At 33.1% G+C, this 57,671-nt stretch carries 52 protein-coding genes (2 of these 52 only partly in view); 34 read left to right on the top strand and 18 right to left on the bottom strand.

Features of this window, described 5'->3' with window-relative positions:
- The 7 genes from LPB88_RS05775 to corA form a co-directional block, all read right to left on the bottom strand.
- A protein-coding gene (locus tag LPB88_RS05775; RefSeq protein WP_230713407.1) for a glucoamylase family protein crosses the window boundary here: on the bottom strand, positions 1–991 show its 5' portion. It extends 380 nt beyond the left edge of the window; only the first 991 of its 1,371 coding nucleotides appear in the window; its start codon is at positions 989–991; the stop codon falls past the left edge of the window.
- Positions 992–1,065: 74 nt separating this feature from the next.
- Positions 1,066–2,529, bottom strand: a complete 1,464-nt coding sequence (locus LPB88_RS05770; protein ID WP_230713405.1) for a RagB/SusD family nutrient uptake outer membrane protein — start codon at positions 2,527–2,529, stop codon at positions 1,066–1,068.
- A gap of 4 nt (positions 2,530–2,533) precedes the next feature.
- Positions 2,534–5,533 carry a SusC/RagA family TonB-linked outer membrane protein gene (locus tag LPB88_RS05765; RefSeq protein WP_230713403.1) on the bottom strand — a complete coding sequence of 1,000 codons (3,000 nt, stop codon included), beginning with the start codon at positions 5,531–5,533 and terminating at the stop codon, positions 2,534–2,536.
- Positions 5,534–5,776: 243 nt separating this feature from the next.
- Positions 5,777–8,521 (bottom strand): histidine kinase, encoded by a 2,745-nt coding sequence (locus LPB88_RS05760; protein WP_230713401.1) that lies wholly within the window; start codon positions 8,519–8,521, stop codon positions 5,777–5,779.
- 103 nt (positions 8,522–8,624) lie between these two features.
- Complete coding sequence (locus LPB88_RS05755; RefSeq protein WP_230713399.1) at positions 8,625–9,809, bottom strand: acetate/propionate family kinase; 1,185 nt, start codon at positions 9,807–9,809, stop codon at positions 8,625–8,627.
- A 149-nt stretch (positions 9,810–9,958) separates the two neighbouring features.
- Positions 9,959–12,052 carry a phosphate acetyltransferase gene (gene pta / locus LPB88_RS05750; RefSeq protein ID WP_230713397.1) on the bottom strand — a complete coding sequence of 698 codons (2,094 nt, stop codon included), beginning with the start codon at positions 12,050–12,052 and terminating at the stop codon, positions 9,959–9,961.
- A 45-nt stretch (positions 12,053–12,097) separates the two neighbouring features.
- A complete protein-coding gene (corA, locus tag LPB88_RS05745) occupies positions 12,098–13,168 on the bottom strand; it encodes a magnesium/cobalt transporter CorA (RefSeq protein WP_230713396.1) in 1,071 nt (356 codons plus the stop codon).
- A 177-nt stretch (positions 13,169–13,345) separates the two neighbouring features.
- On the opposite strand from corA, the gene LPB88_RS05740 reads away from it, so the two are divergent.
- Complete coding sequence (locus LPB88_RS05740) at positions 13,346–13,948, top strand: hypothetical protein (RefSeq protein ID WP_230713394.1); 603 nt, start codon at positions 13,346–13,348, stop codon at positions 13,946–13,948.
- Positions 13,949–14,063: 115 nt separating this feature from the next.
- Here the strand turns inward: LPB88_RS05740 and dnaK are convergent, their stop codons facing one another.
- On the bottom strand, positions 14,064–15,947 hold the full coding sequence (dnaK, locus tag LPB88_RS05735; protein ID WP_230713393.1) for a molecular chaperone DnaK: 1,884 nt from the start codon (positions 15,945–15,947) through the stop codon (positions 14,064–14,066).
- 668 nt (positions 15,948–16,615) lie between these two features.
- Between dnaK and LPB88_RS05730 the strand changes: the two genes are divergently transcribed.
- The 7 genes from LPB88_RS05730 (at position 16,616) to LPB88_RS05700 (ending at position 23,038) form a co-directional block, all read left to right on the top strand.
- Entirely contained in the window at positions 16,616–17,383 is a 768-nt protein-coding gene (locus LPB88_RS05730; RefSeq protein WP_230713384.1) for a DUF1796 family putative cysteine peptidase, read from the top strand.
- 230 nt (positions 17,384–17,613) lie between these two features.
- Positions 17,614–18,882 carry a Na+/H+ antiporter gene (locus LPB88_RS05725; protein WP_230713382.1) on the top strand — a complete coding sequence of 423 codons (1,269 nt, stop codon included), beginning with the start codon at positions 17,614–17,616 and terminating at the stop codon, positions 18,880–18,882.
- A 208-nt stretch (positions 18,883–19,090) separates the two neighbouring features.
- Positions 19,091–19,543: a carboxymuconolactone decarboxylase family protein gene (locus LPB88_RS05720; protein ID WP_230713380.1), complete on the top strand. Its 453-nt coding sequence runs from the start codon at positions 19,091–19,093 to the stop codon at positions 19,541–19,543.
- A gap of 37 nt (positions 19,544–19,580) precedes the next feature.
- Complete coding sequence (locus LPB88_RS05715) at positions 19,581–19,931, top strand: YciI family protein (RefSeq protein ID WP_230713378.1); 351 nt, start codon at positions 19,581–19,583, stop codon at positions 19,929–19,931.
- Between the two features lie 304 nt (positions 19,932–20,235).
- On the top strand, positions 20,236–21,468 hold the full coding sequence (locus LPB88_RS05710; protein WP_230713375.1) for an RNA polymerase sigma factor: 1,233 nt from the start codon (positions 20,236–20,238) through the stop codon (positions 21,466–21,468).
- 191 nt (positions 21,469–21,659) lie between these two features.
- Positions 21,660–22,097 (top strand): thioesterase family protein, encoded by a 438-nt coding sequence (locus tag LPB88_RS05705; protein WP_230713373.1) that lies wholly within the window; start codon positions 21,660–21,662, stop codon positions 22,095–22,097.
- An 89-nt stretch (positions 22,098–22,186) separates the two neighbouring features.
- Positions 22,187–23,038, top strand: coding sequence for a mechanosensitive ion channel family protein (locus LPB88_RS05700; protein ID WP_230713372.1), 852 nt, complete (start codon positions 22,187–22,189; stop codon positions 23,036–23,038).
- Positions 23,039–23,136: 98 nt separating this feature from the next.
- Here LPB88_RS05700 and LPB88_RS05695 read toward each other — a convergent pair whose 3' ends face one another.
- Positions 23,137–23,829, bottom strand: coding sequence for a hypothetical protein (locus tag LPB88_RS05695; protein WP_230713370.1), 693 nt, complete (start codon positions 23,827–23,829; stop codon positions 23,137–23,139).
- A 486-nt stretch (positions 23,830–24,315) separates the two neighbouring features.
- Here LPB88_RS05695 and LPB88_RS05690 point away from each other — a divergent pair, with 486 nt between their 5' ends.
- The 5 genes from LPB88_RS05690 to LPB88_RS05670 all read left to right on the top strand — a co-directional run bounded on the left by LPB88_RS05690 (position 24,316) and on the right by LPB88_RS05670 (position 28,496).
- The gene (locus LPB88_RS05690; RefSeq protein WP_230713368.1) at positions 24,316–24,705 is read left to right on the top strand and encodes a DUF1398 domain-containing protein; all 390 of its coding nucleotides are present in this window, start codon (positions 24,316–24,318) and stop codon (positions 24,703–24,705) included.
- Between the two features lie 34 nt (positions 24,706–24,739).
- The gene (locus LPB88_RS05685; protein WP_230713366.1) at positions 24,740–25,597 is read left to right on the top strand and encodes a ThuA domain-containing protein; all 858 of its coding nucleotides are present in this window, start codon (positions 24,740–24,742) and stop codon (positions 25,595–25,597) included.
- 11 nt (positions 25,598–25,608) lie between these two features.
- Positions 25,609–26,463, top strand: a complete 855-nt coding sequence (locus LPB88_RS05680) for a sulfurtransferase (protein ID WP_230713363.1) — start codon at positions 25,609–25,611, stop codon at positions 26,461–26,463.
- A 167-nt stretch (positions 26,464–26,630) separates the two neighbouring features.
- Positions 26,631–27,872: an ATP-binding cassette domain-containing protein gene (locus LPB88_RS05675; RefSeq protein WP_230713361.1), complete on the top strand. Its 1,242-nt coding sequence runs from the start codon at positions 26,631–26,633 to the stop codon at positions 27,870–27,872.
- A gap of 9 nt (positions 27,873–27,881) precedes the next feature.
- The gene (locus tag LPB88_RS05670) at positions 27,882–28,496 is read left to right on the top strand and encodes a hypothetical protein (protein ID WP_230713359.1); all 615 of its coding nucleotides are present in this window, start codon (positions 27,882–27,884) and stop codon (positions 28,494–28,496) included.
- Between the two features lie 156 nt (positions 28,497–28,652).
- On the opposite strand, the gene LPB88_RS05665 is transcribed toward LPB88_RS05670, so the two are convergent.
- The gene (locus tag LPB88_RS05665; protein ID WP_230713357.1) at positions 28,653–29,696 is read right to left on the bottom strand and encodes an RluA family pseudouridine synthase; all 1,044 of its coding nucleotides are present in this window, start codon (positions 29,694–29,696) and stop codon (positions 28,653–28,655) included.
- Positions 29,686–30,309: a PASTA domain-containing protein gene (locus LPB88_RS05660; RefSeq protein WP_230713355.1), complete on the bottom strand. Its 624-nt coding sequence runs from the start codon at positions 30,307–30,309 to the stop codon at positions 29,686–29,688. The genes LPB88_RS05665 and LPB88_RS05660 overlap by 11 nt, the downstream gene beginning before the upstream one ends.
- 456 nt (positions 30,310–30,765) lie before the next feature.
- On the opposite strand from LPB88_RS05660, the gene LPB88_RS05655 reads away from it, so the two are divergent.
- The 4 genes from LPB88_RS05655 to LPB88_RS05640 all read left to right on the top strand — a co-directional run bounded on the left by LPB88_RS05655 (position 30,766) and on the right by LPB88_RS05640 (position 33,944).
- Positions 30,766–31,737: a D-alanine--D-alanine ligase gene (locus LPB88_RS05655; protein WP_230713353.1), complete on the top strand. Its 972-nt coding sequence runs from the start codon at positions 30,766–30,768 to the stop codon at positions 31,735–31,737.
- 157 nt (positions 31,738–31,894) lie between these two features.
- On the top strand, positions 31,895–32,353 hold the full coding sequence (coaD, locus tag LPB88_RS05650; RefSeq protein ID WP_089354416.1) for a pantetheine-phosphate adenylyltransferase: 459 nt from the start codon (positions 31,895–31,897) through the stop codon (positions 32,351–32,353).
- Between the two features lies 1 nt (position 32,354).
- Positions 32,355–33,230: an alpha/beta hydrolase gene (locus LPB88_RS05645; RefSeq protein WP_230713351.1), complete on the top strand. Its 876-nt coding sequence runs from the start codon at positions 32,355–32,357 to the stop codon at positions 33,228–33,230.
- Positions 33,231–33,365: 135 nt separating this feature from the next.
- A complete protein-coding gene (locus LPB88_RS05640; protein ID WP_110837795.1) occupies positions 33,366–33,944 on the top strand; it encodes an alkylphosphonate utilization protein in 579 nt (192 codons plus the stop codon).
- A gap of 146 nt (positions 33,945–34,090) precedes the next feature.
- Here the strand turns inward: LPB88_RS05640 and LPB88_RS05635 are convergent, their stop codons facing one another.
- Together LPB88_RS05635 and LPB88_RS05630 are read right to left on the bottom strand one after the other, a co-directional pair.
- A complete protein-coding gene (locus LPB88_RS05635) occupies positions 34,091–34,540 on the bottom strand; it encodes a hypothetical protein (protein WP_230713349.1) in 450 nt (149 codons plus the stop codon).
- Positions 34,541–34,885: 345 nt separating this feature from the next.
- Entirely contained in the window at positions 34,886–36,235 is a 1,350-nt protein-coding gene (locus LPB88_RS05630; RefSeq protein ID WP_230713347.1) for a DEAD/DEAH box helicase, read from the bottom strand.
- A 307-nt stretch (positions 36,236–36,542) separates the two neighbouring features.
- On the opposite strand from LPB88_RS05630, the gene LPB88_RS05625 reads away from it, so the two are divergent.
- Together LPB88_RS05625 and LPB88_RS05620 are read left to right on the top strand one after the other, a co-directional pair.
- Positions 36,543–38,270 (top strand): M14 family metallopeptidase, encoded by a 1,728-nt coding sequence (locus LPB88_RS05625; protein ID WP_230713345.1) that lies wholly within the window; start codon positions 36,543–36,545, stop codon positions 38,268–38,270.
- Between the two features lie 252 nt (positions 38,271–38,522).
- Positions 38,523–39,623 (top strand): YbjQ family protein, encoded by a 1,101-nt coding sequence (locus tag LPB88_RS05620; RefSeq protein ID WP_230713343.1) that lies wholly within the window; start codon positions 38,523–38,525, stop codon positions 39,621–39,623.
- A 254-nt stretch (positions 39,624–39,877) separates the two neighbouring features.
- Here the strand turns inward: LPB88_RS05620 and LPB88_RS05615 are convergent, their stop codons facing one another.
- Together LPB88_RS05615 and LPB88_RS05610 are read right to left on the bottom strand one after the other, a co-directional pair.
- The gene (locus LPB88_RS05615; protein WP_230713340.1) at positions 39,878–40,474 is read right to left on the bottom strand and encodes a class I SAM-dependent methyltransferase; all 597 of its coding nucleotides are present in this window, start codon (positions 40,472–40,474) and stop codon (positions 39,878–39,880) included.
- Positions 40,464–40,844: a glycine cleavage system protein H gene (locus tag LPB88_RS05610; protein ID WP_230713338.1), complete on the bottom strand. Its 381-nt coding sequence runs from the start codon at positions 40,842–40,844 to the stop codon at positions 40,464–40,466. Before LPB88_RS05610 ends, LPB88_RS05615 begins: the two co-directional genes overlap by 11 nt.
- A gap of 123 nt (positions 40,845–40,967) precedes the next feature.
- Between LPB88_RS05610 and LPB88_RS05605 the strand changes: the two genes are divergently transcribed.
- Positions 40,968–41,261, top strand: coding sequence for a Crp/Fnr family transcriptional regulator (locus tag LPB88_RS05605; protein WP_230713336.1), 294 nt, complete (start codon positions 40,968–40,970; stop codon positions 41,259–41,261).
- Positions 41,262–41,299: 38 nt separating this feature from the next.
- Entirely contained in the window at positions 41,300–41,647 is a 348-nt protein-coding gene (locus LPB88_RS05600; RefSeq protein WP_230713333.1) for a Crp/Fnr family transcriptional regulator, read from the top strand.
- A 46-nt stretch (positions 41,648–41,693) separates the two neighbouring features.
- Here LPB88_RS05600 and LPB88_RS05595 read toward each other — a convergent pair whose 3' ends face one another.
- Entirely contained in the window at positions 41,694–42,302 is a 609-nt protein-coding gene (locus LPB88_RS05595; protein WP_230713332.1) for an NUDIX hydrolase, read from the bottom strand.
- Positions 42,303–42,309: 7 nt separating this feature from the next.
- Between LPB88_RS05595 and pyrE the strand changes: the two genes are divergently transcribed.
- The 3 genes from pyrE to LPB88_RS05580 all read left to right on the top strand — a co-directional run bounded on the left by pyrE (position 42,310) and on the right by LPB88_RS05580 (position 44,513).
- Positions 42,310–42,957, top strand: coding sequence for an orotate phosphoribosyltransferase (gene pyrE / locus LPB88_RS05590; protein WP_230713331.1), 648 nt, complete (start codon positions 42,310–42,312; stop codon positions 42,955–42,957).
- Positions 42,958–43,193: 236 nt separating this feature from the next.
- Positions 43,194–43,586, top strand: coding sequence for an SRPBCC family protein (locus LPB88_RS05585; protein WP_230713329.1), 393 nt, complete (start codon positions 43,194–43,196; stop codon positions 43,584–43,586).
- Between the two features lie 270 nt (positions 43,587–43,856).
- Positions 43,857–44,513: a hypothetical protein gene (locus tag LPB88_RS05580; RefSeq protein ID WP_230713327.1), complete on the top strand. Its 657-nt coding sequence runs from the start codon at positions 43,857–43,859 to the stop codon at positions 44,511–44,513.
- Between the two features lie 213 nt (positions 44,514–44,726).
- On the opposite strand, the gene LPB88_RS05575 is transcribed toward LPB88_RS05580, so the two are convergent.
- On the bottom strand, positions 44,727–45,467 hold the full coding sequence (locus tag LPB88_RS05575; RefSeq protein ID WP_230713325.1) for a biotin--[acetyl-CoA-carboxylase] ligase: 741 nt from the start codon (positions 45,465–45,467) through the stop codon (positions 44,727–44,729).
- 93 nt (positions 45,468–45,560) lie between these two features.
- On the opposite strand from LPB88_RS05575, the gene rsfS reads away from it, so the two are divergent.
- The 8 genes from rsfS to LPB88_RS05535 all read left to right on the top strand — a co-directional run bounded on the left by rsfS (position 45,561) and on the right by LPB88_RS05535 (position 52,374).
- Entirely contained in the window at positions 45,561–45,932 is a 372-nt protein-coding gene (gene rsfS, locus LPB88_RS05570; RefSeq protein WP_007809313.1) for a ribosome silencing factor, read from the top strand.
- 15 nt (positions 45,933–45,947) lie between these two features.
- On the top strand, positions 45,948–47,873 hold the full coding sequence (ftsH, locus tag LPB88_RS05565) for an ATP-dependent zinc metalloprotease FtsH (protein WP_230713323.1): 1,926 nt from the start codon (positions 45,948–45,950) through the stop codon (positions 47,871–47,873).
- 115 nt (positions 47,874–47,988) lie between these two features.
- Entirely contained in the window at positions 47,989–48,594 is a 606-nt protein-coding gene (locus LPB88_RS05560; protein ID WP_230713321.1) for a lactate utilization protein, read from the top strand.
- A 1-nt stretch (position 48,595) separates the two neighbouring features.
- A complete protein-coding gene (locus tag LPB88_RS05555) occupies positions 48,596–49,483 on the top strand; it encodes a phosphatidate cytidylyltransferase (RefSeq protein WP_230713319.1) in 888 nt (295 codons plus the stop codon).
- Positions 49,473–50,126: a phosphatidylserine decarboxylase family protein gene (locus LPB88_RS05550; RefSeq protein ID WP_230713317.1), complete on the top strand. Its 654-nt coding sequence runs from the start codon at positions 49,473–49,475 to the stop codon at positions 50,124–50,126. The genes LPB88_RS05555 and LPB88_RS05550 overlap by 11 nt, the downstream gene beginning before the upstream one ends.
- Entirely contained in the window at positions 50,127–50,396 is a 270-nt protein-coding gene (locus LPB88_RS05545; protein WP_230713316.1) for an acyl-CoA-binding protein, read from the top strand.
- A gap of 8 nt (positions 50,397–50,404) precedes the next feature.
- Entirely contained in the window at positions 50,405–51,184 is a 780-nt protein-coding gene (locus LPB88_RS05540) for a superoxide dismutase (RefSeq protein WP_230713314.1), read from the top strand.
- Between the two features lie 131 nt (positions 51,185–51,315).
- Positions 51,316–52,374, top strand: coding sequence for a glycoside hydrolase family 130 protein (locus LPB88_RS05535; protein ID WP_230713312.1), 1,059 nt, complete (start codon positions 51,316–51,318; stop codon positions 52,372–52,374).
- Between the two features lie 90 nt (positions 52,375–52,464).
- Here the strand turns inward: LPB88_RS05535 and LPB88_RS05530 are convergent, their stop codons facing one another.
- Entirely contained in the window at positions 52,465–54,336 is a 1,872-nt protein-coding gene (locus LPB88_RS05530; RefSeq protein ID WP_230713311.1) for an alpha-amylase family glycosyl hydrolase, read from the bottom strand.
- Positions 54,337–54,755: 419 nt separating this feature from the next.
- Between LPB88_RS05530 and LPB88_RS05525 the strand changes: the two genes are divergently transcribed.
- The gene (locus tag LPB88_RS05525) at positions 54,756–56,429 is read left to right on the top strand and encodes an OstA-like protein (protein WP_370635818.1); all 1,674 of its coding nucleotides are present in this window, start codon (positions 54,756–54,758) and stop codon (positions 56,427–56,429) included.
- Positions 56,430–56,629: 200 nt separating this feature from the next.
- Positions 56,630–57,671: the 5' portion of an aspartate aminotransferase family protein gene (locus tag LPB88_RS05520; protein WP_230713309.1), read on the top strand. Its footprint extends 155 nt past the window's final position; 1,042 of the gene's 1,197 nt are visible here — the first part of the coding sequence; its start codon is at positions 56,630–56,632; its stop codon lies beyond the right edge, outside the window.

Here is a 57,671-nt window from a genome sequence, read left to right as displayed (position 1 = left end):
ATCCCCAATAATCAGCACTGTAACCTTTTTTAGGATTTTGAATACAATACTCATAATTGATTTTCGTCTGATTTACATTCAAATCCCAATAATTAGCGTACTTATCACTTAACTGATTTGGATCAAGTCCTACATAAGAATAATGCGCCCAAAATAAAGGCCCTCCAAATTCTTTAGCGCCATTATGACTTAAAATTAAAGGAATATTGTATTTTGTGTTAGAAGAAACTATCTCACCTTTTCTTGCCCATCCTTCGTGATACGCTTTTGCATCGATTGCATGTGTTGGCGAAGATGCTCCCAATACATAAGTAATTAAACATTCGTTGTATCCTTCAAGTGCAAAATTCATTTGCCAATCGTAGGTTGGCGACCAATGCCAATACAATACATTTTTGTTGTTAGTATACCATTGCCAGTCAACACCTTTCCAAAGTGCATCATATTTTTGAGCAACTGCTTTTTCATTTACAGAACCGTCTTTTAGATATTCGCGAACAGTAATCATTCCTGCAACCAAAAATGAGGTTTCGACTAAATCTCCTCCATTATCCTTGGTTCCAAAAGGCTTTACTTTTCCGGTATTTCCGTCTATCCAATGTGACCATGCTCCGTGAAAACGATCTGCTTTGCCTAAAAAATCTGCAATTTTGTTTAGTCTTTCAACCCCTTGTGCTTTTGTAATATATCCTTGAGACATTCCGGAAACGATTGCCATTAATCCAAAACCAGAACCTCCGGTTGTAACAATATTAGCATCATTTTCAGGGTAATTCCCATCAGGATGAAAACGCTCTCTGGCTAATCCTGAATTTGGTTCAGCATATTCCCAGAAATACTTAAAAGTTTGTTTTTGAACTACTCCTAAAAGTTGCTCATCTGTAAGTTTCGCAGTAGAAATATTTTCTGTAACACTACTTTTTGATTTATCGGCATTTTTTCCACAACCAAAAAAAGTAAAAACTAGTAATAAAACTGAAATTCTAACCATTATAAAAAATTTAAAAAACAATTAATAAAATCACTCCTTTCTAAGTTTTGAAAGGAGTGATTTTGAAATTTTAATTAGTAACCTCCAGGGTTTTGTTGTGAAAGACCATTGGCTTCTCTTAAGAATGAAGTTGGAATAGGCCATAATTCATGTTTTCCAACAACAAAAGTTTTACCATCTGCTGCCATAGCCGCTTCAGCTTGTCCTGTTCTAACAAGATCAAACCATCTGTCGTGCTCAAAAGCAAATTCTAATCTTCTTTCTTTCCAGATTGCTTTTCTAATATCTGATTGAGAAGTAAAAGGAGTATCTCCTAAACCTGCTCTTTTACGAATTTGATTTACTAAAGGAATTGCATCTGAAGTTTGTCCTAATTCATTTAAAGCTTCAGCTTTCATTAATATAACTTCGGCATATCTTAAATATCTAAGATTTGTATCTGTAAATTCCTGATTGTAAAAAGATGATGAATATGCTTTATAATTGTATCTTGGATTTGCTACAGTTGATGGTATTTCTCTACCATCATATAAAACTGAACCTCTGAATATAATGGTCGCATTTTTTCTAACATCGCCTGCTTCATAAGCATTTGCTAATCCTTCAGTTGGAGTATTGAATCCCCAACCCCATCCTCCGGCACCACGCGGTGCTTGAGAAACAGAGTAATTTCCAATTCCAAATCCAGGGCTTGAAGTAGAACCTACTCCGTTAATTTCGAAAATAGATTCAGAACCAAATTCTCCTTCTTTTTTAAACTGTAAAGAATAATCAGAAACTAAAGAATACCCTGTTACTTTATCACAATTGTCAATTACTTTTTGCCAATTTTTTAGGTATAAATTTACTTTTGCTAATAAAGCATACGCTGATCCTTTAGAAGCTCTGACAACATCTGCCCCTGTATAAGTTGATTTTAAAGGCAAAGCTTCGATAGCATCATTTAGATCTTGCTCTATAAAAGCATAAACTTCTGCTACTGATTTACGTGTCAATTGCATTTTTCTATCTTCATCAGATATTGGAACTGTAGCTAAATGATCTATAATAGGAACTCCTCCATATCCTTTTACTAAAGTAAAATACATAAAAGCTCTCAAAAACTTCGTTTCACCTACTAATCTCGCTTTTAAACTAGGTGTTGCCTTATCTAATTTAGGAAACATTGCCAATGCTTGATTACACCTGTTTATCCCTGCATAATTAGCCTCCCAGGTAGATTGAAATGATGGAGTTGAAGCATTATAAGTTAAAGCATCAACAATATCTTTATCCCCACCAGTATCTCCCGGATCAGAACCTTTATCAGCATCATCAGTGATAATACTTGAAACTGCGTTCCATCCAAAAGAGGACATTTCCCAGCCTAAAAATTGATTGTAAATTGCAGTTACAAAACCTGAAGCTCCAGCATCACTATTCACCAAAGCAGGATCTGCCGGAATAGCTTCTGTTGGCTCTACATCCAAAAAATCATCTGAACATCCGGATAATAATAACCCAGAAAGTACAAACATTGATATATATAATCTTTTCATAATATTAAAATTTTAAATTTGCACCAATAACAAATGATCTCAATGATGGGTAAGCATCTAACTCAACCCCTTGAGTACCTTCAACTAACTTACCATCAGACACTACATCTGGTGAAAATCCAGAGAATTTTTGTGTAATAAATGGGTTAATTGCATTTACATAAATTCGGCAAAAACTAATAAACTGATCTTCTTTAAGTGGAAGTTTATATCCTAAAGTAATGTTATTGATTCTAAAAAAGTCTGCAGACTCCAAGTAATAAGTTGAAGCGAAAGGAACTAAATTAGAAGGTGCAGGATTAGAAGCTGTAGTATTAGTTGGTGTCCAGAAATCACGTGCTGTCGAAGCTTCTATGTTTTCACCTCCAAAACGTTGTGCTTTTTTTCCGTTATATACTTTTGCACCTCCGGTTCCGTAACCGTCTAGAGAAAAATCAATGTTTTTATAGTTTAGTCCTAAACTAACTCCATAATTAGAAGTTGGTAAAAGAGAACCTACGTATTTTTTGTCTTTAAGTTCATCTAATCCTGATTGACCTACTTTAGAGCCATCTGCTTTGTAGTACAACATTTGACCATTTGTTGGGTCAACTCCTGCGTACTCATACATAAAAAAGCTGCCTAAAGGTTGTCCTACTGAAGTATTATCAAGAATTTTGGTATTTTGACCATTTCCTAAACTTCCTCCAATAATCGGATTTAACTGAACATTTTTAAGGCTTGTAAGTTCATTTTTATTATGAGAAAAATTTCCTCCTACCCAATAGCTTAAATTTTCGTTTATTTTATCATCCCAACGTAAAGAAATTTCATAACCTTTGTTAGATACTTCTCCAACGTGTGCAGGTGTAGCTACCGTAATTCCTGAAGTCGAATATGGCTTAACATTCAAAATTGTATTTGTTGTATTTTTATCATACAAATCAAAAGATCCTTTTAATCTGCTGTTCAATACTTCAAAATCAAAACCTCCTGAAAGTTCTTCAACAATCTCCCAAGATAAATTAGGATCAACCTGAGAATTTATTGTCGTACCAGAACCTAAACCTGAATAATCTAATCCAGAAGTTAATAGCTGTGTATTAAGTGGTACATTTTGATTTCCTAATCTACCCCAAGAACCTCTAATTTTTAATAAATTGATTGGTTCTACATTACTTAAGAAACTTTCTTTAGATACAACCCAGCCTAAGCCAACTGATGGAAATGTTCCCCAACGTTTGTCTTCAGCAAATTGAGATGATCCATCACGTCTTACAGTACCTGTAACCAAATATCTGTCTAACAATTTATATTGAAAACGTGCAAAATAAGATGCAAGTCTTCTTTGGTTCAAAGCTTCATCTTTTAAACCTGTAACAGTGCCCGCAACATTAACATCTTTTAAAGACCAGTAATTCGAGTTTGAATTTACATTCTTTCTGTCAATAGTTAACTTTTCTCTGGTTCCTTGTACATTCGCCTCAATACCCGCTGTAACTTCAACATCATGAATATCAGCAAAAACTTTATTATAAGTCAGGTAGTTAGATAAATTCCAGTTAAAGTATTGATCTCTGTTTCTTGTCAAAGTGTTTATATTCAAATCTGAAGGGTACTTTGATGCTACACGAGTAGGATCTGCAGCTAACCAAAGAGCTTGATTATCTACATAATTATACTGTTTGTAAGTAAAAAATTCTCCGTTGAATTGTGAAGTGAATTTTAAAGATTTGATAATATCATAATCTAATTTTAATCCACCTTGCAACATAACTGTTTGTTGCTGTTCATTTGTATAATCCAATTGAGCTACAGGATTTCCAACATTGTTAAATGATGCTCCAGTTTCAGCTACAACTCCATTAGAAACAAATGGCACACCATATTTCCCGTCAGCGTAACGTACAGGAACTAGTGGAGATTGTCTGTAAGCATTAGTAAATGCACTCAAAGGCATTGGTGTATTCTTAATAGTACTTACACTTAAATTTTGTGTTATTTTAACTTTTTCTGAAAGTTTAAACTCATTATTGTTTCTGATCGTTGTACGTCCATAATCAGATCCGTTCAAAATTCCTTTTTCTTCATAATTTCCAACACTAAAAAAGTATTTTACATTTTCTGAAGATCCTGAGATTGCAATATTATTTTGAGTATAAGTTCCCGTTCTTGTAATCTCATCTAACCAATCTGTATTATATGGCTGATTTGCAGAGAATCTGCCTTGTGGAAAATCATTGCTGAAAGCAGCATTGCTATAGCGAACATACTCGTCACTATTTGCCATTTTAACTTTTTTCAAAGGGCTTCTAATACCTGCAAAACTTTCAACATCTACAGTAAGTTTTCCTTTTCCAGCTTTGGTTGTAATCATAATTACACCATTTGCACCTCTTGTTCCATAAATAGCTAAAGAAGAAGCATCTTTCAAAATCTCGTAAGATGTAATATCATTAGTATTAATGTTATTGATATTCTCAGTAGGCATACCGTCTACAACATATAAAGGATTTCTTCCTCCTAATGCAGTACCAGCTCCCCTGATCACAACTGAAGGCGTGCTTCCAGGTGCATCTGAAGTAGATACCTGAACCCCGGCAGCCTTACCTTGTATAGCTTGAGAGGCATTTAACACTTTCATTTTTGTAATTTCTTCAGATTTAATTGAGCTTACAGCTGAAGTATTATCAATTTTCTTTCTGGTACCGTATCCAATGACAACTACTTCTTTTAAAGCAGTATCTTCTGCTTCTTTTAATGTAACAGTCATACCAGATGTTGCTGCCATAGAAATAGCATCAAAACCTAACATCGAGATTTTTAAAATCTCACCCTCTTTGGCGTTTATTGTAAAATTACCGTCGAAATCAGCATCAGCAGATGTTCGGGATTGCGGAGCGCTAATAACTGCTCCGGGAACTCCCATTCCACTACTGTCTACTACTTTTCCTTTAATTGCTTGTCCTGACATATAAGCCGGAAGAAGCAAGAGTGCTAAAAAGCTAAAAATAAAATTTTTCATACAGTTTGTAATCGTTTAAGTTAGTTCGACCAAATTAAACAATTACAACGTTGTAGTACATCAAAACCACTACAACATAGCTACATCATTATGTTAAATTCAGAACATAAACAACTACAAATCAACATAATAAATGTTAATTTTAGATTATTAACATTTCTTTATGATGTACTAATGATGTATTACAATACCGTAAAAAAAGCGGTTAAAAAATAAAAAATAACCAATATACAGCAGTACAAATTAGATATTAAGTAAAAATTTTGACAGATTATCTTCTTGAAGGAGGTTTAACTTCTTTCTTAAGCGATAACGATGTAGCTCTACACCTCTAAAGGAGATGTTCATCATAGGCGCAATTTCCTTTGAAGAAAGGTTCATTTTAAGATAAACACACAACTTTATATCTTTTGGAGTAAGATTTGGAAATTTCTTGGAAAGATTAATGATAAACTCGTTATGAATTTGATTCAGGTTTGTTTCAAAAATTTCCCATTCGTGTTTATTGACTTCGTTAATCTTAATTGCTTTTTTAATTTCGCTTTTAAGCTTACTAAAATCTTTCTCTGAATCTAAAATGCTTTGGATATTTTCGATCATTTCACTTTGCTTAGCAATAGACAATGACTTTCCGGCAACTTCAGATGATTTTGTCTGTAATTCCAGTTCCAGAATGTGTTTTTCATATTCCTGAACATTCAATTCGTTTTCAGCTTTCAATTCCATTTCCAGAATTTCTCTTTGATGTTTTAATTCTTCTGCCTGCAATTTTAATTTTTGCATATAGCGAAGTTTATTCCATTTGTAGTAGAAAAATAAAACTACTCCTATTACCAACAAATACAATAAAATCATCCAAATTGAAAAATACCAGGGTTCGGCAACTTTAAAATCAAAATTTGCTACTTTTTCATAACTGGCTCCATTATGATTAAAAATAGCGATCGAATGAAAACCACTGCTTAAATTATTCAAAACAATTAATCCATCTTTTACCGAGATAAAATCTTTACTATTATTCAGTTTATAGAACAAATTAGGCTTACTTGCACCGTAAATTCCAGAAATTACATTAATTTTTAGTTCTGTATTGAATTTGATTTTAGAATCATTTACTACTAAATTCTCATCATTAAACGCTTCTATTTTAACATCTGAGTTTTGTTTGTTCTCGTACTTTAATTGAAGTGAAATAAAGCCATCATCAAGATTTAGCAAATAATGATTCTGAGTTTTAAAAATTCTAAGATTATCGTTGATTAGTTTTCCTTTATAATACTTCTCCTGAATAATATTCCACAGGAATTTATTTTCATCAGCATAAATATGGTACAAAATCCCGTTTTGCAGTACCATAAAATGATCTTCATCAATAGATACTACATCTGTAATGTTTTTGAAATTAGAATTAAATAATTCATTTTTTTCCAATTTACCACTTAGCGAATTATAGGTATACCATGAATTATTGATTAGAAAAAGAATTTCACTTCTAAATTCAAAAATTTTAACTCCAAAATCATTTTTTATTTTACTTTGCTGCGTAACGTTTTCTACTTTCTTTGTTTTGTAATTATCGTCATATAGAACACGATACAATCCGCGATAATTATCTGCTGCCCAAATTTCATTCTTTTTATTTTGGGCCACATATTTTATGGGTTTTGAAAGATTCTCAATAATTTTGCTCTGAGTTAGATCCGAAGTATTGTCATACAATAAAACTCCGTCATAAGTAGACTGAAAGTAAGTATTATTAATACTGCTTTTTGACAAATTCCATCCGCCACTTTTATTATTTATTTTGACCAAAGAGCCGTTGTCATAAGAGAACGTTCCATCGTTATGACCAATGATATATTTGTCATTAATTTTTGTAATATTCCAGGCTTGTCCCTGAGTATTGGGCAGCATATTAAATTTACCTGAATAAAACTCATAAATACCGTGATTCGACGCAATCAAATATCCTTTATTTATCGTTGCAACGGAATATACCGAACCCAAAATCCCTGAATTATCATAGAAAAATGATATTGGAGAATTTACTTCTACATGAGCAATACCGTTGTCTAATCCTAACCATAAGTCATTTTCTTTATCAAAACCAATACTTAAAACAGAGTTGTTCATCAGTACATTATTTCGATCGATATTCTTATAAGTATTTGTATTGAAATCATAAATAAAAACCCCTCTGTTACCAGATCCAACAACCAATTTATTGTTTTTAATAAATTTTGCAATATTAATTGTAGCTGCCTTAAAGGTTTCATTTAAAGAATTATCCCAAGGCTTTAAACTTCCATTTTCTAGAATAAAAATTCCTTTTTTCTGAGTAAATACATAGGTTTTGTTTTGGTATTTTTCAATGGCATGAACTACAGTCTTTTTTAATACATCCCATCCTTTTGGATTTGCAATTCGCGAGCCGTTCATCTTAAAAATACCTTTTTCTACAGAAGCAACATAAAGATTATTGTCTACGACAAAACAGTAAGAAATTAAAAATGGAAATTTTATTTTTTTGATATGTTTACCATCATAAATAAAAACATCGTTAAAAGATTGAAAATATAAGGAACCATTGAATCTAAAAATTTTCCAGATTTCTTCGTTGTCTTTTTCATCAAATAATCGCAGATTTTTGGTAATTGATACATAATGCATTTTACCCTCTTTTCTGTACCAATACCCGAATTCTTTATAAGAACCAGAATATATCTTATCTCCTTCAATTAAAATTGATCTGATAATAGTTTTATTAGGCAAAGAATATTTTTCCCAAAGAACACCATCATATCGCAGTAAATAATGATTATTGGCAAAATACATGGCGTTATCTTTTCCCTGAACGACATTCCAAATTTGGTTATCGCCCTGGTAATCTGATTTATTATAATTTTCTACAAAAGGAAGTAATTCTTGTGCTTGAATTTGAAAAGCAATGAAAAAGAAGAAGAATGTTTTTAGAAGTATCGATTTCAAAGTATGATATTTTATATTCAAAGATAATGACAAATATTTAATTTTTATATGTAAAAAAAGCTCCTCTACTGAGAAGCTTTTTTAATTTTTATAATGTCAATTCTTAATTATGAAGTAAATGATAAACCTGATTTGCAATTTCATATTCCTCATCTGTTGGAATTACCAATACTTTCGTTTTTGAATTTGGCAAATTAATTTCTCTGATTTCTTTTGAACGAATTTGATTTTTTTCCTGATCCAATTCAATACCAAAATAATCCATATCCGTACAAATCAATTTACGCATGTGCGAAGAGTTTTCTCCAATTCCGGCAGTAAAAACAATAGCATCCAAGCCATTTAAAGCTGCTGTATAAGAACCAATTGTTTTTTTGATTCTATAAGCATTCATAAATAAAGCCAACTGACAATCTTTATTTCCTTTTTCAGCTTCCGATTCTATATCGCGTAAATCACTGTAACCTGTAAGGCCAAGCATACCACTTTGTTTCAATAAAATTGAATTTACCTCATCTGGTGTATATCCTAAATTTTTAATCATATAAAAAACTACGGACTGATCAATATCACCACATCTTGTACCCATTATTAAGCCATTTGACGGCGAAAAACCCATTGTGGTATCAATACATTTTCCGTTTTTAATTGCGGCCATACTGCAGCCATTTCCTAAATGAATAGTGATTATTCTGGAATTGCTTTCTAAATTCTCAATTGCTTTTTCAGAAACATATTTATGACTCGTTCCGTGAAAACCGTAAACGCGCACTTTATTTTCTGTCAAAAGATAATTTGGAATTGCATATTTATAAGCAACCTCTGACATTGTTTGATGAAATGCAGTATCAAAAACGGCAATTTGCTCTGCTGAACTAAAGATCTCCTCAGCAACATTAATTCCTTCTAAATTAGCAGGATTATGCAATGGCGCTAGCTCAAAAAGCTGTTTGATTTTTGCTTTTACTTTTTCGTCAATTTTTACAGTATCGCTAAAATCACTTCCGCCATGCACGACGCGATGGCCAACTGCCCCAATTTCTGAAGTCGATTTAATAACTCCTTTTTCAGCGTCCAAAAGCATACTGGCTACTTTTTGTAAACCTACTTTATGATTTGAAATTGGTAATGTTTCTTCTATTGTATTTGAAGAGGTTTTGAATGATACATTTGAAGTTTCTAAACCAATTCTGTCAATCATACCGGTACAAATTACTTCGTTTGCCGGCATAACCATTAATTGATATTTTATTGATGAACTTCCTGAGTTTATAATTAATATTTTCATTTTTTTAAGTTGCTAAGGCGCTAAGTTTCTAAGTTACTGACCTTTTTTAGAAGCTATTTTTTTATTTTTAATTTATATAGAACATGAATTAAACGCGGATTAAAGTATTTTTTTATTGAATTTTAAACTTATAACTCAAAATTCATAACTTATAATCCCTGTGCCTGAATCGCTGTAATTACTACTGTGTTTATAATATCGTCCACGGTACAACCGCGGCTTAAATCGTTTACAGGCTTGTTTAAACCTTGTAACATTGGTCCTATGGCCAAAGCTCCGGTTTCTCTCTGAACGGCTTTATAAGTATTGTTTCCTGTATTTAAATCAGGGAAAATAAGCACACTCGCCTGCCCTGCTACTTCAGAATCCGGCATTTTGCTTTTTCCAACAGCGCGATCTACAGCAGCGTCGTACTGAATTGGTCCTTCGATTTTTAAGTCCGGGCGTTTTTGTTTTACAATTTCAGTCGCTGTTCTTACTTTATCAACCTCATCTCCTTTTCCTGATGCTCCTGATGAGTAAGAAAGCATGGCAATTTTAGGCTCGATTCCAAAAGCTGAACTTGATTCTGCTGATGAAATTGCAATTTCAGCCAATTGTTCTGCTGTCGGATTTGGATTAATAGCACAATCACCAAAAACAGAAACTCTATCTTCTAAACACATAAAAAATACGGACGAAACTACAGATGAATTTGGTTTGGTTTTAATGAATTGCAGCGCTGGTAAAATTGTGTGTTGCGTCGTGTGGGCAGCACCAGAAACCATTCCGTCAGCATGTCCTTTATAAACCATCATGGTTCCGAAATACGAAACATCTTCCATTAAATCTCTTGCCATTGTTATGCTTACATTTTTGGCTTTTCGAAGCTCATAATAAGTATTGGCATAATCCTCATAAAATTCAGACTCTATAGGATTGATGATATTTATTTTTGAGAAATCTAATGTAATTCCTAATTCTGCAATCTTGCTTTCGATTTGTTTTTTATCTCCAATAATTGAAATATCAACCACATCCATATCTAATAACCTGGAAGCTGCGATGATAATTCGTTCATCATTTCCTTCCGGTAAAACAATATGTTTGCGATGTTGTTTCGCTCGTTTTACCATATTGTACTGGAACATTTTTGGTGTCATTCCTTCAGGTACAAAAGTGATTAATCTTTCGGATAGCGCTTCAACTTTCACATACTTCTCGAAAGTACTAATCGATGTCTCAATTTTATGGGTATTATTAGCATAAATTTCCGATTTAATCGAACCTATTTTATTGGTAATATTATAAGTTCCACCTTCTACAGAAATAATTGGAACAATTGCTGAAAGCCCTTCAATAAGTTTCAAAATACTTTCCTCCGGAATGATATTCCCCGTTAAAATGATTCCGGAAATAGTTGGATAATTAACCGATTCATTTGCCTGTAATGCGCCCAAAATAATGTCTGAACGATCTCCAGGTGTAATCACCAAAGCATTGTCATGTAAGTGCAACAAGTAATTATGCAATTGCATCGCTCCTACGCTAAAATGACCAATTTCATTGTTTAGATAATTACTTCCAAACAATACTTTTGCATCAAGCTGATTCACAATTTCCTGCATTGTTGGATTATTCAGACTCGAAATTAGCGGAATCGTATTAATCAAAACATTACTTGGTAAGCTTTTTTGCAATCCTTGTGTTACCAGATCTATATTTTCTAACTGAACTTTGTTTGCAATGACAGAAAGTACTTCAACCTCTTTTACTTTAAACGAATCATAAACCAGATAAAGACTGTCTACTAATTCTTCTAGTGTTCTGTCTACTCCTGAACCAATAATTATGGTTGGGATTCCAAGGTTTTTGGCGATTAAAACATTCAGATCCAATTCAATTGAAGTTCCTTCGCCTGTAAAGCTGGTTCCTTCTACCAAAACAAAATCAAAACGTTCTTCGAGTTTTTTATATTTTTCAATAATTAAGTCTAAAACCTCTCCTATTTTACCTTTATTTTTCTTCTTGATCAATTTGCTTTTAGTAATTGCAAACGCATCTTCAAACTTAATATCAAGATTAAAATGCGACAAAACGGTTTCAATATGATTGTCTACTTCTCCATCGACAAAATCCTCCACAATAGGTCTAAAATAACCAACCTTGGCCGTTTTACCAATCAAAATACTCATCAAACCAAGTGTAACAATTGATTTTCCGCTATTTTGGTCGCTTGTTGCTATATATATCGCTTTACTCATAAATTTATATTTAAAATCTACTAATTCTTAATTGTATAATAAACGTTAAAACCAACGCCTTTTCTTGAAATATATAATCAAGGCTATGACCAATAAAAACATGCCTGCCATGACAATAAAATAGCCATTTCGTTCACGCAATTCCGGCATATAATCAAAATTCATTCCGTACACTCCAACGATAAAAGTAAGCGGAATAAATATTGCCGAAATAATGGTCAGGGTTTTCATAATCTCATTCATTTTTCGGCTTTGCTCCGAGAAATAAAAGTTTGAAGCACTTTCTAATGAACTCATATCCGATTCGATTTGCTCTAACAACTCCAGACTTTTTTGATGCAATCTGATAAAGAAACTAAAAGTCTCTTTTTGAATTAGATTATAATCTTCATCATCTTTAATCGTTTTCAAATAATACAATGAATCCCGAAGCGGAACAATAGAACGCTTTAAGAAGTTAAAATTATCACGATGATTTTCAATTTTTTCCAGAATAATCGGATCTGCACCTTTCTTGGTTAGATTGATTAATTCTTCTATTTTTTCTTCTTCATCTTCAATTGTAATATAGAAATTCTCTATTACAGCATCTAATAACAAATAGAGCAAATAATCAACTTTTTTGGTTCTCACAATTCCAGCGTGTGTGCGAAGTCGCTCTCGAATATGGGTAAAGAAATCACTTCTTTTTTCCTGAAAAGAAATCAGTACTCCGTCTTTTAAGATAAAACTAATTTGCTCAACACTTATATTATCTGAATAACCTGAAGGCAAAAGTGATTTTATATTAAAAAATAAAACATTTTCCTGTTCTTCAAGCTTGGTTCTTTTACTGGTATTTAAAATATCTGCCAATAAAAAATCGTCCAGTTTAAAATGTACTCCTACTGTTTTAAGTAAATCTATATTATTTAATCCGTGAATATTGAGCCAATTGTTTTTATTATAATCAATACAGGTATTTAATGCTAAAACCGTAAACTTATCATATTCAATAACATCAGAATCATTATAAACAAAAAGTTGCATCTCGGTTTGATGCTCTTTATGTGTCCCTGTGTACTCTAAAGTGATATGCTGCAGCTTGCGTCCTTTCTTGTATTTTATCTTTCGCATTCAAAAATGATTTATCTAGTAATATTACAAAAAAGAATTCGAACGGGAAATGACAATTGTCATTTTGATGGAAACATTATGAAACGTAATTTATTTATTTGTACTATTTTTATTACTTTTAATTAAACCCGACAGGTTTTAAAAACCTGTCGGGTTTCTAACCGAACTGATAAAATTATGCAAGCAACTGAACGTCTTGAATTTGGTAAATATTATCACATTTATAATAGAGGAATTAATAGCGAAAACCTTTTTAAGGAAAATAGAAATCATCTTTATTTTTTAACGCTTTACAATAAACACATTAATCCAATTGCAGAAACATTTGCCTGGTGTTTACTAAAAAATCATTTTCATTTATTGGTTCGAATTAAAACCTTCGAAGAAATTCTACAAAACCATCACGAACATGAAATTAAAAGAATTATCGCTCCTCATCAATCATTTGGAAACTTATTCAATGCATATACAAAAGCAATTAACAAAGGCTACAACCGACATGGAGCGCTATTCGAAAGACCTTTTAAAAGAAAACTAATTGATAGCAAAACCTATTTACAATCAGTCATAAAATACATTCATTACAACCCCGTAAATCATGGTTTTTGCCAACATCCTATAGAATATCCCTGGAGTTCTTACTTAACCTGTTTATCCGAAAAACCTACGAAGCTAAAACGCGAAAAAGTAATTTCTATATTCGAAAATATTGAAGGCTTAAAGATTTCTCATACTAAAAACGAAAACTTTGATTCATTAGAAGAATTTCTCAATTTATAAATAACGACAAACCCGACAGGTTTTAAAAACCTGTCTGGTTTAACAACAACGTAAATATAACCCATAAAAAAACCGGACTATCTCTAGTCCGGTTTTTACTATCATTAAAGAAGAATTATTTTACTTCTTCGAATTCAACGTCTTCAACATTGTCACCTTGCGATTGCTCTTGTTGTGGAGCTGCTTGTTGACCTTGATCACCTTGAGCATACATAGCTTCAGTTGCAGTTTTCCATGCAGCGTTCACATTGTCTAATCCTTTTTGGATAGCCTCAAGATCTTGAGATTGGTGAGCAAATCTTAATTCAGTCAAAGCAAACTCTATAGCAGTTTTGTGATCGTCAGTAAGCTTATCCCCTAACTCTTTCAATTGAGTTTCAGTTTGGAAGATAGTACTGTCAGCTTCATTTATTTTTTCAGCTTTAGCTCTTAAAACTTTATCAGACTCAGCATTAGCTTCAGCATCTTGCTTCATTTTTTCGATTTCTTCAGAAGTTAATCCAGAAGAAGCTTCGATACGAATATCATGAGATTTTCCTGTTCCTTTGTCAGTAGCAGTTACTTTGATGATACCATTAGCATCAATATCAAAAGTAACCTCGATTTGAGGAACTCCTCTTGGTGCTGGTGGAATACCATCTAAGTGGAAACGACCAATAGTTTTGTTATCAGCAGCCATTGCTCTAGCTCCTTGTAATACGTGAAGCTCAACAGATGGTTGAGAATCAGAAGCAGTAGAGAATACTTGTGATTTTTTAGTTGGAATAGTTGTATTAGACTCAATTAATGTAGTCATAACACCACCCATAGTTTCGATACCTAAAGATAAAGGTGTAACGTCAAGTAACAATACATCTTTTACATCTCCAGATAAAACTCCACCTTGAATAGCTGCTCCAATAGCAACAACCTCATCAGGATTAACTCCTTTAGACGCTTTTTTACCAAAGAATTTTTCAACTTCGTCAGCAATTCTTGGCATACGAGTAGAACCTCCAACAAGGATAACTTCGTCAATATCAGATGTAGTTAAACCTGCATCTTTTAATGCTTTAGCAACTGGCTCCATAGAACGTTTAACTAATGCATCAGTTAATTGCTCAAATTTAGCTCTAGATAATTTTTTAACTAAGTGTTTTGGTCCAGAAGCAGTAGCAGTTACGTATGGCAAGTTGATTTCAGTTTCTGAAGAAGAAGACAATTCAATTTTTGCTTTCTCTGCAGCTTCTTTCAAACGTTGCAATGACATTGGGTCAAGACGTAAATCAATACCTTCTTCAGCTAAAAATTCATTAGCTAACCAGTCAATAATTTCGTGGTCAAAATCATCACCACCTAAGTGAGTATCACCATTTGTAGACAATACTTCAAATACACCGTCTCCTAATTCAAGAACAGAGATATCAAAAGTACCTCCACCTAAATCGTAAACAGCAATTTTTTGATCAGTTCCTTTTTTATCTAATCCGTAAGCTAAAGCTGCTGCTGTAGGCTCATTGATGATACGCATAACTTTAAGACCAGCAATTTCACCAGCTTCTTTAGTAGCTTGACGTTGTGCATCGTTAAAGTAAGCAGGAACAGTAATAACCGCTTCAGTTACAGTTTGACCTAAATAGTCTTCAGCAGTTTTTTTCATTTTTTGAAGAGTCATTGCAGACAATTCCTGAGCAGTGTATAAACGACCGTCAATATCCACACGTGGAGTATTGTTGTCGCCTTTTACTACTTTATAAGAAACTCTTTTTGCTTCGTTTGTAGTCTCAGCAAAAGTGTGTCCCATAAAACGTTTAATAGAAGCAATCGTTTTTGTAGGATTCGTTACCGCTTGTCTTTTTGCAGGATCACCTACTTTAATTTCTCCACCTTCAACAAAAGCGATGATAGATGGTGTTGTTCTTTTTCCTTCTGCGTTAGGAATAACAACTGCTTCGTTACCTTCCATTACAGAAACACAAGAGTTCGTCGTACCTAAGTCAATTCCGATTATTTTACCCATTTTTTATATATTTAATTTTTGATATACATTTTATAACTCAGGTGGCATAAGTCAATCTTTGTGCCAATATAAAAAACCAAAGTAAATTGTCAGTTTTCATGTCGACACCCTAAAAACAATCTGACAACATGACATTTTTAAAACCTGACATCTATGGCATATCAGTACTTTACGTGTCATTATCAGGAGCTGTTTCCTGCTATCCACTATATCTTTTGTGGCGTCGCGAGGCTTCGGGACCACCACAAAAGGATGCCGTTTCTATCAGGGCTAGAGCAATTATTTCCATTAAAAAAACATCTTAATCTAATGCTTTAATGACTTTTAATACTTTCAATTAAAAACCGAAATACTTATATTAGCTACTTCTAAAATTATTTTAATGGAAAACTACAGCATCATTATTTTTATACTCGCCATCATGATTTCCAAATAAAAATAGAGTATATAAAATTACTTTTACATACTTAGAAATTTAATTTAAAGATGTAGAAAAGTTGGTATACTCAAAATAGTGGCTATTTAATGAACTTAGATCTTTAGTCAAATTATTATTTTTACTTTTGATCTGAAAAAAACTGAATTTTAAAATCCTCAGACATCAAATCAAAATATTGTATGCAATTTTCAAACAACATATTTTGAATAGAAAAAAAATATAAAGTATAATGAAAAAAAAACTGCAAAAAATCTTAAAATTGTTTCTGCCTTATGGATTCATCGTTTTGCAAAAAAAATATAAAAAACATAAAGACAACAAAAAAAAAGAATATGTCTTTGATGCAATTTTTAGTGTCGGTGATGCATGTCGTCCTGCATATTACTTAAAACAACATGACTTAAGGTTGTGTGCAAATCCTTTAGATTGGATGATGTCATATTCTTTGGATACTGTAGTTCATTTATATCAGTCAAAATTTAATGATTTTTTTATTGATTTTATAGAAGATCAGCAAGAGTCTCATTGGTTTATTGATATTAAAAATAATATTACTTCAATTCACTATAAAGAGATTGGTGACGACAATAAAACATTCAATAGAAAAATGAAGAAACGATTTATGAGAGCAAACAAAAGATTATTAAAAGCCAGTAATATTTGTTTTATTTCAAATCGAAATGAAAATTCAAATGTTTTTTCTGATTTTTTAAACAAAATGGGAAATATCTATCCAGGCAAAATAACACTTATAAATATATTTTACAATAACGAGATAGATGGAATTATCTCGCCCATTAAACACAACAAGAAACAAATATCTGAAAGACTTGAATTAATTCAATATGAATTTAATGACATCCACCCTAATGGTAACGATATAAATAGCAATCCCAATTATTGGATTGGGAATGTTTATTTATGGAATAAGATAATTGAACAGATTTCTATAAAAAAAAACTTTATATCTTATTTACTAAAAAATTATAAGGAATAGAAATTTAGGAAGATTGTTTTATATATGATTTTTTTACATCTGACCAAAGCCTCGAGATTTCCAACTTTTAAATCACATTTTTCAAATAAATTATTCGATAAAAACATATACATCAAACATTTATAATTATTGATTTCAAAAACACATAAGTTTTACGTTCAACCTTCATTGAAAAGCTAGTCGAAATAATTCGCAAGAAATTTATATTACAAAATCAAAGCAACCATATAATGGAAAACTACAGCATCATTATTTTTATACTCGCCATCGTAATCGGACTTTCCGCATTTGCTGATAAAGCAAAATTACCCTACCCCATTCTTTTGGTAATTGCCGGAATCGCAATTGGTTTTATTCCCACAATGACCGAGATAGAAATTAATCCTGAAATCATCTTCCTGATTTTTCTGCCTCCATTATTATATGATGCGTCATTTAATATTTCGCCAAAACACTTTAAAACAAATCTTAGTACAATAAGCACATTAGCCATCCCACTCGTTTTTCTAACCACATTTTGGATTGCCGTAGTTTCACATTATATGATTCCCGGCATGACCTGGCCCTTATCATTTACACTTGGAGCCATACTTTCTGCCACTGACGCAGTTGCCGCAGTAAGCGTAACAAAAGGCCTCGGAATACCCGAAAAAACCATTACCATACTCGAAGGCGAAAGTCTTATTAACGACGCTTCAGCATTAGTTGCTTATCGTTTTGCCGTTGCAACCGCAATGGGTTCAGCTTTTGTAATCTGGAAAGCAACATTTCAATTCGCACTCTTATTAGTAGGCGGATTTTTAGTTGGTTTTGTTATGGGCAAAATTTTAGCCTTCATCCTTACAAAAGTCCGAAAAAATATAAATGTTACTGTTAGCTTTATGTTATTAATGCCCTTTGTAACCTATTTAATAGCAGAGCATTTACATGTCTCCGGAGTAATTGCAGTTGTTTCTTTAGGATTGGCAATATCACGTTTCAGCAAAAAAATATTTCCCGAAAGTTTAAAAAACAGCTCCAAAAGCCTTTGGGATATTATTATATTTCTACTAAATGGATTAATCTTTATCTTAATCGGACTCAATTTCAGATACATTCTTAAAGATATCGACAACGATATGATTCTGCCTTATATTGGTTATGCGGCGATTATAACCATAGTCGCATTATTAACGAGAATGGTGAGGATATTTTTTCAGAAGGCAAATCTTCAGAAAAAATTTCTGAACACTAATTCCAAAAAACGAAAAGTTAGCGAACACGCTTTACTAGATTCTAAAAACAGTCTTATAATTAGTTGGTCAGGAATGCGCGGAATTGTTTCTCTTGCCATAGCTTTAGGTTTACCAAAATTTCTTCCGGACGGAACTCCTTTTCCGGAAAGAAACGCTATAATATTTATTTCGGTCATGGTTGTACTAATAACAATCGTTGGGCAAGGACTTACACTCCCTTGGATTGTCAAAAAAACAGGAGTAAATGATCCAAAACCAGAATAAAGAATCATTTCTTTCGTCCATTTATTCAATTAGACTTTAATTTTTTTAAAAAAAATATTCTCAAAAACATCAGTGTTTACAAGGTTTTGTAAGCTTTAAAAAATAAAAACCAAAATAATTTCAAAAAAAGTAAAATATTTTGTCCAATTCTGAAACTTCGATTGTTATTCCATTATAACAACATTTATAAACATTAAATTTAAACAAAATGGAAAATCGAATTAACATTCACGTAAAAGGACAAGAAGCAATCAAAACACTTTACCCAGTTGGCGGGTATTTAAAAAAATCTCCACTAGAACAATCACTTATCGAATTGGTTCTTTTTAGAGTTTCACAAATCAACAAATGTGCTTACTGTCTTGATATGCATTATAAAGATGCAAGACATAAAGGTGAAACCGAACAACGTTTATACGGATTAAGCGCCTGGAGAGAAACATCATATTATACCAACCGCGAAAGAGCAGCATTTGCATGGGCAGAAGCTTTAACAGCATGCGACGTTACAGACGCAGTTTATAACGAAACTGCTAAAGAATTTTCAGAACAAGAATTAATTGATTTAACTTTAGCCATCACAAACATTAATACCTGGAACCGCATTAATCTTGCTTTTCCTAACGAACCCGGAACTTACAAAGTTGGATTATTTGGTTAATTAAAAACAAAATTTATAACATTCAAAAAATAGCATCATGAACGAATTTGTATTAATATTTCGCAGAGATTATATCACAAAAGAAACACAGCCTTCACCACAAGAATTGCAGGATTCGCTAAAATTATGGCAAGATTGGTTAGGTGGAATCGCAGCGCAGGATAAACTTGCAAAACCTTTGCAACGCTGGGATGGCGAAGGAAAAATTGTAACAACAAACAAAAGTGTAATCAACGGACCTTATGCCGAAATCAAAGAAGCAATTGGCGGATTAATCATGATTAAAGCCGCAGATTATGACGAAGCCGTAGCAATTGCAAACGGATGCCCAATACTCGAATTAGGCGGAAATGTTGAAATTCGTATGGCCGTTACAGGAACTTACTAAATTATATTTTAAAACCTGTTGAGTGTAATTATTTTAAGAGATAGAAATATAGAATTATTTTAATCTGCTTGTCTCATTTTTTTGTTTCACGCAGATTTTAAAATGATCTAAGCAGATATTCACAGATAATTATTTATAACTTTCTTTAAAAAAAATTAAATCTGCTAAAATCTGCATAATCTGCGTGAAAGAAAATCTTTTTAATCTTTTATGGAAAAAAGCAGTAACAGAATTAGTGCAGATTCGTGACCCGAGCGACAGCGAACAGACGAAGTAAATTAGTGGCAAAAACAAAACAAGTTATATGGAAGAAAGCCAGCTTTTACCCAATTTATTCAGAACAGAGTACCGAAAAATAGTTTCGGTACTCTGTTATTTATTTGGAATCGATAATATCGAAATTGCCGAAGACATTACAAGCGACACATTTCTTGCCGCAACCGAATTGTGGAGCGTAAAAGGAATCCCTGAAAACCCAACCGCTTGGCTTTATACCGTTGCCAAAAACAAAACCAAAAATTACCTCAAACGAAATTCCGTTTTTGAGCAGAAACTTTCTGTCGAAATAAAACATACTGCAAGCAAATCGGAAGAAATTGAAATTGACTTGTCTGTTAAAAACATAAATGACAGTCAATTGGCCATGATATTTACAGTTTGTAACCCTGAAAATTCAACCGAAGCACAAATTGCATTGGCCCTAAATTTACTCTGCGGATTTGGAATTCAGGAAATTGCAGACGGATTTCTAACCAATAAAGAAGTTATTTACAAAAGAATCAATCGTGCCAAAGAAAAACTCAAAGAAGCCAACATCAAAATTGAGCAACCAACGATTTCTGAAATCAACAATAGATTAGAAACCGTTCTTACAACGCTATATTTATTGTTTTCCGAAGGTTATTATTCGACATCACAAAATACTATTCTGCGAAAAGATCTTTGTGCAGAAGCCATACGATTGACTTTTTTATTAATCGAAAATCCAACAACCAATTTGCCTGCCGTAAACGCTTTACTTTCTCTAATGTGTTTTCACAGTTCGAGATTTGATGCCAGAACCAACGAAGACGGGGAAACTATTTTGTATCAGGATCAGGACGAAAATCTTTGGAATCAGGAATTAATTGAAAAAGGACAATTTTATTTAGTTAAAGCATCAACAGGAACCAATCTTTCAAAATACCATCTTGAAGCCGGTATCGCCTATTGGCACACACAAAAAGAGGACACGCCCGAAAAATGGCAAAACATACTTCAGCTTTACAATCGCCTGCTTATTTTAGAATATTCGCCTATTGCAGCTTTAAACAGAACTTTTGCCCTTGCCAAAACCAACGGCAAGAAAGAAGCCATAATCGAAGCCGAAAAACTAAACCTGACCAATAATCCTTTTTATTACTCCTTATTAGGCAATCTTTACACTGATATAGACAATAAAAAAGCCATCGAAAATTTCGAAAAAGCATTGCAGATTACCAATTCTCCGGCAGACAAAGCCACAATAATCAAAAACATTAATTTGATTAAAATCTAATTTGCCGTTGGAGATGAAGCCGTTTTTATACCAAAAGAAACAAATAATTTACTATGCACGAATAATACTTTATGCTTTTCTGACAATCAGTATTCTTTTTTATTTGTAATTTTGATTTTCTGAAAATGATTCTTTTCTCTATAAATAATCAATTCAAAACATTCCAAATAAAATTAAAATACAACTATAAAATGGCTTCATTTATTAAAGAAATTTCTTTTCGCTGGTCAGATCTAGACCCAAATTTTCACGTTCGTCATAGTGCATATTACGATTTTGGTGCACAGCATCGTATCGAAATCCTCGAAGAACTTGGTTTAACTTTAAGAGTGATGCAAACACAAGGTTTTGGTCCTGTTTTATTTAGAGAAGAATGCATCTTTAGAAAAGAATTAAAACTTTCAGACAAAATTTTCCTTCATACCAAAACTTCAAAAATGAAACCTGATGCTTCTCGCTGGTCAATCATTCACGAATTTAGAAGAGAAGACGATACTCTTTGTGCAGTAATTACCGTTGATGGTGCATGGATGGATACCAAACTACGCAAATTAGCTTCTCCAACACCTGAAATTGCTATAGAAGCTTTAAGCATATTCCCTAAAAGTGATGATTTTGTTGGACTATAAAAACAAACCTCATTTTTCTTAACTTTATGAAATCCAAAAAACTATAATTTTAACTATATGTTTTTTGGATTTTTTAAAATTCAAAACGCATGATCGATTACATAAAAGACTTTAGAATAGCTATCATTATTGCCATAATTGCACTTGTAACAATTGCTCTTGGCGCAGTTACAGATAAAGTGCTCCGCTATTTTTTGTATCGAAAGCAGACTGACAAAGATTATGATGCAACAGGTTTCAAATTTCTTAAACATTTAATTATAACAGTAATTTACATTTTAGGAATTGCCTTTGCCCTTATACAAATTCCGGAATTTAAAATTATAGGGCATTCGTTTTTAGCTGGCGCTGGAGTCATTTCAATAGTGGCTGGTTTAGCTTCTCAACAAGCTTTGAGCAATATCGTAAGCGGAATGTTTCTGGTTATTTTTAAACCCTTCCGTATCAACGACAAAATCACCATCAACAACTTTGTGGGTACCGTTGAAGACATCAATTTAAGACAAGTCGTTTTGAAAGATGCTGAAAACAATCGAATCATAATTCCAAATTCCGTAATAAGCAATCAGATTATTGTAAACACAAATATGCACGACACCAAATGCTGCAAAATCATAGAAATTGGAATTGGTTACGAATCTAATATCGAAAAAGCGTTAGAAATCATGCAGGATGAAATTGCCAAACATCCACTTTTTATAGATACCAGAACTGCCGAAAGCAAAAAACAAAAAACACCACTAGTCATAGCAAGAGTTGTCGCACTTGCAGATTCAAGTGTAAACTTAAAAGCCTGGGCTTGGGCCAAAAATTCAACGGATGGTTTTGTAATGTATTGCGATTTACTTCAAAGCATTAAAAAACGTTTTGACGAAGCCAAAATCGATATTCCGTACCCTCAACGTGTAATCACAATCAAAAACGAAAAAAGCGATTCTTAAAAAGAAAAAAGCAAGAATTAAAACTATTTTCAAGTAAAACAAAAAATAAAAGAATCCGCATCAACCCGTTTAATCCGCAAAATCCGTGCGCCATTTACTTACTGAAATTTCAAACCAAAATTTACTTTGTCAAAAGTAGTACTGCAAGAAACTGCAAATCTGCCAATATTAAGCGTCCCGAAAATTCCTTCAACTCCATGTCCGGAATAAAACCCTCCAACTGAAAATCGATTAACTTGGTATTTCAGGGCAATATCATTTACCCTGCTGCTTAATTGCCCAAAAGCAATCACATGCGGAATAATTTCATAACTCGCAAAAACTTTTGGAGCTAGTTTTTTATAGTAATCAAAACTTTCATCCGTTTCATAATCGATACTCGTAGAATGCAGGTTTTCCAAACTTCCTCCCACAAAAGTATTTTCACCAAAGTGATACGAAACACTAAATCCGGTAAAAGTTCCCTGATAATCACTTCGCGAATCAACATAACCAATAGCAATTGTAGCTCTAAACTTATTGCATATTCTACCTATATAACCAATATAAGTTCGATCAATTTCAGACTTATCAATTCCTGCACCTATAATAATATCATCATCACACATATTAAAGGCGTACTGAAAATAAGACGAATATTCATCCTTATTGGCCGAAATAACACTCCTGCCTTTATCAAGATCGATATTAGGCGAAATTAAGGTAGAGTTTATAACAGCAAAATCAAAAGTATTGACTTCCTGGGCAAATAAGGGAACCGTGAGCAAAAGCAAAAATATTGTTTTTTTCATAATACCAATTTTTAGCTAATAACATTCTACCTCTAAATTACAGACAATTTTCCTGTTAATAAAAGAAGTTCTTTGAAGTACAGCATTACTCGTCAAAATGCAATATTTTCACAATCAAGACCTTAAGTAATATTAAATTTACAAAATATAATACACTATTAGGTAAAAACTCAACAATAAAAAGTCAGAAATAACTCTATTATTTTATCTCTTCTATTTTCTGATAACTTTAAGACAGTATTTTTTGCATTTAAAGATGCTTAACGGTAATTTTATAATTCTTAAACTCGAAATCTGCCCGAAATGAAATTTATAAAATTGATGATTTTGTTTTTTTTCAGTTTTTGTTTTTCGTAAGAACTAAAAATCAAATCATTAAATATTAATCTGAATAAATTACTTTAAATATTCGTTCTGAGTTTAAAAAATAATGGAAATTTGGGAAACTAGTGGCGACCCTTTTTTAATAATCTAAAACTAAAATATATGTTTACAATCGAACAAATCAAAGAAGCACATTCAAAAGTAAAAAGCGGTGCTGATTTTCCAAATTATATACAAGACTTAATTATTCTGGGCGTTAAAGGTTACGATACATTTGTTCATGATGGACATGTTGAGTATTATGGTGTAAACAATTACAATGTTACAGCTGATGAAAAATACAATGAAATCAAAGTAGAACCAATTGCCAATAAAGAACGTTTTATTGAATTTCTGGTTATGCACCAGGACGGACAAACTGATTATTTGACTTTTTGTAATCACGCCGCACAATGCGGAATTGCGAGATGGAGAGTTGATATTATCGAAATGACTTGTACCTATTATAACAAATCCGGAGATGAAATTTTGATCGAAAAAATTCCTGATTAATCAAACCATTAACTAACCAACCAAACCACATTCGATGTCGATTTTCAGTCAAAAAACTTGTTTGTTTACCACTAAAAGTATTTTAATTATCTTTTTTTTAGGTTGTTTTCTGGGAGGATATTCTCAACAGAAAAAAAGCAAATCTAAATTTAAAGTAATTGCATTTTATACGGCAAAAAACGATCAGGCACATATAAGTTTTGTTCATGAAGCCAATAAATGGTTTCCGAAAATCGCAGAAGAAAATCACTTTGAATACGATTCAACCAATAATTGGGATAATCTAAACGTCAAATTTCTGGCAAAATATCAAGTTGTGTTATTCTTAGATACAAGACCTGAAACACCAAGCCAGCGAGAAGCTTTTCAGAAATACATGGAAAATGGCGGCGGTTTTATCGGATTTCACTTTTCGGCATTTGCCTTAAACGATTCAGATTATCCGCAAAACTGGAATTGGTATCACAATACTTTTCTAGGTTCCGGCGAATACGGAAGCAATACCTGGCGACCAACATCGGCAGTTTTAAGAGTAGAGAATCAACATCCGGTTACTAAAAATATTCCCAAAACATTCTCTTCTGCGCCAAATGAATGGTACCGATGGAGTAACGATTTGACCAAAAATCCGGATATTAAAATTCTTTTGGCAATTGACGAAAGCAGTTTTCCGTTAGGAACCGGACCAAAAGCACATGAAATCTGGCACAGCGGTTATTATCCTGTCGTTTGGACGAATAAAAACTACAAAATGCTTTATGTAAATATGGGGCACAATGATATTGATTACGAACACGGAACTAACAAAACACTTTCGTACACTTTTGAAAACAAAATACAAAGCCAATTAATTTTGAATACATTGCTTTGGCTAGGAAATTCTAAAAAATAAAAATATTAAAGATGTCAAAACTATCTCCACTTATAAATCCAGAAGAACTACTACAACTAAACAATACTTCTGATTTTGTTTTAATTGATGCCAGAGCCGGAATCAATGCCGAAGAAAATTATAAAAATGAACATTTAAAAAGTGCTCGTTATATCGATTTGAATAAAGATCTAGCAACCGTAGAAGCTGATCCAGCAAATGGCGGAAGGCATCCTTTACCTTCTTTTGAAAAGTTCTCAGGAGTACTTTCAAAACTCGGAATTTCTCCTTCAAGCCACGTTATTATTTATGATGATAAAAACGGCTCAAATGCTGCCGCTAGATTTTGGTGGATGCTTAGAGCAATTGGTCATGAAAAAGTTCAGGTTTTAAACGGAGGCTTGCAAACGGCCATAAAAATTGGTTATCCGATAAGTTCCGAAATTGAAATTTTTGACGCAACTGAAAATTATCCAATATCTGAATGGAAATTACTTTTGGCCGATATTGAAGAAGTCGAAAAGGCTCGAAATAACGATCAAAACATTGTAATTGATGTTAGGGATAAAAATCGTTTTGATGGCCTAACAGAACCGCTGGATTTAATTGCAGGACATATTCCGGGCGCCATAAATGTTCCGTTTAGCGAAAACCTAAATGAGGATGGATTCTATAAAACTGCCGATGAATTATCTAAAAAATACAAAGCTGTTTTAGAAAACACAAAACCAGAAAATGTAATTGTTCATTGCGGTTCAGGCGTGACTGCTTGTCACACCTTATTAGCAATGGATTACGCCGGAATTGAAATTCCAAAACTTTATGTAGGTTCCTGGAGCGAATGGTCACGTAACGATCGTGAAATGGCCACAAAAGAGAAAAATTAAACACATAGAAACATAGATTTTATAGATGTAAAAAAACAAGTTTCTTAACACATAGTCCCGAAGCATCGGGATGCATTTAAATAAGTGAAACGCCTACTTTAAATTTGCAAAAGCTATGTTTCTATGTGTTGGGAATACAGACAACATTTTAATAATAGAAATACAAAATGCAGCATTGGGATATACTTTTATCGAATCAGGTAAATAAAAAAGCTTTTATTGACGCTTTACTTTCTGGTGAAGCCAAAGGAGAATTAGCGGTTTTTAACAACCAAAAAGGAATTCTGTTTTCAGATATTGCTATTGAGAAATTCATCGAAAAAGAATATCAATATGATATTGTCGAAGCTTCTCCGGAATCGCACAGACAATTAAGAACTTTTTCGTCTGGCGAACGCAAAAAAGAATTTCTAAAATACTGCATCAATCAAAATCCTGATTTTATTATTTTCGACAATCCGTTTGATCATTTAGATCAGGCTTCACGAGTTGTTTTGGCACAATCTCTGGAGAAACTAACAGCCAATATTGCCATTATTCAACTGGTAAATCGTGTTATTGATGTTTTAGATTTTGTTCCGAATAAAGCGCAGATCAAAGACAATTCGTTTGAATTACATCCAATATTAAAAACCGAAAATCATTTTAAAACGCTAAATACCGCTGCAATTCCAAAAGCTTTGGAACCGCATTCCTTTCACGAAAGTGTATTAATCAAAATGAATAATGTGTCTGTAAGTTATGACGATCGAAAAATTGTAGATCAAATTTCATGGACGATAAAACAAGGCGAATTCTGGCAATTAATTGGTCCGAATGGTTCAGGAAAAAGCACTATTCTTTCTTTAATTACAGGCGATAATCCAAAAGGATTTGGTCAGGATTTATTTTTATTCGGAAGAAAAAAAGGAACGGGCGAAAGCGTTTGGGATATCAAAAAACAAATCGGAATCTTCACCACTTCGATGACTGATTTGTTCCAGAAAGGGCACACTTTAGAACAAATGATTCTATCCGGTTTCTTCGACTCCATCGGATTATATAACGAACCAACCACTTTACAAAAACAAAGCGTGGCGCAATGGCTTGAAGTAGTTGAAATGACAAGTCTAAGAAAAAAACGTTTTATAGACCTTTCAATTGGTCAGCAAAGAGTTGCGTTGATTGTTCGCGCCGTTTTAAAACATCCGCCATTATTAATTCTGGATGAACCTGTAGAAGGCTTAGACGACGAAAATGTAGATCTGGTAATTCAGCTTATTAATACCATTAAACAAGAAACAAACGTTAGCATTTTGTACGTTTCACATCGTATCGAATCTGGTCTTGCTCCTACTTCGGTTTTTGAACTTTTACCAAATCCAACAGGATCAATCGGTAAAATAAAATACCACTCAGAGTTAAATTAAAACACAAAAATGAAAATTAAATATATCACATTAGTAGTTTCATCGCTAATAATGATTTCGTGCTCAACCACAATTTCAACAGCCAAAAAAGAATACAAAACAGCTAAAGTTTCCAAACTAAAATCAGATTGGAATTTCAACTCAAAAGAATGGCTTCTGGAAAAAGATACCTTAACAGGAAAAGGAGGTCCGATGCATTGGGGAGTTATAGAATCAAAAAAACAACTTACTAAAAACTATGAAATCGAGTTTAAAGTAAACATGACCAAAGAATCCTTATTCGAAGTTATGCTCAACATCGATAAGGAAAAATACATCAGAACTTATCTGTATCAAATCGATCAGAATATTGTAATTGGAAAAGGTGTTTACAACAAAAACAGCGACGAATATGGCAAACGCGGCGGGCCAAGTTTATTTACCAAACCAATGAAATTAGAAAACAACAAATGGTATTCTATAAAAATCAGAGTAACAAACAATCAATTGTATTTTTCAGTAAATAACGAAAGTACATTAGAATGTTCCCTCGAAAAAAGCACCCTAAGTCAACAAGGAAAACTAGGTTTCTTAACCAACGGTGAAGCCAAAATAATCGACCTAACAATTAAAACGCTTCAATAAAAATCTATTTGAACCATTAAGAGATTAAGAAAAATTAAGTTAGATTATAACACAAGGCTTAATTTTCCTTAATCTCTTAATGGTAAACAAAAAAAGCTCCAATTGGAGCTTTTTATATTTCGAATTATCTAATTTTCTAATTGACAAATTATCTAATTAATTCTCATCATCTTCCATATTATGAGATTTCCCATAATTGCGCCATTTCTCAATACAATCCTGAAAATCCTGAGGTAATTCAGTATCAAAACGCATCATTTCGCCAGTTGTTGGATGCACAAAACCAAGTGTTTTAGCATGCAAAGCCTGACGTGGCAAAGCTTTAAAACAATTGTCTATAAACTGTTTGTATTTCGTAAAAGTCGTTCCTTTCAAAATCAAATGCCCACCATAACGTTCATCATTAAATAACGGATGACCAATATGTTTCATGTGCGCACGAATTTGGTGTGTTCTTCCCGTTTCTAATTTACAAGAAATCAAAGTCACATAACCAAAACGTTCCAACACTTTATAATGCGTAATAGCAGGTTTTCCAATTTCAGGATCAGCAAAAACCGCCATTTGCATGCGATCTTTTAAGTGTCTTGCAAGATTTCCTTCGATTGTTCCTTCCTCTTCGGCAACATTTCCCCAAACAAGAGCAATATACTCACGTTCAGAAGTTTTAGCTTCAAATTGTTTCGCCAAATGCGTCATAGCCGCTTCCGTTTTAGCCACCACCAAAAGTCCGGAAGTATCCTTATCAATTCGGTGAACCAAGCCCGGGCGTTCACTGCTATTCATTGGTAAATTATCAAAATGATGCGCCAAAGCATTTACCAAAGTTCCTGTATAATTTCCATGACCAGGATGTACAACCATTCCAGGCTCTTTATTAATCAATAAAAGAGCATCATCTTCATACACAATATTCAACGGAAGATCTTCCGGAAGAATATGATTTTCAAACGGAGGATGTGATAACATAACCGTTACAACATCAAACGGTTTTACTTTATAATTTGATTTTACCGGAATATCATTTACAAAAATGTTTCCTTCAGTAGCGGCGTTCTGAATTTTATTTCGCGTCGCATTCTGAATCAAATTCATTAAGTATTTGTCAATACGTAAAAACGCCTGACCTTTAGGGACTTCAAATCTAAAATGTTCGAATAACTCGTCTTCCAGATCTAAATTTTCAATATTATTGTTCATCTTTTGGGGTTTCAGTAGTTGGCGCAGCTAAACTGTCTACGGCCTGACTTTCATCTACATAACTTGCTTTTCCGTCACCTAAAACCAAGTCGATTTTAGAAGCCTTCAGCACGCGGTCACCTACTTTTAAGTTTCTACCTTTATAACGCATCTCCAAAACCATATCTTTTCCAAGATTCGGAATATACGTAATCGTTCCCGCTTCAAGCCCTAAAGCCTTCAAAGTTGGAACCGCCTCACGATACGTTTTTTCGATTAAATCAGGAATTTTAACAGATGAAAATCCTGAAGCATTAATTTTAATATATATTTTTCTTCCTACTTTTACCATTGTTCCCGGCAACGGATCTTGCTCAACAACACTGTATTTAGGGAATTCACTTCGGTAATCAACACTATCCAAAAGCACATAATCCAAGTCCAATTCGTCCAATTTTGACTCAACTTGTTCTTCAGTTAATTTAGCCAAATTTGGAACAGCAATTTCATGACCATGATCAGTTGTAAAAGTCAGCCAATGCATAAACAAATAACCCAAAACAGCAATAATAGCAATCGCCGCTAATACTTGCAGAAAAAACACTCGGCTTGTTAAATACTTACGTAAACTCATAAATTAATTTTTAGTTGTGGCAAAGATAAAGCTATTTCGTTTCAAAAAAAATGATAATTTTGTTTTAAACAAGAAAGTAACCTGATTGTTATCCTGAGCGAAGTCGAAGGGCAATTTTCAGGAGCTATTTCCTGCTGTCCGCTGTATCTTTTATGCCGAACCCCGGCACAAAAGGATGCCGCTCCCATCAGGGCTAGGGCTTTAGATTTTATAAGAAGATTTTATTTCTCCAATGTGTGTCATTTCGATGAAGGAGATTCGAGCGAGAGCGAATAGACGAAGTAAATCACATCCAGAGAGCAACGCACTGAATTGACGCTGCAAACGTAATTACTTTATGTGATTTCTCCTTCGTCGAAATGACAAGTAAAATGGAAATTAGCGAAAATTAGTGCAATTCGTGGCAAAAAAAAACGATTAAACAAATACACAAATAAACGATTAAACATCAAATCAATGAAAAACATAGCCATCATTATGGGCGGATATTCAAGTGAATATAAAATTTCTCTTATCTCAGGAAACGTCGTTCACCAATATCTTGACAAAACAAAATACAATGGATTCCGCATTCATATTTTCAAAGAAAAATGGGTTTATGTAGACGCAAATGATGCCGAATTTCCAATTGACAGAAATGATTTCTCGGTTACAGTAAATGGAGAAAAAATCACTTTCGATTGTGTTTTCAACGCCATTCATGGAACTCCGGGAGAAGATGGTTTAATGCAGGCATATTTCGAATTATTAGGAATTCCACAATCGTCTTGCGATTATTATCAAGCGGCACTTACCTTCAACAAACGTGATTTATTATCAGTTTTAAAACCATACGGAATCAAAACAGCAATCTCGTATTACTTAAACAAAGGTGATGTTATCAATACTGCCGAAATCGTTAAAAAAGTAGGTTTGCCATGTTTCGTAAAACCAAACAAAGCAGGATCTAGTTTCGGAATTTCAAAAGTAAAAACAGAGGCCGAATTGCCTATCGCAATCGAAGTTGCCTATAAAGAAGATAACGAAATCATCATCGAAAGCTTCCTTGACGGAACCGAAGTTTCTGTTGGAGTAATTAATTACAAAGGAGAAATCAAAGTTTTACCAATCACCGAAATTGTTTCAGACAATGATTTCTTTGATTACGAAGCCAAATACGAAGGAAAATCACAAGAAATAACGCCGGCAAGAATTTCAGACGAACTGACTCAAAAAGTGAGTGAAACTGCAAAACGTGCTTACGAAGTTTTAAAAATGAAAGGATTCTCAAGAAGCGAATTCATCATCGTAAATAATGAGCCACACATGTTGGAAATGAACACAATTCCAGGTTTAACAACCGAAAGTTTGATTCCGCAACAAGCCAAAGCAGCCGGAATATCTCTAGAAGATTTATTCACAAATGCAATTGAGCTGGCGCTTTTGTAAAGCTACTAAGGTTCTGAGATTCTAAGTTACTAAGATCTCAGAACCTTATTTTTTTTATACATAAATGCAACACAATATTGTCATTTCTCCTCCGTCGAAATGACAAAAAAATAAAACCTTAGGAACTTAGAGACTCAGAACCTCAAAAAGAAAAAAAATGCGAAAAGCCATATTCCCGGGATCATTTGACCCAATTACCCTAGGTCACGAAGATATTATCAAAAGAGGAGTTTCTCTATTTGACGAAATTGTAATTGCAATTGGTGTCAATGCCGAAAAAAAATACATGTTTTCTCTTGAAGAAAGAAAGCGTTTTATCGAAGAAACCTTCAAAGACGAACCAAAAATCTCCGTTATTACTTATGAAGGTTTAACAATAGATTTAGCAAAAAAACAAAAAGCCAATTTCATTTTAAGAGGTTTGCGCAATCCCGCCGATTTCGAATTTGAAAAGGCTATCGCACATACTAATAGAAGACTTTCGAAAATCGAAACGGTATTTTTATTAACCGCTGCAAGAACATCTTACATAAGCTCAAGTATTGTTCGCGATGTACTGCGAAATGGCGGTGAATATGAAATGCTGGTTCCGGATTCTGTTAGGGTGAAGAAATAAAATGAGATATAAGCATTTTACTAAAATCCTTAATTTCTCATTTAAAAAAGTAATTCTAATTTTTCTTTTAATTTCATTTAACAAATCAATTAGCCAAAACAAATCTGATTTCGAAAAAGAAATAGAACATCCTGAATTATATAATAGTAAGGACATTGATTTTATTGATTCCGAAGAAGATGTAAAATTGGGCGGTACTTTAATATTCCCTAAAACGGAATATTCTAAAATCGTTGTCATTACACCGGGAAGCGGTCAAAATACCCGCAACTCACATTATGTTATTGCAGAAGAATTATTAAAAAAAGGAATTGCAGTGTATCGTTTTGACGATAGAGGAGTTGGAAAATCTGGCGGAGAAGTTAATTTTAGTGTCGATCAAATTATCAGAGATCTTTATTATGCTTTAAACAACATTCAAAAAATCGACAGCTTATCTAAAAAACACATTGGTGTTTTAGGGCATAGTTTAGGCGGAATTGCTACAATTGATGCTTATCAAGAAGGTCTTAAAATGGATTTTTTAATTCTGATGTCGACACCAATAGAAAAATTTCATAAATTTAATCAGCCTCAATATAGTTCAAACGCTAACCCTAAAATAAAAGTAAGCACAAAAGAACTTTTTCAAAATTTACAGATTCCTATGCTTTTTATTGCTGGTACCAATGATAGCTTCTTTGAATGCAAAAAAACAGCCGGATTGTTAAATGATTTAAATAATAAAAACATAGAAGTCAAAACTCTAAACGGATTAAATCACTTTTTACGAACTGGTACTGACTCCTGGAAGAAAACAAAAGAATATAACACATTATATCAAATAGACGATAATGCTTTAGATGATATTATAAACTGGATAGTTGACTATAAATAGACCACTATTTACTATATAAAAATTAGTGTTAATCCGTTCAACCCGTAAAATCTGCGGGCCAAAAAAAACATAAAAACATTAACTTGCAAGCGAAAGCAATTATAAGTAGTTTCGCATTTTAAATAAACAGAAATAATGAGCATCGAAAGAGAATTAAACAAACGTAGCGGATCTAAATGTGAACTTTGTGGCGCTGAGGAAAACCTAAAAGTATATCAAGTATTACCAACTCAAAAAGGTGGTCTTGACGAAAGTGTAATGGCATGCAGTACCTGTGTTGACCAAATTGAAAACCCGGACAATGTCGATTTAAATCACTGGAGATGTTTGAATGACAGTATGTGGAATGAAAATGTTGCCGTGCAAGTGGTAGCCTGGAGAATGTTAAGTCGCTTGCGTTCTGCGGGATGGCCTCAGGAATTACTAGACATGATGTATTTAGACGAAGATACATTGGCTTGGGCACAAGCAACTGGTGAAGGCGAAGATGACGAAAACAAAATCATTCACCGTGATAGTAATGGTGTAATTTTAGAACACGGAGATTCTGTAGTTTTAATCAAAGATCTAAAAGTAAAAGGATCAAGTATGGTTGCCAAACAAGGAACAGCAGTACGTAACATCCGTTTAGACCACGAAAACGCCGAATATATTGAAGGAAAAGTTGATGGTCAGCAAATTGTAATTATAACACAATACGTGAAGAAAATATAATTTTTCTTTAAGGTTCAAAGGGACAAAGATTCAAAGTTTTTTTAAACTTGAAACAAAAGAAACCTGAAACAAAACAAACTTAAAACCAAACAAAAAAGGCTATTCAAAATCTGAATAGCCTTTTTTAGTTTTATACTTAAAGTAAATTATTTTTGGAATAATTTATTGATCTGATCTTTTACAAATGGCTCAGAAATACTACTTGTTGCAGAAGAAGCCTCTTTACTCGCAACCATGAACTGAACTGTCGCTTTTTCTGGAAGAACACTTCCTGTGTAATGCAACCAGATATAATTGTTAGGTAATTCTAATTTAATATCATATAACGGGCTTGCACCAAAACCATTCATGATAATACTGTAAAGGCTTGCGTAATCATTATTAACGTTTTTAAACGTAAATTTTCTCAAACTTGAACCTTCTTCATCATCGTTTTGAATACTTGTGTAGTATACAGTATATTCATCTCCGATTTTCTGAATGTAGTTGTTATTTACTTTTCCTAGTTTCTCCACTGGAACAGTTTCCAGAACTTTAATTTGTGCGAAAGAGACAACACTCAACAATAAAACGGCAATCGTAATAATTCTTTTCATAATTAATTTGGGGTTTATTATTTACCAGCACAAGAAACGCAGAAATTATGATAAATTAAAACCTTAATCGTTAATTTATTAACATTAAATTACGATTGTTGTTCAAAATTGACCTAAACATCACACAATATCCAATCAAAATATTGAAATTCAACAAATTAAACCAACTTTAACACATAAATCCATTGTAAATATGAATTAAATTTAGCACTATCAAAGCCTAAAACGCACCATAATCAGCGATATTTTACTACAATTTCACCTTCTAAACTTTGCAGAAGTTCAAAATTTTGATAAAAAATCACATCAAAAAATAGCGAATCAAAGAGAACTTGAAACAAAAAACTATCTTTCCTCCTCTTTCTTCACCACTTTTCTGGCGACTTCAATTTTGAATTTCTTGCCTTTCATTTTTTCGTCTTTGATATTTTTAAGCAAGTCTTTTACTTTATTAAATCTGACCGCTGCAAACGAAATAAAATCTTTCACTTCGATTAAACCTAAGTCACCTTTTTCAAGTTTACCTTTTTGAGAAAAGAAACCAACAATGTCGATTTTATTCAGTTTTGTTTTCTTTCCGCCACTAATATAGATTGTCTGATATTCGGGTGGTTTTGGCAAAGTGGTAGTGTTTTCAACTTTCAGAACTTCCATTCCGTAGTCGATATAATCCAATTGTTTTTCACTTTCGTGAATGATAATATACGCCGTTCCAGATGCTTGCATACGCGCCGTACGGCCGTTACGATGTGTAAATTCGTCTTCTTTAAGAGGTAAATGATAATGAATTACGTGTTTCATTTCCGGAATATCCAAACCACGAGCAGCCAAATCGGTTGTAATTAAGTAACTCATACTTCCGTTTCTAAACTGAATCAAAGCACGCTCACGTTCATCCTGATCCATTCCGCCATGATAATAGGTAGCGTAGATTCCTTTTTCGTTTAGAGTGTCGCTAATTCTTTCTGCCGCATCACGGTGATTACAAAAAATAATAGCCGATTGCGATTTCAACGAACAAATCAAATTGAATAAACTTTCTAATTTATCTTTTGATGGTGAAACAACCATTTTCATCGAAAGATTTGCTTTTTCTTCTTCCTCAGGAATAAAATCCAAAACAGTCGGATTAACAACTCTCGTATATCTCGGAATCTCAATATCTGAAGTTGCCGAAACCAAAACACGCTTGTTCAGCTTCGTTAATTTTCCAATGATATAAGACATTTGCTCATGGAAACCCAATTGCAATGATTTGTCAAATTCATCCAAAATCAAAGTCTGAATTTTGTCTGTACGAAAAGTATCTCTGTCAATATGATCTGCAATTCTTCCCGGAGTTCCAATTAAAACTGCAGGCGGATTACTCAAATTCTTGATTTCAGTATCAATCGAGTGACCTCCATAACAGATGTTTACTTTATATTGTGTTCCCATTTTCTTCCAAACCTGCTCAATTTGCAAACCTAATTCGCGTGAAGGCACTAAAATTAAACATTGAACCGAAAGAATTTCAGGCTGTAATAATTCTAAAACTGGTAACAAAAAAGCCAAAGTTTTTCCTGATCCTGTTGGAGAAAGCAGTAAAACATTGTTATCGTTTAAAATAGCATCTTGCGCTACTTCTTGCATTTCGTTTAGGGTCTCAATTCCTAAATTCGAAAGTATGTTGTTGGAATGGTGTTTTTTATTCATTTTGCAAAAGTAGTCAAAAAAAGTTGTTTCAGGTTTTTGTTTGTTTCAGGTTTAAAGTTTCAAGTTGAAATGCGAATAAAAAATTTAACCGCAAAGTGCGCAAAGTTTTTTTTACTCTAAATGTGTTGACAAACGCAAAGGTCGCAAAGCTATGCGAATATAGCTTTGCGAACTTTGCGTAAACCTTTGCGCGCTTTGCGGTAAAATCTCAAACTAACTCTACTCTCATTTCAACTTGAAACCTGAAACAAACAAAAACCTGAAACGAAATTTAATTATATTTGATTTTTCTATTAAAACCCAAACCATGAAACTTTTCACATTTTCCTTTTTACTTTTCACCATAGCTACTTTCGCTCAAAACAATAAAAAATACGACACTTTTCTTGAGAAAGGAAACGGAAATCAATCGGCTTCGTATGAAGAAACTATAAAGTATTATAAACTTCTTGCCAATGATTTCCCGACGATTCAAATTAAGGAAATGGGTTTGACTGATTCCGGTGAACCGTTGCACATGGTAGTTTATAATCCGGAAAAGGAATTTGATTTTGAAAAAATTCAGAAGAACAAAGCGGTGCTTTTTATCAATAACGGAATTCACGCCGGAGAACCTGACGGAATCGACGCCACTATGCAATTCTACAGAGATCTGGCAATTGGAAAACTAAAAGCGCCTAAAAATACGGTTTTGGTTACCATTCCGGTTTATAATATTGGCGGAGCTTTGAATCGAAATTCGACTACGAGAGCCAATCAGGATGGACCGGAAATTTACGGTTTTAGAGGAAACGCCAGAAACTATGATTTGAATCGTGATTTAATGAAATCGGACACTCGAAATACAAAGAGTTTTGTGGAAATTTTTCAGAAAATAAATCCCGATGTTTTTATTGACAATCACGTAAGCAATGGATCTGATTATCAATACAAACTAACCTATATTATGACGCAACATAACAAATTAGGAACTGTTTTGGGTGATTTTATGAATACCGAAATGATGCCGGCTTTGGTAAAAGATTTACAGCAAAAGAAAATTGAAACAACGCCTTATGTAGATTCTTTTAAAGATACTCCCGACAAAGGTTTTGGACAGTTTGTAGACAGTCCGAGGTATACAACGGGCTACACTTCATTGTTTAATACGATTGGTTTTGTAGTCGAAACGCACATGCTGAAAAAATACGTCGAACGTGTAAAAATGACTTACGAATACACCAAATCAACTTTGGATTTTACAGATGCAAATTATCAAAAAATCAAAGCCCTTAGAATTAAAAACCTGGAACAATATCAGCCTAAAAAGCCGTATACTTTAAAATGGGAATTGGACAGCACAAAAGCAACTAAATTTTCGTTTTTAGGATATGAAGCAGGCTACAAAAAAAGCGAAGCCACAACTGGAAATCGTTTGTATTATGACCGAAGCAAACCATATAAAAAAGATGTTCCATATATCAAAGAATTCAAATCGGTAAAAGATGTTGTTATTCCTTTTGCTTATATCATTCCGCGTGGTTATTGGAATATTATTGAGCTGCTAAAGAATAACAACGTTACCTATTCTCAATTTAAAAACGATACTATTGTTGAGGTTGAAAGCTATAAAATTGCCGATTTTAAAACGGTTTCGAATGCTTATGAAGGGCATTATTTACACTACAATACTAGTATAAATTCTAAAGTTGTAAAAATGGCTTTTGCCAAAGGAGACTACCTAATTCAAACAAACCAAAAAGGTGTAAAATACTTAGTTGAAGCTTTTGAACCTGAAGGTGTTGATTCTTTTTTTAATTGGAATTTCTTTGATCCAATTCTACAGCAAAAAGAACATTATTCTGAATATATTTTTGAAGATACGGCTGCTAAATTACTGAAAGATAATCCAGTTTTAAAAGCCGAATTAGAAACTAAAAAACAAAATGACCTTGAGTTTGCTAAAAATTCTGCTGCACAATTAGACTGGATTTACAAACATTCAGTTTATTATGAAAAGGCTCATTTGCAATATCCTGTTTATCGGGTTTTATGAATTTAAACGCAGAGTTTTTTAACCGCAATCCCGATAGCTATCGGGAGCTAATATTTTTTATTTTGAGTGACATTGAAAAACGCTGAGGTCGCAAAGCTGTACGTGTAGACCTTTGTCAAAGTTTTGACCTTTGACAAAGATAAAACTAAATTTCAATGCCTTTATGGTTTTCCATAATACTACTCCCAAATGAAACCCTATATTTGAATATAGAATATTATTGATATAAACAATTATAAATAAAAAGCAAATATGTCAAACGTTAAAGATATTTTGGTCATTACAACTTCTGGGACAGAAGGCTTAAAAATAAAAAAGCATTTAAAACCAGTTTGTGCGCACATTGTTGCCGGAACTAATATTTTTAGCGATTTTTTAGGTGGGCTAACTGATGTTTTTGGCGGTCGATCACATTCATATCAAAAGCAACTATCTTCACTTTATAACGAAGCTATTGAAAGAATAAAATATAATGCGTACGAAATTGGTGCTAATTGTATTATTGGATTAAGTATAGATATGGATGAAATTTCAGGAAAAGGTAAATCTATGTTTATGCTAACTGCTATCGGTACGGCTGTTATTATTGAAAAAGATCAAAAAATAAATCCACTATCAATAACAGATGAGAAATTTGAAAACGTGGGAGTTGAAAAAATAAACAATCTAAGACAAAAAAAAGATATTATAGAAAAAACAAAAAATGGAAGCTTAACTTATTATGATGAAGAAACGTGGAATTTTATAACATCAAATCAGATTGATGAAGTTTTTCCATTCTTGCTAAAAAATTATTCTTCTGAAATAGAGAGCTTCCAATCAGTCTTAGATACTACTAACACATTTAATAAAAATTTTATAACTTATTTAGAGTCTCTTGAAGAAAACAAGCGAACGAATTTATTGTATGATAAAATTGAAACTGAAACCAATCATAGAATTGCCTTGTATCTCTCTAGAATAATAAATATTTTAAACCTATTTAATGGTAATAGAAGTATAAGTTTACTTAAAAATTCAGATTTCAAGAAACAAAAAATTGGTCTTAAAATAGTTACTTATGACAAACCATTTTACAATAAAAGTGATACAGAAAACTTAAATCAAATTAAAAATTTTATAATATCAAATTTTAAAGAAAGAGGTGAAATATCATTAAAAAAACATTTATTATCATCAAAAGAGAGGGAAGTTTGGAATTGCGAATGTGGAAACAAAGCAAACGAAATAGATGAACATTGTGGAAATTGCGTTAACGATATTTTTGGTTTTAAAGATAATGAAATGAAACCAAAAGAAATCGTAAAATATATTGATCAAAAAATTGAATTAATAAATGAACTCATAAATTAACTCCTGCTAGCGCTAGCGAAGAACCTTAAAACCTGAAACTTGGAACTAATCATAAAGTGTAGCTCGCGTGAGGGATAGAAGCTAGCTACCGAAGTAGCGCGGCTAGCCCGACAGCATTTAAGGAAAGGCCCAATGAGCGCAAAGTTTATTTGGCCTTTTCTTAAATGGTGGCACGCCCTGATAAAGCTTCTAAGCAACTAAGGTTCTAAGTTTTTTATTTTGAATAAGTTGAAAACATAATGTTTATAAACTAATTAAGACATTTTCTTCCAGAAATTTAATACCCCGTCACAAGCTGAATATTTTAAATCAAAACTTTCTGGTATTTCTTCCCAGGTACTCCAATAGGTGACAAGTCTGGTATTTTTAGGTGTTTTATTTAATTGATCTCTCACATAATTAGAATATGTAAGAAACAATTCATTTTTAGGAAGTATGGTTTTGTCGATTGGGCATGAAGTATCAATATTCTCAAAAAAAGAATTGTAGAAATAAAATGCATCGTAATCAGAAAAAGAAATTTCAGTAATATTTGAATGAATAAATTCTACATTATTAATATTATGTTTTTCGGCTATTTTTTTGGATAATTTTGTAAGTGATGCTCTTTGCTCAACACCATAAAAAAAACCTTTTGTGGTAGCGGCTCCAACTAAACAAAATTTACCTACCCCGGCTCCAATATCTAATACTTTTTTATTTGGTTTATCAACTAAATAATCTGCAGCAATTTTGGCAATAGCAACTGGTGTCCAATGCCGTTTAGATAGTCTTTTAATTCGAACAGAATACAGCTCATTAAACTTATCGTCTTCTATATCTATATTTTGTTTTAAGGATTTAAAAATCATTTTTTATTAGATGTTTGTATTCTAGATTAGATAAAAAATTATCTCTATGTATATTAATTCTCACTCTTAAAAACCAATGTTCATAAGAGTTTTTATTAATTAACGATATATTTTCCTGTAATACAGGGTTGATTACCAGAATTTCACAATCTAATGGAGCTATAAAATTTAATTTTTGGTTTATTCCATGAATAATACCAAACGTTATATCTTTTTGCATTGTAATGTTCTTGAATTCTAATTCTATTAACTCAATTTTACCAATTTTGTGTTGTGCATAATCTGTTATCCCAATATAAAAATCCCATAATCCTATTTGTCGTAACCATAAATGATTTTCAGTATAATAAAGGCTTTTAGGTATAAACATACGTCGTTTTTCAGTAAAATTAGGTTATTCGAAAACAAGATATAATGATTAAGACAAACTTTAAATTTGATTTAAATCAAGAATTAAATACTACGGAAAAAATAATGTATTTTTGATTAACCTATGATTTCAAAATTTACTTTTAACAATCAATATCTTTTAGATGAGCTTCCTAAACATGATAAGGACTTGCTCGAGAAAGTAATGAAAGATAAAAAATATCGAAAAAATGAAGCGATATTTACAGAAGGTACCTTACCCACCGGTATTTTTTATGTTAAAAATGGCAAAGTCAAAAAGTACAAAGCCGATAATGATGGTAGAGAACAAATTGTACATATCTACAATTCAGGCGAATTTTTTGGATATGCAGCTATTTTAGTGAAGAAACTTATGGTGATACAACGGTTGCTATAGAAAATACCTTAATATCATTTATTTCTAAGGATGACTTTTTGAATATACTTAATATTTCTATTGTATTCTCCAGATTATTATTAAAAAGCTTAAGCCATGAATTTAGTGTAATGGTTAATCTTTTGGCCGTTTTATCACAGAGAACCGTTAGAGAACGGGTTGCTCTTAGTTTACTGATATTGCATAATAAATACAAAACATGTGATACTGAAAAAATTGTTTTTATTATGTTATCCCGAGCAGATTTAGCAAATATGGCTGGCACCGTAAATGAAACCTTAGCAAGGGTTCTTCACGAATTTAAAGAGGATAAGCTTATTTGGGTAGAAGGACGAAAAATACAATTGTTAGATCTTAAAACATTAACGAAAACTGCAAATCTATAGCAATAAGCTTCTTGTATTAAGACACTTAGATTTATATCCCAAGCTTTTATTCTACTTTAACCTCAGTTTCTTCTTCAAATAATAGTTTAATATTTTCGTAAGAGTTTTTTAGTGCCTCTTTGATTTGTTCAGGATTTAACCAGGCAACTTTTTCGATACCTTCTTCGGCTTGACCTTGTGGAGTTCCTTCGAAATCAGAATACATTTCGAACCAATGTGTGATTTTTAGTTTGTATTTTCCGTTGCGTTTAAAAACGTGGTAGGTTTTTTGAAGTTTATTGGTGATTCTAAGTTTGTTTACACCAGTTTCCTCTTCGACTTCGCGCATGGCAGTGGCCTCAATCTCCTCGCCTTTCTCAATTCCACCTTTTGGGAGATCCCATTTTCCGTTTCTGAAGATGAATAAAACCTCGCCTTTTTTATTGTACACAAAGCCTCCTCCCGCTTTACTTACAGGAATTTTGGCTTTTAATGTCTTCATTATTTCCTTTTCGTCGGGATGATATAAGTAAGCCTTTTGAATTTTATTTTGAAATATTTTCACTATAAGCTGCTCGATATCAATACTCTCTAATAGGAATAATTGAAAATTAGTCTCTCTTGAGATTTCATTTGTCAAAAAAAGTGGTTTGTCGTTCACAAAAACTTTATACATTTGTACTATGATTTTTAATAAAGATACTGCCGAAAAAACAGCCGAATTGCTTTTGCAAATAAATGCAATTAAATTGAATCCAGAAAATCCTTTTACATGGGCTTCTGGCTGGAAATCTCCTATTTACTGCGATAATAGGTTAATTCTTTCATTTCCGATCATCCGAAATTATGTTCGTGATGAGTTCGCGAAAAATATTGAAAAACAATTTGGGAAACCAGATGTCATTGCCGGTGTTGCTACAGGTGCCATAGGTGTTGGGATTCTTGTTGCCGAAAGCCTTGGATTGCCATTTGTATATGTGCGTCCTGAAGCAAAAAAACACGGAAGACAGAACCAAGTTGAAGGTTTTTTACAAAAAGGTCAAAACGTGGTTGTCGTTGAAGATTTAATTAGTACCGGAAACAGTAGTTTGATGGCTGTGGAAGCTTTACGCAACGAAGGTGCTAATATTAAAGGTATGGCGGCGATTTTTACGTATGGTTTTAGTGTAGCCGAAGAAAACTTTAAAAATGCTAATATCGATTTGTATACGTTAAGTAATTACGAAAATTTATTGGATTTAGCGGTTCAAAAACAATATATCACTGAAGAGCAACAATCTACTTTGCAGGAATGGAATGCAATTCCATCGACTTGGGGACAAGAGGAGTAATTTTTAGATTTTAGATTTTAGATTTTAGATTTTAGATTTTAGATTTTAGATTTTAGATTTTAGATTTTAGATTTTAGATTTTAGATTTTAGATTTTAGATTTTATTAAAAAATCGCTTCGCTCTTTTTTGGAATTTATTAAATCCTGCTTTGCGAACTTTGCGTTTATAAAGCCAAAGTGAAGAAAAAACCTTGCGTCTTTGCGGTAAAAAAACAACAACAAAAACAAAAAAATATATGAACTTAGAAAGTCCAAAAGTTACTGTTCAGAAATCAGCTCAAGATTTATTTGATTTATTGACTGATGTTAGGAATTTTGAAAAATTAATGCCGGAGAATATCGCTAAATTTGAAGTGATTGGCGAGGATGCTTTTATTTTTGGATTGAAAGGTATGCCGGAAATAAAACTTAAAATGAAGGAAAAAGTAGCACCAAACAAAATTGTTTTGGGAGCTGCAAGTGATAAACTTCCTTTTACTTTGGTTTCGAATATCGATAGTGTTTCAGATGCCGAAAGTGCTGTTCAATTGCAATTTGAAGGTGAATTTAACCCAATGATGGCAATGATGATCAAAGGACCTATTAGCAAATTCATCGAGACTTTGGCAACTAATATGACAAAATTATAATTGTTGATTATTAATTCTCGATTTACATAAAATTTAAAAGCCTGATTTAACGATCGGGCTTTTTTTTGCCACGAAGGCGCTAAGAGGTAAAGAAAATTAAACTTTGCAACTCTGCGCCTTTGCGAGATTATTTAAAAAAACTCAGCCACTTAGTCTCTTAGAACTTCAAAAAAAACGATTCATCCTCAAAAAAATACAGTTCGGAACTATTAATTATTGTAAGATAAATTATTGATCGAAGTTTGATCCATTAAACTAACAAACCTAAAAATGGAAGCAACTATCAAGATTTTAATTTACATTCACGCCTTCTTTGGAGGAATTGGACTTATTACCGGAATGGGAAGTATCATAGTCAAAAAAGGAGGATCATTGCATAAGAAAATGGGTAAACTATTTTCTATAGGAATGGTAACAAGTTCTCTAATTTCTATTCCGATTTGCTGGATGCCTAAACATCAGAATATTTTTTTATTCTTAATTGGATTGTTTACCATATATCTGGTTATTTCCGGAAATCGATTTTTAAGGTTTAAACGCAAAACAGAGGCCAATTTTATTGATAAATTAATTTCGGGAAGTATGTTGTTCTTTTCTGTAATAATGATTTCGATTGGGTTATATTGCCAACTAAATGCTGTTGAAAATGGTATTTTGTTTACTTTCTTCGGTGGTTTCGGTTTTTATATGACGGTTAAGGATTTTATGTTTTTCAAAAACCTTTCGGTATCCAATAAAAGCTGGCTTTCTAAACACATCGGAAAAATGATTGGAGCTTTGATTGCGTCAATAACCGCATTTATTGTTGCCGGAATTGGTATTGGAAATGCAATTGCATGGATGACACCTTCTATTTTGGGAACTATTTACATCTTTTATTGGAATAGAAAAATAGCTCCAAAAGCGGATAAATTAGTGAAGGCTTAAATTGATGAAAATGGCACGCGGATTTAACGGATAGAACAGATTTACACTGATTCGATTTTAAAAATACCTTTTAAACACTTCAGTAAAAAACAAGTTAGACGCACTGCTGTACGTCTCTAAGTTAAACCAAACCTCAAAACCTTTTCGTATGATAATGACGCAAACATATATGCGCCCCTAAGATAAACCTCTGAACCTTTGCAACTTTGTACCTCAGTAAAGCATCTGAACCTCTTTGATATCGAATTCTGAAACAGAATCGTCTTCTAATAAAATTTGAATTTTTCCAACGGAAGAAACGCCCTGAATAATTCCCATGAAATTTTGCCCAGAGAATTCGGGATCTAGGATTTTGAATGGCATTGGAACCCCTTTTCGGAATAAAGTCTCAAAATAAGTTATCCAGAAATCCTCAGAATTAGTTGGCCATAATTCGATTTTTTCTTGCATTTTTCCGACAATTAAGGCTGGCAGAGCATCTTTATCAAAAGTATTTCCGGCAATGACTGCCATTGAAGATGCATTTGGCAATTGATCAAAATTAGTTTGGTTGACATTTAGTCCTAATCCGACAACTGACACGATCCTGCCATCACTTTTAATGGTATTTTCGATTAGTATGCCACCAATTTTCTTATTGTATGACATAATGTCGTTTGGCCATTTTATACTTAAATCAGAAATATTTAACGTTTTTAAGACCTCTATTACCGCTAATGAAACTACTATGCTCAGATTAAAAAACTGCTCATTATCGTATAAGAAATCCTTTACCAAGGCACTCATAATTAAGTTTTTACCTGATTCAGACTCCCACTTCGCCCCCATTTGCCCCTTGCCTTTTGTCTGATTTTCAGCTGTTACGACAGTGAAATTATCAAGTTCATCTTGGCTTGACAATGATTTTAAGAAATCATTTGTTGAATCTATGGCATCGAGTTTGATTAGCTTCATCTAAGTAATTTAAATAACTTAATTTAATATTTTGTTAAGGTTCAAAAATAATCACAAAATTTGGTAACTTTACAAATTCATATAAAATAATTCATGGCGAAAAAGACGATTAATAATGATGTTCTATTGGCGAACATAATCAAAGGGATTGAAGAAGTAAAAGGAAATGATATCGATATTCTTGACTTAAGAGAAATAGACACGGCTGTTTGTGACTATTTTGTCATTTGCAACGGAAGCTCTAATACCCAAGTTAACGCCATTGTAAACTCAATTCAAAAAACAGTATCTAAAGACTTAAAAGATAAACCTTGGCACGTAGAAGGAACCGATAATGCAGAATGGGTTCTAATGGACTATGTGCATATCGTGGTACATGTTTTCCAGAAACACATTCGTGAATACTATAATATCGAAAGCCTTTGGGGTGACGCCAAAATAACTACAATCGAAAACAAATACTAAAGAAAATTTTTTCTAATGGCTAAAGATAATAATCCAAATCCGAGTAAATTTAAAATAAGTCCTTGGTTAATATATACCGCAATACTTTTAGTTTTTTTATTTATAAGTTTTGCAACCGGAGGATCTAACTTAAGCGAACCTGCTCAATTAACGTCTTCTAAATTTAATGTATTATTAGAAAAAGGACAAATTGAAAAAGTTATCGTTTATAATAAAGCTGAAGCTGAAGTATACTTAACACAAGCGGCTCTTAAAGATCCTGCAAATAAAAAAGTAGCTAAAGATATTTTTGAAAGACCTAACAAAGGTCCTCACTATACTTTAGAAATTGGTAACGATCAGATTTTTCAAACTAAATTAGAAAAAGCAGTTGGCGAAGGCAAACTGAAAGATTTTAATTTCTTGCAGAAAAACAATTGGAGCGATATTTTAATTAGTCTGCTTCCAATCATCATCATTATTGGTGTATGGATTTTTATTATGCGTAAAATGTCAGGTGGCGCAGGTGGCGGTGGCGGACAAATCTTTAACATTGGAAAATCTAAAGCTAAATTGTTTGACGAGAAAACTGACATCAAAACTACATTTAAAGATGTTGCCGGTTTAGAAGGTGCTAAAGAAGAAATACAAGAAATTGTAGAATTCCTGAAAAACCCTGAAAAATACACGAATCTTGGAGGTAAAATCCCGAAAGGAGCTTTACTTGTAGGACCTCCGGGAACTGGTAAAACTTTGCTTGCAAAAGCTGTTGCCGGTGAGGCTCAGGTTCCATTTTTCTCTTTATCAGGTTCTGATTTCGTAGAGATGTTTGTAGGCGTTGGTGCTTCACGTGTTCGTGACTTATTTAAACAAGCTAAAGAAAAATCTCCTGCTATTATCTTCATTGATGAAATCGATGCTGTAGGTAGAGCTAGAGGAAAAAGTAATATGTCAGGCGGAAATGACGAAAGAGAAAACACTTTGAACCAATTACTAACAGAAATGGATGGTTTTGGTACAAACTCTAACGTAATTGTTTTGGCTGCAACCAACAGAGCTGATGTTCTTGACAAAGCTTTAATGCGTGCTGGACGTTTTGACAGACAAATTTTTGTTGACTTACCGGACATTCGTGAAAGAGCTGAAATTTTTGCTGTACACTTAGCTCCTATCAAAAAAGTAGAAGGTCTTGACCTTGATTTCTTAGCAAAACAAACTCCAGGATTCTCTGGTGCTGATATCGCTAACGTTTGTAACGAAGCTGCCTTAATTGCTGCCCGTAACAACAAAACTGCAGTAGACAAACAAGATTTCCTTGATGCTGTTGACAGAATCATTGGTGGTCTTGAAAAGAAAAACAAAATCATTACTCCAGAAGAGAAAAGAGCAATTGCTATTCACGAAGCTGGTCACGCTACTGTAAGCTGGATGTTAGAACATGCTGCACCGCTTATTAAAGTAACTATTGTACCTCGTGGACAAAGTTTAGGAGCGGCTTGGTACTTACCGGAAGAGAGACAAATCGTTAGAACAGATCAAATGTTAGACGAAATGTGTGCTACTATGGGCGGAAGAGCTGCAGAAAAAGTAACTTTTGACAGAATTTCGACTGGTGCATTGAGCGATTTAGAAAAAGTTACACGTCAGGCTCGTGCTATGGTAACTATTTACGGTTTGAATGATAAAATCGGAAATGTTACTTATTACGATTCAACAGGACAAAGCGAATACAACTTCTCAAAACCATATTCTGACGAGACAGCAAAAATTATTGATGCTGAAATTTCAGAATTAATTGAAGGCCAATACAAAAGAGCTATTCAAATTTTAGAAGAAAACAAAGACAAGTTAAATCAGCTTGCTGATATATTAATTGAAAAAGAAGTTATTTTTAAAGATGACTTAGAAACAATTTTCGGAAAACGTACTTTTGATAAAAATTTAGAAGAAGTGGTTTCGTAAATTATTCAGAAATACGTAATATTTTTTAAAATCTTAATTCAAAATAGCCTTTTGAATTAAGATTTTTTTATCTTTGAACGTTTTCAATTAACATGTAAAGTATTTCATATAAAAAATGAATTTTTTCAAAAAAATATTTGGTTCTAGCGATTCCGCTTCTGACGACGAAAATGAAAGTGAATATGCGGGCAATTCAATTCAGGATAGCCATTTGTCTATAGACGAAAGGTTCATTTTCAATTTTAAGAAAAATGGCGGGAAGTTTTTGTATTGTGAAAATAAACAAGAAGTAGCTGAACAGTTTGAAAATATTTTAGAAGAAAACGATTGGTTCGAAAATGAAGTACTTTGTTATGAACCAGGTCTTTTTCATTTATTAGATGAAAATAAGTTGCTTTATATTGCACCAGCCAAACCAAAATTTCTTTTGGCAACTTGCGAAAATCTTATTGCAGATGAAGGTTCTATTTTGTTTTCATCAAAACAAATCAGACAAAACAAACCAAACGAATTACCTGCAAATATTGTAATTATTGCTACAACAAGTCAAATCCTTTCTATAAAAAGTGACGGTTTAAGTGCTATTAAACGCAAATACGAAAGAGATTATCCTACTAACATTACCACAATAAAATATTTCGAAAAAGCGAAAGAAGAAGATTTTACACAATACGGAAGTGTTGCCAAGAATCTTTATTTATTGCTCTTAGAAGACCTTTAAGATGAATGAAACACTCAAGAGAACCATTTCTGGTGCTGTTTATATCGCTTTATTACTAACTTCTATTCTGTTTTCAACAGAGAGCTTTATCATTCTTTTTGGTATTTTCCTAATTATTGCAACTTACGAATTTTGCAATTTAGTTAAAATCAATAAAGTTGTTTCTATTTTATTTGTTACGCTATTTTACTCTACGGTTTCCTTAACTAGTTTTTACAAAGTAGAAACTGAAAACTATATTAACAAGCTTCTAAAAGAGAACATTCAAATTACGGTTGATACAGATAAATTATTTTCTGTGCTGCTTGTAATCACGCTAATCGTTTCTATTAAATGTATTTTCTTTTTATTTGATGATACTCAGAGCATCAGCAAAGTATCCAAATACATTTATTTGATTGGATACATCATGTTCCCTTTTCTTTTTATCACTAAAATTTCTTTCGGTATCAAAGATTATAATCCAAAAATTATTATTGGGTTATTCGTCTTGATCTGGACCAATGATACTTTTGCTTATTTGGTTGGAAAATCAATAGGTAAACATAAATTATTTGAACGCATTTCTCCTAAAAAAACTATTGAAGGATTTCTGGGCGGGGTTGTATTTGCTGCTTTTGCCGGTTTTTTAATTTCAAAATTGTACATACAGCCTAATCCTGAGTTTAGCAACAAATCAATCTTAATCTGGATGATTATTGCTTTAATTGTCAGCATTTTTGGAACGATTGGAGATTTGATAGAATCAAAATTCAAAAGAGTTGCCGGCGTAAAAGATAGCGGAGCCATAATGCCCGGCCACGGAGGCGTATTAGATCGACTAGATAGTGTTATATTTGTAGCACCAATTATATTTTTATTTTATCAAATTTTATATTATGTTTCATAAAGAAGGAGGTCCATCCATTTTATTAGGTACTGTTTTTGCGGTTGCCGTAATTTTACTTGCTGAGAAATTTATTGATATCAGTTGGCTGAGAATACTAGTACAACTAGCTGGTTTATTAGTTTTGATCATTATTTTACAATTTTTTAGAAATCCTAAAAGAATCGCAATCAGAAACAGCGATCACATTCTTGCTCCTGTTGACGGAAAAGTTGTGGTTATTGAAGAAGTATATGAAGGTGAATTTTTTAAAGATAAACGTTTGCAAGTTTCTATTTTTATGTCGCCAATTAACGTACACGTTACTCGTTACGCTATGGACGGTATCATAAAATTCAGTAAATATCACCCAGGTAAGTTTTTAGTTGCGTGGCATCCAAAAGCAAGCGAGGAAAACGAAAGAACAACTGTTGTTATTGAAAACGAAACTTTCGGACAAGTTTTGTACAGACAAATTGCAGGTGCTTTGGCTCGTAGAATTGTAAATTATGCACAAGAAGGAATGCAGGTTGTTCAGGGAACTGATGCAGGCTTCATTAAATTTGGTTCAAGAGTAGATTTATTTTTACCTTTAGGTACTCCAATTAATGTAGTATTAAACCAAAAAGCTATTGGTGGAAAAACCATCATCGCTACAAAAGCTTAAATGACCGAAAAAGATTTAGATACTCGTTTTTTAGAGGCTGTAGAAACTGCTTTAAAAATGACTCAGGCCTCATTGCCGCAAGATGTGCAGCTAAGGCTTTATGCCTATTACAAACAAGCAACTTTTGGAACAGCCGTGTACAATCAATCTGAGAATTTTGATTTACGCGACGCTTTCAAAACAAATGCATGGATGCAAATAAGCCATATTTCAATCGATGAAGCCAAAGAGTGCTATATCGAAATCATTAATTCACTAACATCAAAATAACTAACATTATGGAGAAAAACATTACTCGTTTTGGCATTTTAGCTTCATTTTTATTATTATTTTCTTGTAATGATAATAAGCTAACCGAAGTTGTAGAAGTCCCTTTACCAACAAAAGAAGAAAAAATAACAATAGGATCTCCAAATGACGTAAAAGCAGATCCGGGATCTTTTGAGATGACGAAGCTTCCTTTTTCGTATGACGCATTAGCGCCGGCAATAAGAACGCTTACAATGGAAACGCATTATTCTAAGCACTATTTAACGTTTACAAATGCTTTTAATAAAGAGATATTAAATACTGAATTTGAAAATATGCCAATTGAAGATATCTTAAAAAAATTAGATCTCAACAATGCAAAACTTCGTCAAAATGCTGGTGGATATTATAATCATACGATGTATTTTAATCTTCTGACCCCAAAAGAAGTAACTCCAAAAGATACTTTAGCTGGTTCTATTAATAAAGAATTTGGTTCTTTTAACAATCTTACAAACCAATTTAAAGGTCAGGCTACAAAACAATTTGGTTCTGGTTGGGTTTGGTTAGTTGTAGACAGATACGGTAAATTACAAGTTACAACAACTGACAATCAAGATAATCCGCTAATGAAAAACGCATTGATTCCGGGAACTCCAATTTTAGGAATTGATTTATGGGAACATGCTTATTACCTGGATTACCAAAATAGAAAAGGAAGTTACATCGACGCTTTTTATCAACATATAAATTGGGAAAAGGTAAACGAAAACTATATAGAGGCTTTAAAGAAAGTCAAAAAAGTATAAAACACAAAAAGCTGATACAATTAAGTATCAGCTTTTTTTTGATCATAAGCTTTTTAAATATATAACTGACTTTTGTATATAAACGAAAATTGTAGTATCTTTTTATTTGTAATCGTTTAGAAATAAAAGACATGGAAGATATAGCAAACCGTTTTACAGAAAACCCGTTATTATCACCCAAAGATCTACCTGCCAGTAGAGAAGGATTAGAAGTTACCTGTTTATTAAATCCGGGCGTATTTCGATATCAAAACAAAACCTGGTTAGTAGTAAGAGTAGCCGAAAGACCGAAGCAAAAAGAAAACACAATCTCATTCCCAATATTAACTAGAACTGGAGCTATTACAATTATCGAAATTCCAACAGATGATCCTGATTTAATCACAACTGATGCCCGTGTAATTAATTACAAGGGAAATGATTATTTGACAACACTATCACATCTGCGCCTATTATGCAGTGAAAACGGACGTGATTTTTATGAGCCTGAAAACTATCCTCCGTTAGTTGGTGAGGGAATTTTAGAAACATTCGGGATAGAAGATTGTCGCGTTGCATTGATTGAAGGAACTTATTATTTGACTTTTACTTCAGTATCTGATAATGGTGTTGGAGTTGGTTTACGTACTACAACCGACTGGAAAAACTTCAAAAAATACGGCATGATATTACCTGCACATAATAAGGATTGTGCCATTTTTGAAGAAAAAATAAATGGATTGTTTTATGCTTTACATCGACCTAGCAGTGTGGATATTGGTGGTAATTATATCTGGATTGCTTCTTCTCCTGATGCCGTTCATTGGGGAAATCATCATTGTATTATCAAAACACGAAAAGGATTTTGGGACAGTAAAAGAGTTGGCGCAGGAGCTGCTCCAATAAAAACAGAAAAAGGCTGGCTGGAAATTTATCATGGAGCCAATGAAAATCATCAATATTGCCTTGGGGCATTTCTAATGGATTTACAAGATCCCACAAAAGTACTGGCAAGAACTGAAGAACCAATTATGGTACCAACGACAAACTATGAGTTAAGCGGCTTTTTTGGCAATGTAGTATTTACAAATGGTCATATCATCGAACCTGAAGGGGATACTGTTACCATCTATTACGGCGCTTCTGATGAATTTGTTTGTGGCGCTCAATTTTCGATCAAAAGGATTCTTCAGCTTTTAAAAGAAATCTAATATAAACCAAAAACCCTGTTTCAGAATTTAAAATTTCTAAAACAAGGTTTTTTTTAAAGGTGTTATCCTGCAAGGTTTTCAAAGCAAACACTATTTCACTTCATAAATAAACGATTCCGAAGGTGTTATTTTAGTTATAACAGCTCCTTCTCCATTCTTTACGACCAAAATATTTTTATTATTCGGGTATAATTGATCTGTAACTACATATTCGCCATCTTTTAAATTCCATTTTAAAATCACGTCAGATGGAATCTTCAAAACAAACTCGCTTGTTTTTTCAGAAGAAAAATTTGAAACAACTATCAACTTCTGATTTTCAGACCAACGTACATAAGAATAAATCAATTCATCATAACTCACATTACTCTGGCGATTTGCAGTTTGAATTTCCTGAAAATCTCCCATTAAAGCCGAACTGTTAATCGAAAAATTCAATAACCTTTTATAAAAATCACGAAGGTTTTTTTCAGAATCAGAAAGCTTTCCGCCGTCAAATTTCCCATCGTTCATCCAGCGTTGATGATTTGGAACTCCAATATAATCGAAAATTGAAGTTCTGGAACGAGTTCCAAAACCTGCATTTTCATTTCCTGCCTCTCCTACTTCCTGTCCAAAATAAACCATTGTTGGCGAAGTACTAATTGTTGTAGAAACTACCATTAAAGGTTTTCCTCTTTCGGGAGTTCCTGCAAACTCAGGACTTGCTAATCGCTGTTCGTCATGATTGTCTAGAAAATGCAGCATATTGTGTTCGATATCCGACATTCCCTTTTGAATATCTGATAATCCATCTGGTGAAGATTTTCCGCGAATAACATCTTTTAGCTTATCATAAGTTTCAACTTTATCATATAAATAATCCATTTTTCCTAAACGAATATAATTGCGATATTCTTTTGGATTGTAAACTTCCGCCAATAAAAAAGCATTTGGATTCTTCATTTTGATAGCAGAGTTCATATAACTCCAAAATTCATACGGAACCATTTCGGCCATATCATAACGAAAACCATCCACACCTTTTGCTGTCCAATACAAAGCAATCGATTTGAACTTTTTCCAGGAATCCGGAACTTCTTTATCTTGCCAAAAAGCAAAATGTTCGGCATACGATTTTTGATCAAATCCAGCCGGAAGTTCAGGGAAATCTTTAGAACCATCAGGACGAATTCCGTAATTTACCTTCACTGTTTCATACCAGTCATTTTGATCCGGTTTTACTTTACGAGAACCATTCCCTGTCCATTTTGCAGGATTTTCATCAAAGAAACCATCAACCATCGGATTCTTTTCTCCATTTAATGGAATATCACCATCCGGAATTTCAAAATGTACCTTCGGTATATAATAGAAGTTGTTGTCTCTTTTGTACTCCACATTTACATCATCGTTTGCACCAAAATCTACAACACCGTCCGGATTATTTTTTCCTTCATATTTTCTCGCAATATGATTTGGAACAATATCAATAATTAGTTTTAATCCAGCTTTGTGAGTTCTGGCAATTAAAGCTTCAAATTCCTGCAATCTGTTAGCGGGATTAACTGCCAAATCCGGATTTACATTATAATAATCCTTTACCGCATAAGGCGATCCGGCACGGCCTTTTACCACTTCGGGATCATCATTTGAAATTCCATAAGCCGTATAATCATGAACCAAAGCATGATGAGGAACTCCGGTGTACCAAATATAGGTAACCCCTAAATCTTTAATTTCATGAAGTACTTTATCTGTAAAATCGTTGAACTTCCCTACTCCGTTTTCTTCAATAGTTCCCCAAGGTTTGTTATTGGTATTTTTGTTTCCAAATAAGCGTGTAAAAACCTGATATACTACAATTTTCTTATCTGTAGCAACTTCTTCTTTAGCAGTATTCATCTTTAAATCTTTTGTTTTACATGCCGAAAACAGCATTGTCACAGCCATTCCTGCAACTATAATTCTTTTATTTACCATATCTTTTTATAAACGTTTCTTAATTGAATCAAAAGGTTAAATCAATACAAGAAACCATTTTTTAAATTTAAGCTAATTTTTAAAACTCAGAAGAAACTCTCTCTAATTTCAAACCTAAAAAACTAAACTACAACGAAATAGTTATACTTTTTGTTGGTAACTTAAAGAAGGTTCAAAGTTGCATAGGCTCAAAAGGGACAAAGATTTTTTTTAACGATCTAAAAATTGTAAAACTAAGTTTAGACACACTGCTGTGCATCTCTACGATATACATTATAAGTAAAATTCATTTACAAAAAACACTAACAAACCTTTGTACCTTTGCCACTCTGAACCTTTGTACCTAAAAACTATAATTTAATCCTAATAACATTATAAGGTTGTAACCTTTTTCATAAATTTGACAAAAAATTAATCAATTGAAGAAATCACTCTTTTTCATATCTTATTGTTTGCTTTTGTTAAGCGTACAATCCATTTTTGCACAAGCGCCAAAGCCAAAAACAATTAATATTGAGAATTCTGACCTTGTAGAAGTTAATCAGGTTTTAGTGCCTGATGGAATTTTGCTTACCGGAAATGTAAAAGTAAATCATGATGGTGTTGTATTAACGTGTAATAAAGCCTACTTCTTTCAAAAAGAAAACTACATCAAAGCTTTTGGAAATGTTCAATTGGTGCAAGGTGATACTTTATTTCTGAATAGTAAATATGCTGAGTATAGCGGAAATCTGAAAAAAGCTTTCGCAACCGGTGATGCCGTTATGAGTTCGCCTGATGCAACTTTACAAACAGATACGATTAATTTTGACCGAAATGTTCAACAGGTTTTTTACAATACAAAAGGAACAATTGTTAATAAAGACAATACATTAGTAAGTAAATCAGGAAGATATTATGTTGAAGAAAAGAAATTTCAGTTTTTAACCGAAGTTACAATTACAAACCCTAAATATGTTATAAAATCTAATCATCTGGATTATTACAGCAATTCAGGACACACTTATTTACTTGGTCCATCGACGATTACTAGTAAAACTAATTACATTTATACGGAAAAAGGGTTTTATGACACCAAGAAAAATCTCGCCCACTTTTTACGGAAATCCTATATAAGATATGACGACAGACTCATTGAGGGCGATAGTTTGTATTATAACCGAAATATTGAATTTGCATCGGCAACGCGAAATGTAAAGATTACGGATTCTATAAACCGCGGAATTGTAAAAGGGCATTATGCCGAGATTTACAAACTAAAAGATTCAATGTTTGTAACCAAAAGAGCCGTTGCGGTAAACTTTGTCGAGAACGATTCAGTTTACATTCATGGAAAGAAATTAATGGTAACGGGTAAAGAAGGCGAGCGTATTTTGAGAGCTTATAATAATGTTCGTTTCTTTAAAGTAGACATGAGCGGAAAATGCGATTCTATACATTCTAATTCTAAAACCGCTTTGACCAAACTAATAGGAAATCCGATTTTATGGAATGGCGATAACCAAATTACCGGCGATGTTATGCATTTAATTGGCGATAATAACACCAAAAAGCTAGATTCCTTAAAAGTCCTCAACAACACCTTTCTCGTCTCGCGGGACACGCTCGGAACCGGCTATAATCAGGTCAAGGGAATCAATTTATTTGGGAAATTCAGAGATGGAAAACTTCATGATGTGGATGTTATCAAAAACACCGAAGTCATTTATTTCATGCGGAATGACGCAAAAGAACTTATTGGAATCAATAAAAATGTGAGCAGTAAAATCAACCTTATTCTCGAGAATAATGCTGTAGAAACCATTACATTTTTTAACAAAGTAGATGGTGATATTTATCCTGAAGCCGATTTACCCGAAAATGCCCGTAAATTAAGAGGTTTAGTCTGGCGTGGCGACGAACGAATAAAATCGAAAGATGATATTTTTACCGCAGAAGACAACGAACTTAATGACAAATTAGTTCAGGAAGGAAAAGACGAAGAAGCCAAGGACAAAGACGTCCCGCTGAAAGTCAGAAAAGAAACTTTAGATTACGATAAAAAGAAACCAGCAGTAAAACCTGCAAAGACAAGTACAAAAACTAAAAAGTAGCTTTTATAGTTTTCGGTCGCAGTATTCGGTACAAAGCTTTGTGATCTTTACATTAAGAAATGTAATTGCAGTTTTTACCGTAAAAAACTTTGCGAACTTTGCGGTAAAATTCGGTAACAATTTTCGGTTCCAAAACCTGAAACTTGAAACTAAAAAAACTTAGAACCTTAGAAAATCAGTTTCTTAGAACCTCAAAAAAAATGAATCCAGATTTTATAAAATATCAAGCACAAACTTCCCCATATCCATTAGGAATGGAAGTTTCGCACGCCATTGGCTCCTACATTTACGACATTAACGATAAAAAATATTTAGACTTTGTAGCAGGTGTTTCGGCTTGCACGCTTGGTCATCAGCATCCAAGAGTTAATCAGGCTATAAAAGATCAGTTAGACAAATATTCTCACGTCATGGTTTATGGCGAATATTCGCAAAGCCCCGCCGTTCAATATTGCAAATTATTAGCCTCGCTCCTACCAGAATCTCTAAACAAAACCTATTTAGTAAATTCAGGCACAGAAGCGATCGAAGGCGCATTAAAATTAGCCAAACGAACAACAGGACGCAGTCAGCTTATTTCGTGTCATAACGCTTACCATGGTAATACAATGGGTTCTATGAGTGTTATGGGATTCGAAGAGCGCAAACAAGCCTTTCGACCTTTACTTCCGGATGTTGATTTTATCACTTTTAATAACGAAGCCGATTTAGAGAAAATAACCACCAGAACAGCTGCAATACTTTTAGAAACTATTCAGGGAGGTGCAGGATTTATTCAGCCTCACAATAACTTTTTGCAAAAAGTGAGAAAGCGTTGTGATGAGGTTGGAGCCATGATGATTGTCGACGAAATTCAGCCTGGATTTGGAAGAACCGGAAAACTTTTTGGCTTCCAAAACTACGATGTCATTCCGGATATCGTCGTTATGGGAAAAGGAATGGGCGGCGGAATGCCGGTTGGAGCTTTTACAGCATCGGCAGAAAAAATGGATCTTTTAACCGAAAATCCTAAGCTAGGACACATTACCACATTTGGAGGTCACCCTGTCATTGCGTCAGCATGTCTGGCTACTTTGCAGGAATTAACTGAAACTAACTTAATGCAAGAAGCTTTAGAGAAGGAAAAACTCTTCAGATCGCTTTTGGTACATCCTTTGATAAAGGAAGTTAGAGGAAAAGGATTAATGCTCGCAGCGATGACAGAAACAGCCGAAATAACCAACGAAGTTATTTTGACCTGTC

Source organism: Flavobacterium sp. JAS (assembly GCF_020991455.1).
Taxonomy (GTDB): Bacteria; Bacteroidota; Bacteroidia; order Flavobacteriales; family Flavobacteriaceae; genus Flavobacterium.
The sequence above is the reverse complement of the archived record's forward strand: the minus strand, read 5'-3'. Positions and strand labels throughout refer to the sequence as shown.

Excerpts from the sequence above, each read along its gene's own strand:
- LPB88_RS05530 (WP_230713311.1), bottom strand. The coding sequence starts at position 54,336 with ATGGTAAATAAAAGAATTATAGTTGCAGGAATGGCTGTGACAATGCTG.
- LPB88_RS05715 (WP_230713378.1), top strand. The coding sequence starts at position 19,581 with ATGAACGAATTTGTATTAATATTTCGCAGAGATTATATCACAAAAGAA.
- LPB88_RS05595 (WP_230713332.1), bottom strand. The coding sequence starts at position 42,302 with ATGTATAAAGTTTTTGTGAACGACAAACCACTTTTTTTGACAAATGAA.
- corA (WP_230713396.1), bottom strand. The coding sequence starts at position 13,168 with ATGCGAAAGATAAAATACAAGAAAGGACGCAAGCTGCAGCATATCACT.
- LPB88_RS05555 (WP_230713319.1), top strand. The coding sequence starts at position 48,596 with ATGAATGAAACACTCAAGAGAACCATTTCTGGTGCTGTTTATATCGCT.
- LPB88_RS05660 (WP_230713355.1), bottom strand. The coding sequence starts at position 30,309 with ATGAGTTTACGTAAGTATTTAACAAGCCGAGTGTTTTTTCTGCAAGTA.
- LPB88_RS05680 (WP_230713363.1), top strand. The coding sequence starts at position 25,609 with ATGTCAAAACTATCTCCACTTATAAATCCAGAAGAACTACTACAACTA.
- LPB88_RS05580 (WP_230713327.1), top strand. The coding sequence starts at position 43,857 with ATGGAAGCAACTATCAAGATTTTAATTTACATTCACGCCTTCTTTGGA.
- LPB88_RS05700 (WP_230713372.1), top strand. The coding sequence starts at position 22,187 with ATGATCGATTACATAAAAGACTTTAGAATAGCTATCATTATTGCCATA.
- LPB88_RS05630 (WP_230713347.1), bottom strand. The coding sequence starts at position 36,235 with ATGAATAAAAAACACCATTCCAACAACATACTTTCGAATTTAGGAATT.
- LPB88_RS05670 (WP_230713359.1), top strand. The coding sequence starts at position 27,882 with ATGAAAATTAAATATATCACATTAGTAGTTTCATCGCTAATAATGATT.
- pyrE (WP_230713331.1), top strand. The coding sequence starts at position 42,310 with ATGATTTTTAATAAAGATACTGCCGAAAAAACAGCCGAATTGCTTTTG.
- LPB88_RS05575 (WP_230713325.1), bottom strand. The coding sequence starts at position 45,467 with ATGAAGCTAATCAAACTCGATGCCATAGATTCAACAAATGATTTCTTA.
- LPB88_RS05535 (WP_230713312.1), top strand. The coding sequence starts at position 51,316 with ATGGAAGATATAGCAAACCGTTTTACAGAAAACCCGTTATTATCACCC.
- LPB88_RS05605 (WP_230713336.1), top strand. The coding sequence starts at position 40,968 with ATGATTTCAAAATTTACTTTTAACAATCAATATCTTTTAGATGAGCTT.
- LPB88_RS05690 (WP_230713368.1), top strand. The coding sequence starts at position 24,316 with ATGTTTACAATCGAACAAATCAAAGAAGCACATTCAAAAGTAAAAAGC.
- ftsH (WP_230713323.1), top strand. The coding sequence starts at position 45,948 with ATGGCTAAAGATAATAATCCAAATCCGAGTAAATTTAAAATAAGTCCT.
- LPB88_RS05675 (WP_230713361.1), top strand. The coding sequence starts at position 26,631 with ATGCAGCATTGGGATATACTTTTATCGAATCAGGTAAATAAAAAAGCT.
- LPB88_RS05620 (WP_230713343.1), top strand. The coding sequence starts at position 38,523 with ATGTCAAACGTTAAAGATATTTTGGTCATTACAACTTCTGGGACAGAA.
- LPB88_RS05635 (WP_230713349.1), bottom strand. The coding sequence starts at position 34,540 with ATGAAAAGAATTATTACGATTGCCGTTTTATTGTTGAGTGTTGTCTCT.
- LPB88_RS05725 (WP_230713382.1), top strand. The coding sequence starts at position 17,614 with ATGGAAAACTACAGCATCATTATTTTTATACTCGCCATCGTAATCGGA.
- LPB88_RS05585 (WP_230713329.1), top strand. The coding sequence starts at position 43,194 with ATGAACTTAGAAAGTCCAAAAGTTACTGTTCAGAAATCAGCTCAAGAT.
- LPB88_RS05655 (WP_230713353.1), top strand. The coding sequence starts at position 30,766 with ATGAAAAACATAGCCATCATTATGGGCGGATATTCAAGTGAATATAAA.
- LPB88_RS05610 (WP_230713338.1), bottom strand. The coding sequence starts at position 40,844 with ATGTTTATACCTAAAAGCCTTTATTATACTGAAAATCATTTATGGTTA.
- LPB88_RS05755 (WP_230713399.1), bottom strand. The coding sequence starts at position 9,809 with ATGAAAATATTAATTATAAACTCAGGAAGTTCATCAATAAAATATCAA.
- LPB88_RS05615 (WP_230713340.1), bottom strand. The coding sequence starts at position 40,474 with ATGATTTTTAAATCCTTAAAACAAAATATAGATATAGAAGACGATAAG.
- LPB88_RS05640 (WP_110837795.1), top strand. The coding sequence starts at position 33,366 with ATGAGCATCGAAAGAGAATTAAACAAACGTAGCGGATCTAAATGTGAA.
- dnaK (WP_230713393.1), bottom strand. The coding sequence starts at position 15,947 with ATGGGTAAAATAATCGGAATTGACTTAGGTACGACGAACTCTTGTGTT.
- LPB88_RS05625 (WP_230713345.1), top strand. The coding sequence starts at position 36,543 with ATGAAACTTTTCACATTTTCCTTTTTACTTTTCACCATAGCTACTTTC.
- LPB88_RS05740 (WP_230713394.1), top strand. The coding sequence starts at position 13,346 with ATGCAAGCAACTGAACGTCTTGAATTTGGTAAATATTATCACATTTAT.
- LPB88_RS05685 (WP_230713366.1), top strand. The coding sequence starts at position 24,740 with ATGTCGATTTTCAGTCAAAAAACTTGTTTGTTTACCACTAAAAGTATT.
- LPB88_RS05550 (WP_230713317.1), top strand. The coding sequence starts at position 49,473 with ATGTTTCATAAAGAAGGAGGTCCATCCATTTTATTAGGTACTGTTTTT.
- LPB88_RS05710 (WP_230713375.1), top strand. The coding sequence starts at position 20,236 with ATGGAAGAAAGCCAGCTTTTACCCAATTTATTCAGAACAGAGTACCGA.
- LPB88_RS05765 (WP_230713403.1), bottom strand. The coding sequence starts at position 5,533 with ATGAAAAATTTTATTTTTAGCTTTTTAGCACTCTTGCTTCTTCCGGCT.
- LPB88_RS05665 (WP_230713357.1), bottom strand. The coding sequence starts at position 29,696 with ATGAACAATAATATTGAAAATTTAGATCTGGAAGACGAGTTATTCGAA.
- LPB88_RS05545 (WP_230713316.1), top strand. The coding sequence starts at position 50,127 with ATGACCGAAAAAGATTTAGATACTCGTTTTTTAGAGGCTGTAGAAACT.
- coaD (WP_089354416.1), top strand. The coding sequence starts at position 31,895 with ATGCGAAAAGCCATATTCCCGGGATCATTTGACCCAATTACCCTAGGT.
- LPB88_RS05695 (WP_230713370.1), bottom strand. The coding sequence starts at position 23,829 with ATGAAAAAAACAATATTTTTGCTTTTGCTCACGGTTCCCTTATTTGCC.
- LPB88_RS05730 (WP_230713384.1), top strand. The coding sequence starts at position 16,616 with ATGAAAAAAAAACTGCAAAAAATCTTAAAATTGTTTCTGCCTTATGGA.
- LPB88_RS05645 (WP_230713351.1), top strand. The coding sequence starts at position 32,355 with ATGAGATATAAGCATTTTACTAAAATCCTTAATTTCTCATTTAAAAAA.
- LPB88_RS05720 (WP_230713380.1), top strand. The coding sequence starts at position 19,091 with ATGGAAAATCGAATTAACATTCACGTAAAAGGACAAGAAGCAATCAAA.
- LPB88_RS05705 (WP_230713373.1), top strand. The coding sequence starts at position 21,660 with ATGGCTTCATTTATTAAAGAAATTTCTTTTCGCTGGTCAGATCTAGAC.
- LPB88_RS05770 (WP_230713405.1), bottom strand. The coding sequence starts at position 2,529 with ATGAAAAGATTATATATATCAATGTTTGTACTTTCTGGGTTATTATTA.
- pta (WP_230713397.1), bottom strand. The coding sequence starts at position 12,052 with ATGAGTAAAGCGATATATATAGCAACAAGCGACCAAAATAGCGGAAAA.
- LPB88_RS05540 (WP_230713314.1), top strand. The coding sequence starts at position 50,405 with ATGGAGAAAAACATTACTCGTTTTGGCATTTTAGCTTCATTTTTATTA.
- LPB88_RS05560 (WP_230713321.1), top strand. The coding sequence starts at position 47,989 with ATGAATTTTTTCAAAAAAATATTTGGTTCTAGCGATTCCGCTTCTGAC.
- rsfS (WP_007809313.1), top strand. The coding sequence starts at position 45,561 with ATGGCGAAAAAGACGATTAATAATGATGTTCTATTGGCGAACATAATC.